At 73.7% G+C, this 57,671-nt stretch carries 45 protein-coding genes (1 of these 45 running past the window's edge); 24 read left to right on the top strand and 21 right to left on the bottom strand.

Annotation, left to right across the window (positions count from 1 at the left end):
- A protein-coding gene (locus NX794_RS25140; RefSeq protein WP_258781196.1) for an acyl-CoA dehydrogenase family protein crosses the window boundary here: on the top strand, positions 1-741 show its 3' portion. It extends 432 nt beyond the left edge of the window; 741 of the gene's 1,173 nt are visible here — the last part of the coding sequence; its start codon lies off the left edge, out of view; it ends in the stop codon at positions 739-741.
- Between the two features lie 419 nt (positions 742-1,160).
- Here NX794_RS25140 and NX794_RS25130 read toward each other — a convergent pair whose 3' ends face one another.
- Positions 1,161-1,592 carry a hypothetical protein gene (locus tag NX794_RS25130; RefSeq protein WP_258781193.1) on the bottom strand — a complete coding sequence of 144 codons (432 nt, stop codon included), beginning with the start codon at positions 1,590-1,592 and terminating at the stop codon, positions 1,161-1,163.
- 245 nt (positions 1,593-1,837) lie between these two features.
- On the opposite strand from NX794_RS25130, the gene NX794_RS25125 reads away from it, so the two are divergent.
- From NX794_RS25125 to fxsA, 4 genes are all read left to right on the top strand, one after another.
- Positions 1,838-2,278 carry an Lrp/AsnC family transcriptional regulator gene (locus tag NX794_RS25125; RefSeq protein WP_258781192.1) on the top strand — a complete coding sequence of 147 codons (441 nt, stop codon included), beginning with the start codon at positions 1,838-1,840 and terminating at the stop codon, positions 2,276-2,278.
- Between the two features lie 124 nt (positions 2,279-2,402).
- Positions 2,403-4,016, top strand: a complete 1,614-nt coding sequence (locus NX794_RS25120; protein WP_258781190.1) for an amidohydrolase — start codon at positions 2,403-2,405, stop codon at positions 4,014-4,016.
- 536 nt (positions 4,017-4,552) lie between these two features.
- On the top strand, positions 4,553-5,347 hold the full coding sequence (locus NX794_RS25115; RefSeq protein WP_258781189.1) for a polyprenol monophosphomannose synthase: 795 nt from the start codon (positions 4,553-4,555) through the stop codon (positions 5,345-5,347).
- A 62-nt stretch (positions 5,348-5,409) separates the two neighbouring features.
- Positions 5,410-5,964 carry an FxsA family membrane protein gene (gene fxsA / locus NX794_RS25110; protein WP_258781188.1) on the top strand — a complete coding sequence of 185 codons (555 nt, stop codon included), beginning with the start codon at positions 5,410-5,412 and terminating at the stop codon, positions 5,962-5,964.
- Between the two features lie 129 nt (positions 5,965-6,093).
- Here the strand turns inward: fxsA and NX794_RS25105 are convergent, their stop codons facing one another.
- The 4 genes from NX794_RS25105 to yczE form a co-directional block, all read right to left on the bottom strand.
- Positions 6,094-6,468, bottom strand: coding sequence for an RNA polymerase-binding protein RbpA (locus NX794_RS25105; protein ID WP_003977404.1), 375 nt, complete (start codon positions 6,466-6,468; stop codon positions 6,094-6,096).
- A gap of 278 nt (positions 6,469-6,746) precedes the next feature.
- Positions 6,747-8,093, bottom strand: a complete 1,347-nt coding sequence (locus NX794_RS25100; RefSeq protein WP_258781184.1) for an MFS transporter — start codon at positions 8,091-8,093, stop codon at positions 6,747-6,749.
- Between the two features lie 55 nt (positions 8,094-8,148).
- Entirely contained in the window at positions 8,149-8,925 is a 777-nt protein-coding gene (locus NX794_RS25095; RefSeq protein ID WP_258781183.1) for a glycerophosphodiester phosphodiesterase family protein, read from the bottom strand.
- Positions 8,922-9,575, bottom strand: a complete 654-nt coding sequence (gene yczE / locus NX794_RS25090; RefSeq protein WP_258781182.1) for a membrane protein YczE — start codon at positions 9,573-9,575, stop codon at positions 8,922-8,924. The genes NX794_RS25095 and yczE overlap by 4 nt, the downstream gene beginning before the upstream one ends.
- 102 nt (positions 9,576-9,677) lie before the next feature.
- Here yczE and NX794_RS25085 point away from each other — a divergent pair, with 102 nt between their 5' ends.
- Positions 9,678-11,186 carry an SCO1417 family PLP biosynthesis transcription factor gene (locus tag NX794_RS25085; protein WP_258781181.1) on the top strand — a complete coding sequence of 503 codons (1,509 nt, stop codon included), beginning with the start codon at positions 9,678-9,680 and terminating at the stop codon, positions 11,184-11,186.
- A gap of 93 nt (positions 11,187-11,279) precedes the next feature.
- On the opposite strand, the gene NX794_RS25080 is transcribed toward NX794_RS25085, so the two are convergent.
- Together NX794_RS25080 and NX794_RS25075 are read right to left on the bottom strand one after the other, a co-directional pair.
- Positions 11,280-12,911, bottom strand: coding sequence for a hypothetical protein (locus NX794_RS25080; protein ID WP_258781180.1), 1,632 nt, complete (start codon positions 12,909-12,911; stop codon positions 11,280-11,282).
- Between the two features lie 40 nt (positions 12,912-12,951).
- On the bottom strand, positions 12,952-13,146 hold the full coding sequence (locus NX794_RS25075) for a hypothetical protein (protein WP_258781179.1): 195 nt from the start codon (positions 13,144-13,146) through the stop codon (positions 12,952-12,954).
- 319 nt (positions 13,147-13,465) lie between these two features.
- Here NX794_RS25075 and NX794_RS25070 point away from each other — a divergent pair, with 319 nt between their 5' ends.
- The 5 genes from NX794_RS25070 (at position 13,466) to NX794_RS25050 (ending at position 19,045) form a co-directional block, all read left to right on the top strand.
- Positions 13,466-13,858, top strand: a complete 393-nt coding sequence (locus NX794_RS25070) for an ankyrin repeat domain-containing protein (RefSeq protein WP_258781177.1) — start codon at positions 13,466-13,468, stop codon at positions 13,856-13,858.
- Positions 13,859-14,159: 301 nt separating this feature from the next.
- Positions 14,160-15,578, top strand: a complete 1,419-nt coding sequence (locus NX794_RS25065) for a HEAT repeat domain-containing protein (protein WP_258781176.1) — start codon at positions 14,160-14,162, stop codon at positions 15,576-15,578.
- 226 nt (positions 15,579-15,804) lie between these two features.
- A complete protein-coding gene (locus tag NX794_RS25060; RefSeq protein ID WP_258781175.1) occupies positions 15,805-16,932 on the top strand; it encodes a glycosyltransferase family 4 protein in 1,128 nt (375 codons plus the stop codon).
- On the top strand, positions 16,929-18,104 hold the full coding sequence (locus NX794_RS25055; RefSeq protein ID WP_258781174.1) for a glycosyltransferase: 1,176 nt from the start codon (positions 16,929-16,931) through the stop codon (positions 18,102-18,104). Before NX794_RS25060 ends, NX794_RS25055 begins: the two co-directional genes overlap by 4 nt.
- Entirely contained in the window at positions 18,101-19,045 is a 945-nt protein-coding gene (locus NX794_RS25050) for an SGNH/GDSL hydrolase family protein (RefSeq protein WP_258781172.1), read from the top strand. Before NX794_RS25055 ends, NX794_RS25050 begins: the two co-directional genes overlap by 4 nt.
- On the opposite strand, the gene NX794_RS25045 is transcribed toward NX794_RS25050, so the two are convergent.
- From NX794_RS25045 to NX794_RS25025, 5 genes are all read right to left on the bottom strand, one after another.
- Positions 18,946-19,815 carry a 5-oxoprolinase subunit C family protein gene (locus NX794_RS25045; protein ID WP_258781170.1) on the bottom strand — a complete coding sequence of 290 codons (870 nt, stop codon included), beginning with the start codon at positions 19,813-19,815 and terminating at the stop codon, positions 18,946-18,948. The genes NX794_RS25050 and NX794_RS25045 overlap by 100 nt on opposite strands.
- A 76-nt stretch (positions 19,816-19,891) precedes the next feature.
- Positions 19,892-20,509, bottom strand: a complete 618-nt coding sequence (locus tag NX794_RS25040; protein ID WP_258781169.1) for a 5-oxoprolinase subunit B family protein — start codon at positions 20,507-20,509, stop codon at positions 19,892-19,894.
- On the bottom strand, positions 20,506-21,264 hold the full coding sequence (locus NX794_RS25035) for a LamB/YcsF family protein (protein WP_258781167.1): 759 nt from the start codon (positions 21,262-21,264) through the stop codon (positions 20,506-20,508). Before NX794_RS25035 ends, NX794_RS25040 begins: the two co-directional genes overlap by 4 nt.
- 59 nt (positions 21,265-21,323) lie before the next feature.
- Positions 21,324-22,154, bottom strand: coding sequence for a putative hydro-lyase (locus NX794_RS25030; RefSeq protein ID WP_258781291.1), 831 nt, complete (start codon positions 22,152-22,154; stop codon positions 21,324-21,326).
- 68 nt (positions 22,155-22,222) lie between these two features.
- Positions 22,223-23,542, bottom strand: coding sequence for an MFS transporter (locus NX794_RS25025; RefSeq protein ID WP_258781166.1), 1,320 nt, complete (start codon positions 23,540-23,542; stop codon positions 22,223-22,225).
- A 127-nt stretch (positions 23,543-23,669) separates the two neighbouring features.
- Between NX794_RS25025 and NX794_RS25020 the strand changes: the two genes are divergently transcribed.
- The 4 genes from NX794_RS25020 to NX794_RS25005 all read left to right on the top strand — a co-directional run bounded on the left by NX794_RS25020 (position 23,670) and on the right by NX794_RS25005 (position 31,729).
- Positions 23,670-24,398 (top strand): GntR family transcriptional regulator, encoded by a 729-nt coding sequence (locus NX794_RS25020; RefSeq protein WP_258781165.1) that lies wholly within the window; start codon positions 23,670-23,672, stop codon positions 24,396-24,398.
- Between the two features lie 59 nt (positions 24,399-24,457).
- Positions 24,458-25,984, top strand: a complete 1,527-nt coding sequence (locus tag NX794_RS25015; RefSeq protein ID WP_258781164.1) for a hypothetical protein — start codon at positions 24,458-24,460, stop codon at positions 25,982-25,984.
- Between the two features lie 160 nt (positions 25,985-26,144).
- Positions 26,145-27,023: a hypothetical protein gene (locus NX794_RS25010; protein ID WP_258781163.1), complete on the top strand. Its 879-nt coding sequence runs from the start codon at positions 26,145-26,147 to the stop codon at positions 27,021-27,023.
- Positions 27,024-27,070: 47 nt separating this feature from the next.
- Entirely contained in the window at positions 27,071-31,729 is a 4,659-nt protein-coding gene (locus NX794_RS25005) for a hypothetical protein (RefSeq protein ID WP_258781161.1), read from the top strand.
- Positions 31,730-31,830: 101 nt separating this feature from the next.
- On the opposite strand, the gene NX794_RS25000 is transcribed toward NX794_RS25005, so the two are convergent.
- The 5 genes from NX794_RS25000 to NX794_RS24980 all read right to left on the bottom strand — a co-directional run bounded on the left by NX794_RS25000 (position 31,831) and on the right by NX794_RS24980 (position 39,267).
- On the bottom strand, positions 31,831-33,399 hold the full coding sequence (locus NX794_RS25000) for an APC family permease (RefSeq protein ID WP_258781160.1): 1,569 nt from the start codon (positions 33,397-33,399) through the stop codon (positions 31,831-31,833).
- A gap of 64 nt (positions 33,400-33,463) precedes the next feature.
- Positions 33,464-34,594, bottom strand: coding sequence for an aromatic ring-hydroxylating oxygenase subunit alpha (locus NX794_RS24995; protein ID WP_258781159.1), 1,131 nt, complete (start codon positions 34,592-34,594; stop codon positions 33,464-33,466).
- Positions 34,591-35,760: an N-methyl-L-tryptophan oxidase gene (solA, locus tag NX794_RS24990; RefSeq protein WP_258781158.1), complete on the bottom strand. Its 1,170-nt coding sequence runs from the start codon at positions 35,758-35,760 to the stop codon at positions 34,591-34,593. Before solA ends, NX794_RS24995 begins: the two co-directional genes overlap by 4 nt.
- 9 nt (positions 35,761-35,769) lie before the next feature.
- Positions 35,770-38,253: a GcvT family protein gene (locus tag NX794_RS24985; protein ID WP_258781156.1), complete on the bottom strand. Its 2,484-nt coding sequence runs from the start codon at positions 38,251-38,253 to the stop codon at positions 35,770-35,772.
- A 270-nt stretch (positions 38,254-38,523) separates the two neighbouring features.
- Positions 38,524-39,267: an IclR family transcriptional regulator gene (locus tag NX794_RS24980; RefSeq protein ID WP_428985958.1), complete on the bottom strand. Its 744-nt coding sequence runs from the start codon at positions 39,265-39,267 to the stop codon at positions 38,524-38,526.
- Positions 39,268-39,665: 398 nt separating this feature from the next.
- On the opposite strand from NX794_RS24980, the gene NX794_RS24975 reads away from it, so the two are divergent.
- Entirely contained in the window at positions 39,666-39,989 is a 324-nt protein-coding gene (locus NX794_RS24975; RefSeq protein ID WP_258781154.1) for a bifunctional 3-phenylpropionate/cinnamic acid dioxygenase ferredoxin subunit, read from the top strand.
- A 58-nt stretch (positions 39,990-40,047) separates the two neighbouring features.
- On the opposite strand, the gene NX794_RS24970 is transcribed toward NX794_RS24975, so the two are convergent.
- The gene (locus NX794_RS24970) at positions 40,048-40,578 is read right to left on the bottom strand and encodes a hypothetical protein (protein WP_258781153.1); all 531 of its coding nucleotides are present in this window, start codon (positions 40,576-40,578) and stop codon (positions 40,048-40,050) included.
- A 419-nt stretch (positions 40,579-40,997) separates the two neighbouring features.
- On the opposite strand from NX794_RS24970, the gene NX794_RS24965 reads away from it, so the two are divergent.
- The 6 genes from NX794_RS24965 to NX794_RS24940 are packed head-to-tail and all read left to right on the top strand — an operon-like array spanning position 40,998 to position 49,489.
- The gene (locus NX794_RS24965) at positions 40,998-43,835 is read left to right on the top strand and encodes a sensor histidine kinase (protein ID WP_258781152.1); all 2,838 of its coding nucleotides are present in this window, start codon (positions 40,998-41,000) and stop codon (positions 43,833-43,835) included.
- Positions 43,832-44,266 (top strand): roadblock/LC7 domain-containing protein, encoded by a 435-nt coding sequence (locus NX794_RS24960; RefSeq protein WP_258781151.1) that lies wholly within the window; start codon positions 43,832-43,834, stop codon positions 44,264-44,266. The genes NX794_RS24965 and NX794_RS24960 overlap by 4 nt, the downstream gene beginning before the upstream one ends.
- 9 nt (positions 44,267-44,275) lie before the next feature.
- Positions 44,276-44,671 carry a DUF742 domain-containing protein gene (locus tag NX794_RS24955; RefSeq protein WP_258781150.1) on the top strand — a complete coding sequence of 132 codons (396 nt, stop codon included), beginning with the start codon at positions 44,276-44,278 and terminating at the stop codon, positions 44,669-44,671.
- Between the two features lie 24 nt (positions 44,672-44,695).
- Positions 44,696-48,337 carry a hydantoinase B/oxoprolinase family protein gene (locus tag NX794_RS24950; RefSeq protein ID WP_258781149.1) on the top strand — a complete coding sequence of 1,214 codons (3,642 nt, stop codon included), beginning with the start codon at positions 44,696-44,698 and terminating at the stop codon, positions 48,335-48,337.
- Complete coding sequence (locus NX794_RS24945; protein ID WP_258781147.1) at positions 48,318-48,923, top strand: GTP-binding protein; 606 nt, start codon at positions 48,318-48,320, stop codon at positions 48,921-48,923. Before NX794_RS24950 ends, NX794_RS24945 begins: the two co-directional genes overlap by 20 nt.
- 29 nt (positions 48,924-48,952) lie before the next feature.
- Entirely contained in the window at positions 48,953-49,489 is a 537-nt protein-coding gene (locus NX794_RS24940; protein ID WP_258781146.1) for an NUDIX domain-containing protein, read from the top strand.
- A 36-nt stretch (positions 49,490-49,525) separates the two neighbouring features.
- Here the strand turns inward: NX794_RS24940 and NX794_RS24935 are convergent, their stop codons facing one another.
- Complete coding sequence (locus NX794_RS24935; RefSeq protein ID WP_258781145.1) at positions 49,526-51,886, bottom strand: glycoside hydrolase family 31 protein; 2,361 nt, start codon at positions 51,884-51,886, stop codon at positions 49,526-49,528.
- Between the two features lie 210 nt (positions 51,887-52,096).
- Here NX794_RS24935 and NX794_RS24930 point away from each other — a divergent pair, with 210 nt between their 5' ends.
- Positions 52,097-54,064 carry an acetoacetate--CoA ligase gene (locus NX794_RS24930; RefSeq protein ID WP_258781143.1) on the top strand — a complete coding sequence of 656 codons (1,968 nt, stop codon included), beginning with the start codon at positions 52,097-52,099 and terminating at the stop codon, positions 54,062-54,064.
- A gap of 121 nt (positions 54,065-54,185) precedes the next feature.
- Positions 54,186-55,079 (top strand): hypothetical protein, encoded by an 894-nt coding sequence (locus NX794_RS24925; protein WP_258781142.1) that lies wholly within the window; start codon positions 54,186-54,188, stop codon positions 55,077-55,079.
- Positions 55,080-55,161: 82 nt separating this feature from the next.
- Here the strand turns inward: NX794_RS24925 and ptsP are convergent, their stop codons facing one another.
- Positions 55,162-56,832 carry a phosphoenolpyruvate--protein phosphotransferase gene (gene ptsP, locus NX794_RS24920; protein ID WP_258781141.1) on the bottom strand — a complete coding sequence of 557 codons (1,671 nt, stop codon included), beginning with the start codon at positions 56,830-56,832 and terminating at the stop codon, positions 55,162-55,164.
- Between the two features lie 78 nt (positions 56,833-56,910).
- Entirely contained in the window at positions 56,911-57,360 is a 450-nt protein-coding gene (locus NX794_RS24915) for a PTS sugar transporter subunit IIA (protein ID WP_258781140.1), read from the bottom strand.
- Positions 57,361-57,671 lie beyond the last annotated feature (311 nt).

Genomic DNA, 57,671 nt, shown 5'->3' with positions numbered 1-57,671 from the left:
CTGCGCACCAAGGCCGTCCGGGACGGCGACGGCTGGGTGATCGACGGCACCAAGGCATGGATCACGCACGGCGGCGTCGCCGACTTCTACACCGTGCTGGCCCGCACCGGCGAGGACGGCCCGCGCGGCATCACCGCCTTCCTCGTGCCCGGCGACACCCCCGGCCTGAGCGCCGCGCCGCCGGAGAAGAAGATGGGCATGAAGGGCTCACCCACCGCCCAGGTCCACCTCGACGGCGTCCGCGTGCCCGACGAGCGGCGCATCGGCGAGGAGGGGCAGGGCTTCACCATCGCCCTGGCCGCCCTGGACTCCGGCCGGCTCGGCATCGCCGCCTGCGCCGTCGGCGTCGCCCAGGCCGCGCTGGACGAGGCGGTCGGCTACGCCACCCAGCGCCGGCAGTTCGGCCGGCCCATCGCGGACTTCCAGGGCCTGCGCTTCATGATCGCCGACATGGCCACCCGGATCGAGGCCGGCCGCGCGCTCTACCTGGCCGCCGCCCGGCTGCGCGACGCGGGCCGGCCGTTCGCCAAGCAGGCCGCCATGGCCAAGCTGCACTGCACCGACACGGCCATGCAGGTCACGACGGACGCCGTGCAGATACTCGGCGGCTACGGCTACACCGCCGACTTCCCCGCCGAGCGCTACATGCGCGAGGCCAAGGTGCTCCAGATCGTCGAGGGCACCAACCAGATCCAGCGGATGGTCATCGCCCGTCACGTGGCGGGACCGGAGGGTCGCTGAACTGGCCCGAGCGGACCGTCGGGGCCGCCGCCCCGACCCACTCCGGGTCGTGGCGGCCCGGCAGGGCGCGGCCCCGGTCGGACCAGGTCCGCACGAGGTCCCGGTAGATGGGTGGGTCCTGCGGCGCGGGCGGCGGCGGAACCGATTCTGCGGGGCGCGGGACGAAGATGCGGCGCTGACGCCCGGTCGCCGGGTACGTGGGGGTCACGCCTGGTCAACGCGGGGACGGCCGGGCAGGTCACCGGCCACCGGAATCGGGCGTCAGTTCACGGTCGTACCCGTCGGCTGTCACGCACCCGACGGGGCGTCAACTCGCCTTCGTGGGACGGTCCTTGAGGTGGTCCGGACGCGCCGGTCCCGCGCCACGGCAGCCGTGGGCCAGGGCGCGGGGCGGAAGACGAGGGGTGTGCGAGGCGGGCTCAGGCGGCCCGGCGCATCTCCGGGACGCGCATCGGGCGCGAAGCCGGGCCACCGACGTGCGAGAAGGGCTGCGTCCGCCAGTCGAGACCCTGGGGGAGCGTCAGCAGCAGGGCGGTGTCCCGCTCCTGCGGTGCCATGGACGCGTCCGCGGGGCGGGCCTGGGCCGCCGGGCGCCCCGTGCCCGCACACACCGTGAGCCCGAACGGGTTCCACGGCGAGGCGCACAGCGCGTGCTCCGGCAGGATCTCCTCGTCCGCCAGCAGCGCGATCGGCTGGGCGCAGTCCGGGCAGATCACCCGGTACATCTCGAAGGTGTCGTAGGCGTCCGACTCGTCGTCGAGGGCGTCGGGTTCGACGCCCTCCGGTTCGGGCTCGACGACCGGCTGCTGCCTCTTGGACGCGGATCGACCAGGGCGCTTGACACTCTGCATGGGATTCTCCCCCTAAGGCTGGGCCGAGAAGGCACTGCGGCCTCGACCACAGCAAGCACTTCCCGCCGGGTCCGGGGGGTAATCCCGAGGACTTCACGCAGCGCGTCCGAATCGTGTGGCGTTCGTCACATGAGCCGCCCGGAGTGCCGGATCAGGGCCTGTCACGGGGCCGTTCCCGGCGAACCGGCCATGACCTGCGCTCTCGGCTATCCGCGGAGATCAACCGCACGGTAGGTTTTGGCGCCATGGAGGAGCTGGACCGTCAGATCGTGCAGCTGCTCGTCAAGGACGGGCGGATGAGCTACACAGACCTGGGCAAGGCCACGGGCCTGTCCACGTCGGCCGTGCACCAGCGGGTGCGCCGGCTCGAACAGCGTGGCGTCATCCGCGGGTACACCGCGGTGGTCGACCCGGAGGCCGTGGGGCTGCCGCTCACCGCGTTCATCTCGGTGAAACCCTTCGACCCCAGCGCCCCCGACGACATCGCGGACCGGCTCGCCGACGTCCCCGAGATCGAGGCCTGCCACAGCGTCGCCGGCGACGAGAACTACATCCTCAAGGTGCGCGTGGCCACCCCGCACGAACTGGAGGAACTGCTGGCCCGGGTGCGCTCCCTCGCCGGGGTCTCCACCCGCACCACGGTCGCCCTCTCGACGCCGTACGAGGCACGCCCGCCCCGGATCTGAACGCCGGGCGTGCTATCTGAACGCCGGGCGCGCTTCGGGCGGGCCCGGGTGCGACGCTGCGCCGGGGGCAGGGGGAGTGGGCCCGGGTGCGGCAGCGCGCCGGGCGCGAGGGAAACTGTCGCCTATGAGCGACCGCACCGCCGAGCCCGAGCCCCGCACGACCGTCCTGCTGCGCCGCGGTGAGGTGCACAGCCCCGCCGACCCCTTCGCCACCGCCATGGTGATCGAACGCGGCCAAGTCGCCTGGGTCGGCTCCGAGGGGGCGGCCGACGCCTTCGCCGACGGCGTGGACGAGGTGATCGACCTCGACGGCGCCCTGGTCACGCCGGCCTTCACCGACGCCCATGTGCACACCACCGCCACCGGTCTCGCGCTGACCGGCCTCGACCTGTCCGGCGCGCCCTCCCTGGAGGCGGCCCTCGCCCGGGTCCGCGCGTTCGCCGCCGCCCGCCCCGCCGACCGGGTCCTGCTCGGCCACGGCTGGGACGCCGCCCGCTGGCCCGGCGGCCGGCCGCCCACCCGCGCGGAGCTGGACGAGGCCACCGGCGGCCGGCCCCTGTACCTGTCCCGGATCGACGTGCACTCGGCGGTGGTCACCACCGCCCTGCTGGACCTGATCCCCGCCGACCTGCCGCGCGAGGACGCCCCGCTCACCGCGGACGCCCACCACACCGTGCGCGAGGCCGCGCTCGCCGCCATCACCCCCGCCCAGCGCGCCGAGGCCCAGCGCACCGCCCTCGTCCGGGCCGCCGCCCTCGGCATCGGCACGGTGCACGAGTGCGGCGGCCCGCGGATCTCCTCCGAGGACGACTTCACCGCCCTGCTGAAACTCGCCGGCACCCTCCGCGGCCCGCGGGTCGTCGGCTACTGGGCCGAACAGAACGTCGACAAGGCCCGCGAGCTGGGCGCGGCGGGCGCGGCGGGCGACCTGTTCGCGGACGGCGCCCTCGGCTCGCACACCGCCTGCCTGCACGAGCCGTACGCCGACGCCGGGCACACCGGAACCGCCTACCTCGACGCGGACGCCGTCGCCGCCCATGTCGTCGCCTGCACCGAGGCGGGCCTCCAGGCCGGCTTCCACGCCATCGGCGACGCCGCCGTGACCGCCGTGGTCGAGGGCGTGCGCGCCGCCGCCGACAAGCTGGGCCTGGCCCGGATCCGTGCCGCCCGGCACCGCGTCGAGCACGCCGAGATGCTCACCCCCGAGACCGTCGCCGCCTTCGCCGAGCTGGGCCTGATCGCGTCCGTGCAGCCCGCCTTCGACGCGCTGTGGGGCGGCGAGGACGGCATGTACGCGCGCCGGCTGGGCGCCGAGCGGGCCCGCGCCCTGAATCCCTACGCGGCCCTGCTGCGGGCCGGCGTGCCCCTCGCCTTCGGCTCCGACAGCCCCGTCACCCCGCTCGACCCCTGGGGCACGGTCCGCGCCGCCGCCTTCCACCACACGCCCGAGCACCGGATCTCCGTGCGCGCCGCCTTCACCGCCCACACCCGCGGCGGCTGGCGGGCCGTCGGCCGGGACGACGCGGGCGTCCTGGTCCCCGGCGCCCCCGCCGACTACGCCGTCTGGCGCACCGACGAGCTGGTCGTGCAGGCGCCCGACGACCGGGTGGCCCGCTGGTCGACCGACCCCCGCTCCGGCACCCCCGGCCTGCCCGATCTCAGCCCCGGCCGTGAGCTGCCGGTCTGCCTGCGCACCGTGGTCGGCGGACGGGCGGTGTTCGTACGGCCGGGCGAGTGATCTCCCGGGGTGGCGCGGCGGCCGTCCCTCCCGGCCGCCCCGTCGCCCGACCTGCGCATCCTTTGCGATCATCCCGCCCGACGCACTGTTCATACAGGTCAGGAGGCTGTTGACAGTCGGCGGCCGGGGGCCGGTAGGTTCGGCCGAGTCCACCACCGGGACGCCCGACCGGGGAGTGTTCGCGCAACTCGTCGCAGCGCCGCTGGGTCAGGGACGGTGTGCCGCACCGGGGCACCGTCACTGGGAGCCAGGCTCAGCGTCCGCGCCGACGGGGGAACGCTCCGGCCGGTCGGCAAGGTGTGACCCGGGTGGGGCCCGGACGCTCAGTAGACAACGGCTTTCGGTAGACCCGCAGCCAGCGGGTCCCAGGTCGGCCCGAAGGGCGCCGGGCCCCCATCCGCAGCGGCACACAGGTACCGAAACAGGTGTTCTTACCCCGCTCTTGCGGAATCGACACCACGACAAGGACGAGTCGGCACGTCGACGCAGGCCGCGGCCACTATGGTGGATCCTGCGTACGACACGAAGGGGCAGCAGTGAACGACGGCGACGGGACGCTCGCGGCGGAGGCCGGGGCAAGGCGGTTCGGTCCGCTCGGCACGGCCTTGGTGATCATCCCGACCTACAACGAGGCCGAGAACATCAAGACCATCGTGGGCCGGGTGCGCGAGGCCGTTCCCGAGGCGCACGTCCTCGTCGCGGACGACAACAGCCCCGACGGCACCGGCAAGCTCGCCGACGAACTGGCCGCCGCCGACGACCACGTCCAGGTGCTGCACCGCAAGGGCAAGGAGGGCCTCGGCGCCGCCTACCTCGCGGGCTTCCGCTGGGGCCTGGAGCACGGCTACGGCGTGCTGATCGAGATGGACGCCGACGGCTCCCACCAGCCCGAGGAACTGCCCCGGCTGCTCACCGCCCTCAAGGGCGCCGACCTGGTGCTCGGCTCCCGCTGGGTGCCCGGCGGCCGGGTGGTGAACTGGCCCAAGTCCCGCGAGTTCATCTCCCGCGGCGGCAGCCTCTACTCCCGCCTCGCCCTGGACCTGCCGCTGCGCGACATCACCGGCGGCTTCCGCGCCTTCCGCCGCGAGACCCTGGAGGGCCTGGGCCTGGAGGAGGTCTCCTCGCAGGGCTACTGCTTCCAGGTCGACCTGGCCCGCCGCGCGGTCAAGGCCGGCTATCACGTGGTCGAGGTGCCGATCACCTTCGTGGAGCGCGAACTCGGCGACTCGAAGATGAGCAAGGACATCCTCGTCGAGGCGCTGTGGCGGGTCACCGCCTGGGGCGTCGGCGAGCGCGTCGGCAAGATCACCGGAAAGGGTCAGCAGGCCTGACCGGCCGGCTGGTCCATACCTCCCTTATCCCGCGCTGAGCCGCGCCCAGGCACACTGAGAGTATGACGACTGGCGCTCCGACGACCTCTCCTTCCGCCGCCCGGCCCCGGCGCTCCCGGCTGCGCAGGTATCTGCCCCTGGGCGCCGCCCTGTGGCTGGTGCTGGAGATCTGGCTGCTGACGGTGGTCGCGGGCGCGGCGGGCGGCCTCACCGTGTTCCTGCTGATCGTGGCCGGGCTCGTGGCCGGCTCGGTGGTGATCAAGCGGGCGGGCCGGCGCGCCTTCCGGAACCTGAACGAGGCGTTGCAGCGCGGCGGGTCGCCCGAGCGCGGCGGTGGCAACGGCCTGATGATGCTCGGCGGCCTGCTGCTCATGATCCCCGGCCTGCTCTCCGACGCGGCCGGCCTGCTCCTGCTGCTCCCGCCGGTGCAGCGGGCCGTGAGCCGCTCCACCGAGAGCGCCCTGGAGAAGCGGCTGCGCAAGGCCGCCCCGGGCACCCTGGGCGACGCCTTCCAGCAGGCCCGCATGCACCGCCCCGACGGCAAGGTGGTGCGGGGCGAGGTCATCCGGGAGGAGCGCCCCGAGCCGGGGGAGCGACGGCCGCCGCTGACGCGCTGAGCGGACCGCGCGCGGGGGTGGACCTCCGCGCGTGAGCGGACACACGAGAAAGCGGGCGCCGTACGTGGGATCACGTACGGCGCCCGCTTCTGTCGCTTGTGCTGTTCTGCCGCCCAGCCCCTGCGGGGGCTAAGCGGACTTGCGGCTGTCGCGGGGGTGAACCGCGATGTTCATCGCCCCCGAGCGCAGAACCGCCAGGCGCTCCTCAAGGACCTCTTCGAGCTCCTCACGGGTGCGCCGCTCCATCAGCATGTCCCAATGGGTACGCGCGGGCTTGGCCTTCTTCTCCTCAGGGCCGTCGCCGTCGACGAGGAGTGCCTGGGCCCCGCAGACCTTGCACTCCCACTCCGGCGGAATCTCCGCCTCGACCGAGAAGGGCATCTCGAAACGATGGCCCTTCTCGCATGCGTACTCCACGGCCTGGCGCGGGGCCAGGTCGATACCGCGGTCCGTCTCGTAGCTGGTCACCACGAGGCGCGTACCGCGAAGAGCTCGCTCACTCATGAATCGTGCCTCCCGGGCTTGTCGCCCACAGGACAGGTGTCGCTGTCGTCGTCATCCGGTCAACGTCCGGTCGGCGGTAAAGATTCCCGTTCCGGGTCTCGTTCCGGGTCATGCGTCGCCGTCGTAGCCGCCCCTTGTTCTACCCACAGGCGCCCGGTTTGTCACATCTGCTAGCAGATGTCACCCAGCGTTTCGGCATCTTTGACGCGCAGTAACGGTACGCCTGACAGGCCAAACGCGTACACTACCGCCCTTTCTTGTGGAACGCTAAATCGGGTCTAGATCCTTTCGGGTACCGGGTTACCCGCCTGGCCGATCGCACGCCGTACCGGCACCCGCGCCAGCAGGACGAAACCGAGGACGAAGAAGGCCACCAGCGAGACGATCGCGGAGCGGTAGCTTCCGGTCAGCTGGTAGGTCACGCCGAACAGCAGCGGGCCGAGCCAGCTCATCCCGCGGTCGCTCAGCTCGTACGCCGAGAAGTACTCGGCCTCCTTGCCCGGCGGCACCAGATGGGAGAACAGCGACCGGGACAGCGCCTGGCTGCCGCCCAGCACCAGCCCGATCCCGGCGGCCAGCACGAAGAACCACACCGGCGCCCTCGCCGGCAGGAAGTAGCCCGCGGCCAGCGTGACCGTCCACGCCACCAGCGAGCCGAGAATCGTCCGCTTGGCCCCGTGGACGCGCGCCAGCCGCCCCATCGCCAGCGCCCCCGCCACCGCGAGCACCTGCACCAGCAGGACGGCACCGATCAGCGTGGACTGCCCCAGTCCGAGTTCCTCCGAGCCGTAGACCGAGGCCTGGGAGATCACCGTCTGGATGCCGTCGTTGTAGACCAGGTACGCCAGCAGGAAGGCGAGCGTCAGCGGATGCCGGCGCATGTCCCGCACGGTCGCCGCCAACTGCCGCAGCCCGGGCGCCGTAGCGTGCTCCCCGCGCGCGCGGCGGTCCCGCAGCCGGCGCAGCGGTACGAGCGTGAAGGCGCCCCACCACAGGCCCGCCGAGGCCAGGCAGATCCGCACGGCGGCCGTCTCGGACAGGCCGAAGGAGTCGTGCGCCGAGTACAGGACCAGGTCGGCCACCAGGACCAGGGAGCCCGCCGCGTAGCCGAAGGCCCAGCCCCGGGAGGAGACCGCGTCCCGCTGCTCGGGCGGGGCGATCTGCGGCAGGTAGGAGTTGTAGAGCATCATCGCGACGGACTGCGCCGCGTTCGCCACCAGCAGCAGCACCCCGCCGAGCAGGTACCGGTCGCCGTCCAGGAAGAACATCCCGGTCGTCGCGGCGGCCCCGGTGTACGCCGCCGCCGCGAGCAGCGGCTTCCTGCGGCCCGTACGGTCGGCCACGCCGCCCACCAGGGGCATCACGACGACCGCGAGGAGCACCGACAGGGACACCGAGTAGGCGAAGAAGGAGCCGGCCCGCACCGGGACGCCCAGCGGGTGGACGTAGCCGTCCGCGTCCGCGGCGCTCTCGGCGACCGAGGTCAGGTAGGGGCCGAGGAACACCGTCAGGACGCTCGTCGAGTAGACGGAGCACGCCCAGTCGTAGAAGTACCAGCCGCGCTGCTCGCGCCGCAGGTCCGCGGAGTCGTCCGCGGCCCGTGTCCGCACGGTGTCGGTCCCCACCCGTGCCCTCGCTTCCGTGCTGTCCCGCGAAGGCGCGGCCGGGGCGGCCGGGCGCTCAGACCCAGACGCCGCGGTCCTCCATGACCTCGCGCAACGTGTCGATGTGATCGGTCATGATGCCATCCACGCCCAGGTCCAGGAGCCGGTGCATCCGCTCCGCCTCGTTGACCGTCCACACGTGCACCTGGAGCCCGCGCGCGTGGGCGGCGCGGACGAAGCGGTGGTCGACCACCGGCACGCCCGACTGCGCCTCGGGCACCTGTGCCGCGACCGCGGAGCGGCGCACCGCGGCGGGCAGTCCCCAGGAGCGCAGCCGCAGGCCGAGCACCCCGCGCGTGCCGAAGGACGTGGCCAGCCGCGGCCCGGCCAGCCGCTGGGCGCGCAGCACCCGCGCCTCGGAGAAGGAGCCCACGCAGACCCGGTCCCACGCGTTCGTCCGCTCGACCAGACCGAGCAGCGGGCGCAGCGCGGGCTCCGCCTTGACGTCGATGTTCCAGCGGACCTCGGGGAAGGTCTCCAGCAACTCCTCGAACAGCGGCACCGGTTCCCGCCCGCCCACGCGCGCCTGCCGGACCTCCTCCCAGCGGAGGTCGGCTATCCGGCCGGCGCCGTCGGTGACCCGGTCCAGGGTCGCGTCGTGGAAGGCGACGAGCCGGCCGTCGGCCGTGGCGTGCACGTCGGTCTCGATGTACCGGTAGCCCAGCTCGACCGCGCGCCGGAACTGCGCCGCGGTGTTCTCCAGGCCGTCGGCGGCCCCGCCCCGGTGGGCGAAGGCGAGGGGGCCCGGATGGTCGAGGTACGGGTGGCGCTGGGACGGTGTCGTGAGGCTCACGGACGCAGTATCGCCCCTGCCGGTGTCGCCCCGGCAACGGCCGTGCTGCCCGCCGGTGCCGCCGGCACGGCGAACACCCGCAGGAAGCGCTGTGCCAGGGGTCCGATGGACACCGCGTACAGCACGGTGCCGATCCCCACCGTGCCGCCCAGCAGGAACCCGGTCACCACCACCGCCACCTCGACCACCGTGCGCGTCAGCCGGATCGAGCGGCCGGTGCGCCGGTGCAGGCCCGTCATCAGGCCGTCCCGCGGGCCCGGTCCGAAGCTCGCCGCGATGTACAGACCGGTCGCCGCGCCGTTCAGCACGATCCCGGCGGCCAGCAGCGGCACCCGTACGGCGAGGGAACGGACGTCCGGGACGAGCGCGAGGGTGCCGTCCATGGCCAGGCCGAGCACGAAGACGTTGGAGACCGTGCCGAGGCCGGGGCGCTGGCGCAGCGGGATCCACAGCAGCAGCACCGCCGCGCCCACGAGGATGGACACCGTGCCGATGGTCAGCCCGGTGCGCCGCGCCAGGCCCTGATGCAGCACGTTCCAGGGCTCCGTGCCCAGGCCCGCCCGCACGAGCAGCGCGGAACTGGCGCCGTACAGGACCAGCCCGGCGTAGAGCTGGATCAGACGTCGTCCTGGATGGCCCTGACTGGACACGAGATACCCCCCTGGGTGGTGGCGGTGGCCTGACACATGACACTCTGTGGCTCGGGACGACATGCCATCCATGGCCAATCCGGGGAAGGTGGACTGATCTTCATGGCGCAGTGGACCTCGGCGGTGGGTGCCGCTCAGCTCGCACGGCTGCTCACCTCCCAGCAGGACCGGCCCGCCGGCCCCGGCACCCGCCGCCCGCCCGCCTACCGCGCCCTCGCGGACGGCATCCGGCTGCTCGTGCTCGAAGGACGCGTCCCGGTGGCGGCCCGGCTCCCCGCCGAGCGCGAACTCGCCCTGGCCCTCACCGTGAGCCGCACCACCGTCGCGGCGGCCTACGAGGCGCTGCGTGCCGAGGGCTTCCTGGAGTCCCGGCGCGGCGCGGGCAGTTGGACGGCCGTACCGGCGGGCAACCCGCTGCCCGCGCGTGGCCTGGAACCGCTGCCCCCCGAGGCGCTGGGCTCGGTGATCGACCTGGGCTGCGCCTCGCTGCCGGCCCCCGAGCCGTGGCTCACCCGCGCCGTACAAGGCGCGCTGGAGGAACTGCCGCCGTACGCCCACACGCACGGCGACTATCCGGCGGGGCTGCCCGCGCTGCGCTCGATGATCGCCGAGCGCTACACCGCGCGCGGGATCCCCACGATGCCCGAGCAGATCATGGTGACCACCGGCGCGATGGGTGCCATCGACGCGATCTGCCACCTCTTCGCGGGCCGGGGCGAGCGGATCGCCGTGGAGTCGCCGTCCTACGCCAACATCCTCCAGCTCATGCGGGCGGCCGGCGCCCGGCTCGTCCCCGTCGCGATGGCCGAGGGCCTGGGCGGCTGGGATCTGGACCGGTGGCGCCAGGTGCTGCGCGAGGCCGCCCCCCGACTCGCCTACGTCGTCGCCGACTTCCACAATCCGACCGGCGCGCTCGCCGACGACGACCAGCGCCGCCGGCTGGTGGACGCGGCGCGCTCGGCCGGCACGGTGCTCGTCGCCGACGAGACGATGACCGAACTCTGGCTGGACGACGAGTTCGCGGCCGGCGGCATGCCCCGGCCGGTGTGCGGCTTCGACCCGGCGGGCTCCACGGTGATCACGGTCGGCTCGGCCAGCAAGGCGTTCTGGGCGGGGATGCGGATCGGCTGGGTACGGGCGGCGCCGGACGTCATCCGGAGCCTGGTCGCCGCGCGTGCCTACGCCGACCTGGGCACACCGGTGCTGGAACAGCTCGCCGTCAACTGGCTGTTCAGCACCGGGGGCTGGGCGCGGGCGGTGGAACTGCGCCGGGAGCAGGCCCGGGAGAACCGGGACGCCCTGGTGGCGGCCCTGCGCCGGGACCTGCCCGACTGGGAGTTCGAGGTGCCGCGCGGCGGTCTGACCCTGTGGGTCCGCGCCGGCGGCCTCTCCGGCTCTCGCCTCGCGGAGGCGGGGGAGCGGACCGGCGTCCGCGTCCCCTCCGGCCCCCGCTTCGGCGTCGACGGCGCCTTCGAGGGCTATGTACGGCTGCCCTTCACGGTCGGCGGAGCCGTCGCCGACGAGGCGGTCTCCCGTCTGGCGGCCGCGGCCCACCTGGTGACCACCGGCGCCACGAGCGCCACGGAGTCACCGCGCACGTTCGTGGCGTAGCCGCTGTTCCGCCGGGGCTCAGCCGAGTGCCGTCGGCGTTCGTCCACCGGGGCCCGGGGCGCGCACGTCGGTCGGCTCGATGCCCACGCCTTCTCAGCCCTCCGCCGCCACGGCCTCCGCCGGCAGCGGTGCCGTGTCGGCGGGCGGCTTCGTCAGGTCCGTCGGCAGAGCCTCCGTCGGTGCCGGCGCGGGCTCAAGTGCCGTGCCGCGTGGAGGCAGGAGGTCGAGTACCGCCTGGCGATCGGTGTCGCTCGTGGCGTCGTCGTAGGGGTCGGGTGTGCGGGGGACCTGGAGGCGGTGCACCGGGCCCGTGCCCAGGCGGGCGAAGCCGCGGCCCGGTGGCACGTGGGCCGGCTGGGTCGTGTGCGGCGGTACCCCGAGGACCGTCTCCACCTGCCGGGGCGCGGCGGTGCCGAGGACGACACGCGCGCGCGTGTGCTGCCGTACCGCGTCACCCAGCGCCTCCGCGCTGTCGAACTGCTCGGCGACGACGACCGTCACGTTCGCCGCGCGCCCGTGCCGCAGGGGCACCTGGAGCAGGGTCTGCGGGTCCCGGCGGCCGTCCGTCATCGCGAGGTGCGCGAACACGCTCGGCCGGTCCACCAGGATCCACAGCGGACGCCGGGTGTCCTCCGGTGGCGGATCGCCCGCCTGCCGCGCCAGGTTGATCGAGATGAGCCGCCGCTCGGTCTCCTGGGCGGCCCACTCCAGGCTGGCCAGCGCCCCGGGCAGGGCGCACTCCACGGCCAGGACGCCGTCCCGGCCGGTCAGGCAGGCGTACTCGCCGGTGCCGCCGCCGTCGACGATCAGGACGTCGCCGTGGCGCAGGGCCTGCAGGGCGATGGAGCGCAGCAGCGTGGAGATGCCGCTGCCGGGATGCCCCATGGCCAGCAGGTGCGGCTCGGTCGAGCGGATGCCGGTGCGCCAGACGACCGGCGGGATGTCGACCTGTTCTTCCCCGTAGGAGAGGGGGAGCGTGCGCTGCACCTCGCTGGGGTCGGTGAAGCCGAGGACGGTCTCGCCGGGCCCGGTGACGAAGGGCTGCGCGGCGAGGTCCGAGGGCAGCGGGGCGAGCACGGCGACGGTGAGCTGGTTGCCCTCCTCGTCCCACGCGAAGTGGTACTCCCGGCCGCGCCCGGCCTTGACGGTGAGCAGCTGCTCGACCCGCGCGCGGGCTTCCGGGTCGCCGTCCGGGAAGTAGGCGGGGTAGCGGATCACCAGGTGACCCACCCGGCCGCCGTCCTCGAACTCGTGGGCTGTGAAGGCCTTCTCCCACTCCCCGCCGTGCGCGTACAGCGGCGCCGGGTCGTCAGGGCCGGCGAAGTACGGCACCAGGGCCTCGTACAGCGCCTGGAGCCGCTCGGTCTGGGCCTCGTCGGGACCCTCGGGCGCCGGCGGGGTGCGGTCGCGGCCGTGCCAGGCCGCCGCCGCCATCACCGAGACGACGGCGAGCAGCGGCCCGTACGGCACCAGGGCCACGACCAAAAACAGGGAGGCCAGCAGGAACAGCAGCGGCCCCCGCTTGTCCTTGGGCGTGTCCGCCCATCTGCGCCGGCCGGCTGCGGCCAGCCGGCGCAGTCCGCGCGACACCGTGATCAGCGGGTGGAGGACGTCGGTGGCGCTGTCGGCCGCCGTCCGGGCCAGCTCCCGGCTCCGGGCGAGCTGCGTCCGGGCGATCTGCGCGCTGTCTTTGCTCAGAATGCGGGGGAGAGGGCGCCGGGCCACTGCTGTCTCCTGTGGGTGCGTGCGGGAATGTCGGGCCGGATCAGAACTTGATGCCGCCGAGCAGGCTCGCCAGGCTCTCCCCGCCGGCCTTGATGCTCGGCGCGATGCCCGTGCTGGCCAGGTAGAAGCCGAACAGCGCCGAGGTGCACGCGTGTGAGCCCTTGAGTCCGTCCTTGCGGAAGAAGAGGAAGACGATGATGCCGAGCAGCAGGACGCCGGACAGGGAGAGGATCATTTCGGGTCTCCTGGTGTCGAGAGGGGACAGTCACCGTGAGTTCTTCCAGGATCACAGGATGTATCCATACGATTAAAGGTGCAACCGGGTGAAATGCGGGACTTTTCCCCCACTCGGCGGAGCTTCGGTGGAGTCGTGGCGACCTGGTTGACCGGGTTCGTCGCCTCCGGCGCGGTCTGTCGCTGATCTTTACCTCGGGCACAACCGGTCATGTGCCGCGGAAGCCAGTACGCTGGCGATTCACCCGTACGGTCGCGTCGCACCGGCTGCCGTACGCTCCCACACGTCACCGAAGTCCCCAGGAGAGGCGGTCCGGCCGATGAGTGAAGCCCCCGACCCCGAGGTCGTGGAGCTGGCCACCAAGATCTTCGACCTGGCCCGCACGGGCCGGACCGAGGCGCTCGTGGCGTACGTGGACGCGGGTGTGCCGGCCAACCTCACCAACGACCGCGGCGACAGTCTGGTGATGCTCGCCGCCTACCACGGTCACGCCGACGCGGTGCGCGCGCTGCTCGCGCGCGGCGCCGAGGGCGACCGGATCAACGACCGGGGCCAGACCCCGCTCGCGGGAGCCGTCTTCAAGGGCGAGACGGACGTCATCAAGGCCCTCCTGGAGGGCGGAGCCGACCCTTCCGCGGGCACGCCGTCCGCGGTCGACACGGCCCGGATGTTCGGCAGGACGGAATTGCTGGAACTCTTCGGCGCCCACTGAGCCGGGCGCTCTGACCAGGCACTACACGGAAAACGGGGGAGGCGGTACAGGGCCGCCGGAAATACGGTCGCGGCAGGAGAAACCCGCGAGTCATCATGACGTCGTGATTCACGGACGCGATGGCTGGGCAGGTGTTGCCGCACCGCGCGGGCCGTGATGCGGTCCGCGAGGGCCACAGACGAGAGGCAGAGAGAAATGGTCTACAGCAAGCAAGAGACGGCGGGCGCTCCGACGTTGTGTCACGCGGCCAGGTAATGCGTGTTCCCCGGTTGCGTCGACGCTTGATGTGAGGCTGTTTCCCATGTTCGATCCGGTCATAGCGCCCAGCGGTACGCTGCTCGGGCTGCTCCAGCGCGGCCGTGGCGACGGCACGCTGCACGCGCTCACCGCCCCGCGCCCCGAAGCGCTCGCGGCCCTGAACCACTGTGTTCTGCGCGACCCCCGCCACGACTGGCAGCTGGAGAACCGCTCGCTCTACTACGCCCGGCTCTACCTCGACCTGAGCGGCGAGCTGGACGCCGTCGAGGCGCATCTGTTCGACTCCGAGGACGTCCTCGACACCGACGAGTCCCGTACCGGCCTCGCCCTCGCCGTCCTCGGCCACCTCGCCTCCTACGGCAGGCGGGACGCGCTGGACCTGCTGCGCCGGTACGCCGCCCAGGGCTCCAACTGGGCCTGGGCCCTGGACGAGCTGGCCCTGCGGGACGACGACGCGGGCCTGCGCGCCCTCGCCGCCCCCGTCCTGGCCCGTTTCTCCGCCGACCCCGAGGGCGAGGCGGAACTGGCCGTCGCCGTACGCGACGCCTTCGAGCCCCGGCCCTGGCGGCTGTGGGCCGAGGATTCCCGGGAATCGGTCGGCACACGCGTGCGTACCGCCCAGGAGGCCGGCTGTTTCGACCGCTGGCAGCGGCAACTGCGGCCCACCGGTCCGCGCCCCGGCTGGAGCGTGGCCGCCGTGTTCGAGTGGGCCCAGCAGGGCCTGGAGCGTGGCGCCGCGCTGCATGTGCCCGCCGCCCGCTGTCTGGTCGCCGTGGCCGGTCCCGAGGACCGCCCCGAGATCCTCGCGGCGGCCCGGGCGGGCACCGACGGCGCCCGCTGCACCGCCCTGCGCTATCTCGCCGACAGCGCCGACCCCGACACCCTCGACCTGATCGAGGCCGCCGTCGGTGACGGCACGGCACCCGTCGTGGAGGCCGCCGTGGACGCCTTCGAGCGGATGCGCAGCGTCGCCGCCATCGACCGCGCGCGCCGCTGGGCCCAGCGCCCCGACGCGCTCGGCGCCGCCGCCGGACGCATGCTCGCCTGCCGCGGCGGCACCCGGGACAGCGACCTCGTCCTCGGCGCCCTCCGCGAGGCCGTACGCGGTGAGGGCCCCGACGCGCCCACCCTGTGGACCCTCGTCGACGGCGCCGGACGCCTCGGCATCGTCTGCGCGGCCCCCGTGCTGCGCCACGTCTACCGCGAGACGGCCTCCTCCCATCTGCGGGGCCGCGCCGCCCGCGCGCTGGCCGCCACCGACCCCTCCTTCGCCACCGGGTTCGCCGTCGAATGCCTGTGGGACTGCGAGGAGAGCACCCGCGAACTCGCCGCCCGGCACGCCGAGACCGGTGACACCCGGGTCGTGGAGCGCCTGCGCCGCCTGGCCGCCGACCCGGCCGAGGAGGACGACGTGCAGACCGCCGTACGCAGCCGCTTCGGACCGGACCTCGCCGCCGGCTGACCCGCTCGCGTTCCCCGCACGGGCGGATCACCGCCGCCTGACCCCGCTCGCGTCCCCGGCACGGGCGGACCACCGCCCGCCGGATGAACGCCCGGTGACCCGCGGGTCAGGCGGCCATGACCGCCGTCTGGCCCGCTCGGGTGTGCGGGGCAACGCTCACGGGACGTTTCCCGCGCGGAAAGATCGAAGTTGACGCGGCCACGTCCAGCGCGGCGACAACACCCCTATGCGTGTCGTCATCGTGACCGAATCCTTTCCCCCCGATGTGAACGGCGTGGCCCACTGCGCGCTCCAGACCGCCCGGCACCTCGTAGATCGCGGTCACCGCCCGCTCGTCGTCTCGCCGGCCCCCGCGCCCGGCACCGCGCCGGACCCGGACGCCCCGTGCCCGGTCGTCCACGTCCCCTCCCTGCCCCTGCCCGGCTACCCCCAGGTGCGCGTCGCGCTGCCCAGCCGGCGCCTGGCCGCCGCGCTCACCGAGCACCGCGCCGACCTGGTCCACCTCGCCAGCCCCTTCGTCCTCGGCGTCCGCGGCATGGCCGCCGCCGCCCGCCTCGGCCTCCCCGCCGTCGCCGTCTACCAGACCGACCTGGCCGGCTACGCCCGCACCTACATGGGCGCCGGAGAGACGGCCGCCTGGCGGCGGATCCGCTCCGTGCACGCCACCGCCGACCGCACCCTGGCCCCCTCCAGCGCCGCGCTCCGGGACCTGGAGGCGCACGGGGTGCCCCGGGTACGGCTGTGGCCGCGCGGCGTGGACACCGTACGTTTCCGGCCAGGACACCGGGACGCGGCCCTGCGCCGCGAACTGGCCCCGGGCGGCGAGCTGATCGTCGGCTACGTCGGCCGGCTCGCCCCCGAGAAGCACGTCGAACTGCTCGCCGGCGCCTGCGGCCTGGCGGGCGTCAAGGTCGTGGTCGTCGGCGACGGACCCAGCCGCGCCCAGCTGACCGAGGCCCTGCCCGGCGCGGTCTTCCTCGGCCGCCGTACCGGGGACGAACTCGCCCGGATCTTCGCCTCGCTGGACGTGTTCGCGCACACCGGCCCCTTCGAGACGTTCTGCCAGACCGTCCAGGAGGCCATGGCCAGTGGCGTCCCGGTGGTGGCCCCGGCGGCCGGCGGACCGCTCGACCTGGTGGCGCACGGCCGCACCGGACTGCTCGTGCCCCCGCGCGACGCCACCGCCCTGCGGGACGCCGTCCGGACGCTCGCCGCCGACCCCGGACGCCGCGCCGCGTACGGCGGCGCCGCCCGCGCCATGGTCGAGGGCCGCACCTGGGCCGCCGTCGGGGACCAGCTCCTCGCCCACTACGACGACGTCCTCGCCGCCCGCAGGACGGCGGTGGCGGCATGACCGGCCGGCCCCTGCGCATCGTCCGCCTCGCCAACTTCGTCGCCCCGGCCTCCGGCGGCCTGCGCACCGCCCTGCGCGAACTCGGCCGGGGCTTCCGCGCGGCCGGCCACGAACCGGTGCTGATCGTGCCCGGCGACCGCCACACCGACCGCGAGACCGAACAGGGCCGGGTCGTCACCCTGCCGGGACCGCTGCTGCCCGGCACCGGCGGCTACCGCGTCCTCACCGACAAACGGCGGGTGGCCGCCCTCCTGGAGGACCTCGCCCCCGACCGTCTGGAGGTGTCCGACCGCACCACCCTGCGCTGGACCGGCCGCTGGGCCCGCCGGGCGCGGGTGCCCGCCGTGATGGTCTCCCACGAGACCGCCGACGGCGTGCTGCGCACCTGGGGGCTGCCGGAGCACCTGTCGCGGCGCGCCGCCGACGCCCTCAACACCCGTACCGCGCACGTCTACTCGCGGGTGGTGTGCACCACCGAGTACGCCGAGCGCGAGTTCGTGCGCATCGGCGCCCGCAACGTCGTACGCGCCCCCCTGGGGGTGGACCTGACGGAACGCCACCCCGCGCTGCGCGACCCGGGGCTGCGCGCCCGGCACGCGCGCGGGGACGAGGCGCTGCTCGTGCTGTGCTCCCGGCTGTCCGTGGAGAAGCGCCCCGGCACGGCCCTGGACGCCCTGGAGGCACTGCGGCGGCGCGGCCGGCGGGCGGTGCTCGTGGTCGCCGGGGACGGTCCGCTGCGGGCCCGGCTGGAGCAGCGGGCCCGCGACCGCGGACTGCCGGTGACCTTCCTCGGGCACGTCGCCGAGCGGGCCGTGCTCGGCGCGCTCCAGGCGTCTGCCGACGTCTGCCTCGCCCCCGGCCCCGCCGAGACCTTCGGGCTCGCCGCCCTGGAGGCCATGGCCTGCGGCACGCCCGTGGTGGCCAGCGCCGCCTCCGCGCTGCCCGAGGTGATCGGGTCCGCCGGGACGAGTGCCGCCGGTCACGGGGAGGCCTTCGCGGACGCCGTGGAAGCCCTCCTGGAACGCCGTGAGCCCGAACGGCGCGAGGCGGCACGCGCGCGTGCCGAGTGCTTCGGCTGGGGAACGGCCGTGGAGGCGTTCCTGGCCGCCCACGACGCCCCCGTACTGCGCCGTGCCGACGCCCGCCCCGGGATCGCGGAGGGAGTGGCATGAGACCCGTCCGCTTCGTCGCCCTCGGGGACTCGCTGACCGAGGGCGTGGGCGACGCCGCGGCGGGCGGCCGGCGCGGCTGGGCCGCCCTGCTCGCGCCCTGCCTCGGCGACGGCACCGAGTTCACCAACCTCGCGGTCAGCGGCGCCCAGACCCGTGACGTGCTCGAACGGCAGCTCCCGGCCGCCCTCGCGCGCGAACCCGACCTGGTCTCGGTGGTCGTCGGCGTCAACGACACCCTGCGCCACACCTTCGACATCCACGCCGTGGCCGCCGCCCTCGACCACGCCTACGCGGCCCTCACCGGCCGGGGCGCCGTCCTGCTCACCGCCTGCCTGCCCGACCCGGGCGCGATGCTGGGGCTGCCGGGGGCGCTGGCCCGCCCGCTGGCCCGCCGGCAACGGGCGGTCAACACCGTCGTCCACACGCTGTCCGACCGGTACGGCGCCCTCCATCTGCACGCCTCGGACGGCGAGTGGGTCGCCGACCGGGACCTGTGGAGCGCCGACCGGCTGCACCCCGGCGAGCGCGGCCACCGGCAGCTCGCCCTCCGCTTCCACGCCCTGCTCGCCGGGGCCGGACGCGCGGCCGGGCAACCGCCGTCGCCCGACGCGGAGTTCCCGGCGCCGACCCGGGCGGCGAACCTGTGGTGGCTCGCCACCGCGGGCACCGGCTGGGTGGCCCGGCGGTGCCGGGACCTGCTGCCGCAGCTGCTGGGCCTCGCCGCCGGCGAACTGCGCCACCACGCGCGGGGCACCACCGGACGTCTCGACCTCGCCGCGGCGGCGGCGGTCGCGGCGGCCCTCGCCGCCCTGCCGGCGGCCGGCCCGGACGGCCCCGGGGATCAGCGGCGCCCCACCGGGACGAAGCGGACCGGGGTGCCGGGGACCGCCTGCGCGGCGGCGGGGAGGTCGGCGGAGCGGACCACCGCGATCACCGGGTAGCCCCCGGTGGTCGGATGGTCCGCGAGGAACACCACCGGGCGCCCGTCCGGCGGAACCTGTACGGCGCCGAGGACCATGCCCTCGCTGGGCAGTTCGCCGTGCCGGGCCCGCTCCAGGGCGGGCCCCTCGGTGCGCAGCCCGATCCGGTTGCCCGCCGTCGACACCCGGTACGCGCGCGTGGCGAGGTCCCGTACCGCGCCGGGCGTGAACCAGTCGGCGCGCGGGCCGAGGGTCACCCGGAGCACCAGTTCGGCCGGGGGCATCGGCTGCGGTACGGCGTCCACGCGCTCGGGCGGCCCGGCGGGCGGCCCGAGCGGCAGCACCGTGCCGTCCGTGAGGGGGGCCGGGCCGAGTCCCGACAGCAGGTCGGTGGCACGGCTGCCGAGGACCGGCTCGACGGCGATGCCCCCGGAGACGGCCAGGTAGCCGCGCACGCCGGCGGTCGCCGCCCCCACCTCCAGCACCTCACCGGCCGGCACCGTCACCGGGGCGCCCCACGGGGCGGCCCGGCCGCCCACCGTGACCGGCCCCGGCGCCCCGCCGACCGCCACGGTCACCGTGCGACGCGGGCGCACCGCGCAGCCGTTGAGCGTGGTCTCCAGGACGGCGGCGCCCGGCGGATTGCCGACCAGCCGGTTCACGAGCGCCGCCGCCGGCGGATCGAGCGCCCCCGAGCGGGGCACTCCGAGATGCGCGTTGCCGGGCCGGCCGAGGTCCTGCACGGTCGTGAGCGCCCCGGAGCGCACGACGAGAAGCGCGCGGTCGCTCACGCGTCCTCCCTGGGAACGATGTGTACCGGCGCGTGCCCGGTCGTCCGGTCGCCGCGCGCACGCGCGCGGGGCCCGTTCACACGTCCTCCGCCGGGACGAACCGCACGCGGGTGCCGGGGGACAGCAGAGCGGCCGGGGTCCAGGTGTGGTCCCACAGCACGGCGTCGGTCGTGCCGATCAGTTGCCAGCCGCCCGGCGAGGATCGCGGATACACGCCGGTGTAGGGGCCCGCCAGGGCGACCGCGCCGGCCGGGACGGTGGTACGCGGAGTGGCCCGGCGCGGGACGTCGTAGCGGGCCGGGAGCCCGGTGAGGTAGCCGAAGCCGGGCGCGAACCCGCAGAAGGCCACGGTGAACTCGGTGCCCGCGTGGACCCGCGCCACCTCCCGCTCGGCCACCCCCCAGTGCGCCGCGACCGCAGCCAGGTCCGGACCGTCGTAGCGCACCGGCAGTTCGAGCAGGGCACGCGCGCGGGGCGGCGCCGGCGGGATCCGGGAGCCGGTCAGTTCGGCGGTCCAGCGGGCCGGGTCGGCCAGGCCGTCCAGCAGGACCGTACGGGCCGCCGGGACGATCTCGCGGACCACGAGCGAGCCCTCCGCCCGGCGCCGCGCCAACTCCGCGTGCAGGGCCCGCGCCTCCGTACCCGAGGACACCTCGACGAGCAGCGCGTCGTCGCCGACGGGGAGCGCCCTCACGCGAACGCCGCCACACGCACGCCCGCCGCGGCCAACCGCTCGCGCACCCGGCGCGCCAGCTCCACCGCGCCCGGCGTGTCACCGTGCAGGCACAGCGAACGGGCGCGCACCTGGATGCGCACGCCGGAGTGCGCGGTCACCGTGCCGGAGCGCGCGATGCTCACCGAACGCTCCACGACGGCCTCCGGGTCGGCCACCACCGCGCCGTCCCGGCCCCGGGGCACCAGTGTGCCCGCGTCGGTGTACGCGCGGTCCGCGAACGCCTCCGGGACCGCGGGCAGCCCCGCCTTCACCGCCAGCTCCAGCAGCCGCGAGCCGGGCAGGCCCAGCACCGGCAGCGAGGCGTCCGCGAGACGCACACCCTCGATCACCGCGCCCGCCTGCTCCTCGTCGCGCACCACCCGGTTGTAGAGCGCCCCGTGCGGCTTGACGTACGCCACCCGCGCCCCGGCGGCCCGCGCGAACACCTCCAACGCGCCGATCTGGTACGCCACTTCGGCGGCCAGCTCGCCGGGCGGCACGTCCATCGGGCGGCGCCCGAACCCGGCGAGGTCCCGGTAGGAGACCTGGGCGCCGACCGTCACCCCGCGCTCGGCGGCCAGGTCGCACACCCGGCGCATGGTGGCCGCGTCCCCGGCGTGGAACCCGCAGGCCACGTTGGCGCTGGTCACCACGGACAGCAGCTGTTCGTCGTCGGTCAGCCGCCAGCGGCCGAAGCCCTCGCCGAGGTCGGCGTTCAGATCGATCGCGGTCATGGCGCTCCCATGGATGCGGTTTTGGTGTGGTTCGTTCGTCGGGTCCGGCGATGCGGCGCTCAGTCGATGCCGACCAGCCGGTACTGCTCGTCACGGGCGTCGGTCAGGAACATCCGGCCCGGCGCGTGGGTGAGGGCGACCGGCGGCCTGGAGGCCATGACGGCCGCCTGCGGCGTCACCCCGCAGGCCCAGAACACCGGGATGTCCCCGTCTTCGAGGGCCACCGGATCGCCGAAGTCGGGCCGGTCCAGGTCCGCGATGCCGAGGGCCGCCGGATCGCCGCAGTGCACGGGGCCGCCGTGCACGGCCGGCAGCAGGCCGCTCTCCCGGATCGCGGCCCGCAGGTGCTCGGGCGGCACCGGGCGCATGGACACCACCATCGGACCGCGCAGCCGGCCCGCGGACCGGCACGCCCGGCCGGTCGCGTACATCGGCACGTTGCGGCCCTGCTCGACGTGCCGGATCGGCACACCCGCGCGGGCCGGCGCCCACTCGAAGGTGAAGCTGCACCCGAGCAGGAACGACACCAGGTCCGCGCGCCAGTACGCCCGCGCGTCCGCGGGCTCGTCGACCAGCTCGCCGTCCCGCCAGACCCGGTAGCGGGGCAGGTCGGTACGGAGGTCGGCGCCGTCGGCGAGCACGGTCGACGTGGCGCCGGCGTCGGTGACGTCCAGCACCGGGCACGGCTTCGGGTTGCGCTGGCAGAACAGCAGCATGTCGTAGGCCCAGTCGGCGGGGACCGCGACCAGGTTGGCCTGGGTGTGGCCCGCGGCCACACCGGCCGTGGGCCCGGCGAGACCGTCCCGGAAGCGGGCCCGCGCCGTTTTCGGGCTCCACGCGTGCGCGCGTGCGTCGATCGCGGTGACCGGCCGGTCCTCGGTACGGGGCATCAGGTCCGCGGTCCGGCGCGTCCGGTCCTCGGTACGGGGCGGCATGTCCTCGGTACGGGGCGTCCGCGTCACGTCAGCTCCTTCCCGCGGGTCTCCGGCAGCCCGAGCAGCGCGAGTGCCGCGAGGCCGTAGCCGATCGCCCCGAAGACCAGCGCGCCGCCCACGCCCCAGCTGTCCGCCAGGAAGCCCACCAGGGTCGGGAAGACGGCGCCGACCGCGCGGCCGGTGTTGTACGTGAAGCCCTGCCCGGTGCCGCGCACCGCCGTCGGGTACAGCTCGCTCAGATACGAGCCGAAGCCGCTGAAGATCGCCGACATGCAGAATCCGAGCGGGAAACCGAGCACCAGCAGCAGGGTGTCGGCGCCCTGCGGGATGTTCGCGTACGCCAGCACACAGACCGCCGACAGCAGCGCGAACAGCCAGATGTTGGCGCGCCGGCCGAGCCGGTCCGAGAGGTGGCCGCCGGTCAGATAGCCGAGGAACGCGCCGGAGATCAGGAACGTGAGGTAGCCGCCGGTGCCGACGACGGACAGGCCGCGCTCCGACTTCAGATAGGTCGGCACCCAGGTGGCCAGCGTGTAGTAGCCGCCCTGGACACCGGTGGAGAGCAGGCCCGCGAAGACCGTGGTGCGCAGCAGCCCCGGGGCACCGGCCCGGCCCGGCCGGAAGATCGCCGCGAACGAGCCGCGCGCCGGGTCCTGTTCCCGGGCCGCGACCGCGGCGGGGGCGTCGTGCACACGGCGGCGCAGCCACACCACCAGCAGCGCGGGCAGCGCGCCGGTCCAGAACATCACCCGCCAGGCCAGGTCGGCGCCGACGAAGGAGAAGACCAGCGTGTAGACGACCGCCGCCAGTGCCCAGCCCACCGCCCAGGAACTCTGGACCGCGCCGAGCGTGCGCCCCCGGTGCCGGGCGCTCGCGTACTCGGCGACCAGGATCGCGCCGACCGCCCACTCGCCGCCGAAGCCGAGCCCCTGGAGCGCGCGGAAGACCAGCAGCGTCTCGTAGTCGGGCGCGAAACCGCAGGCCACGGTGAACACCGCGTAGGTGATCACCGTGATCATCAGGGCCCGGACCCGGCCCACCCGGTCCGCGACCACGCCCGCCACGGCGCCGCCGATCGCGGAGACCACCAGCGTGACGGTGGTGAACAGACCGGTCTGGCCGCTGTCCAGCCCGAAGTACGCGGAGAGCGCCACCATGCTCAGCGGCAGCGTGAAGTAGTCGTAGGAATCCAGGGCATAGCCGCCGAAAGCACCGGCGAAGGCGTGCCGGCCGCGCGGGCCGAGGGCGCGCAGCCAGCCGAACGCGCCGTCGTGGGCCGGGAGTTCCCCGGGGGCCTGTCGTAGTCCGGTGGGAGCCGATTCGGATGGCGGGGTCGTGCTCATGGGCACCTCGCAGGAAGGGGGACGGAGGGTGCGGGAAGTGAGCCGTGCCGAGCACCGTAGGGGATCGTTCAACGATCCTTCAATACCCTTGTTGTTTCGTTCCGGTGTCTGCGATTGAATTCCGGGCATGGCAGATCAGCCGGCGGGACTGGCCGACGACCGCGCCCTCCTGGGCCGCACGAGCACGGCGGAACGCGTTTCGGACATCCTCCGCGGCCGCATCGCCGACGGCTTCTTCCCGCCCGGCACCCGGCTGTCGGAGGACAGCATCGGCGGCGCCCTCGGGGTCTCCCGCAACACCCTGCGCGAGGCGTTCCGGCTGCTCACCCACGAACGCCTGCTGGTCCACGAACTCAACCGGGGCGTGTTCGTCCGGATCCTGGCCGTGGAGGACGTCGAGGACATCTACCGCACCCGGGCCCTGGTCGAGTGCGCCGTCGTCCGCGGACTCGGCGCACCGCCGTACCGGCTCCAGGGCCTGGCCTCGGCGGTCGCCGAGGGCGACGAGGCGGCCGCCGGGAACGACTGGAAAGCGATGGGTACGGCCAACATCCACTTCCACCGGGAGCTGGTCGCCCTCGCCGGCAGCGAACGCACCGACGAACTGATGCGCGGCGTCTTCGCCGAGCTGCGCCTCGCCTTCCACGTCGTGGACGACCCGCGCCGGCTGCACGAGCCCTACCTCGCCCGCAACCACGAGATCCTCCAGGCCCTGAAGGCCGGGGAACGCGAGGCGGCCGAAAGCCTGTTGGAGACCTACCTCGCGGACTCGCGGCGGCGGATCGTGGAGGTGTACCGCCGCCGGGTCGGCGAGGACGGCACCGGTCCCTCCCGGCCGGCTCCCGAGCCGGTGTGACGCCCGTCGCTTCTGCGTCGTTTGGGTCGTTGTCAGACCGAGGACCTAGTCTGTGCACCGTGACTTCGCCTGCATCGACGGACCCCGCTCCGCCCCAGCTCAGCGCGGGGCCGCGCCCGGCGCCGGGCCCGGCCGCCGACGAGGGGCTGGCGCGTCGTCTGCGCGCGCTCGCCTGCACCGCGCCGCTGCACGACCTCGACGCGCGCAAGGCCAACCTGGCCGGCGAGTACTCGGTGTACGGCATGGCCGAGGTGGCACTCGCCGCCATCGACCTGGTCACGCTCAACATGGACTTCGACACCGGCGCCGACCACGAGCAGATCGTGGCCCGGCTGGTCCCGCGCATCGCCGCCCAGGCCCCGCACCGGCCCGGCGCGGAGCACGAGCGGGTGGCCCGCTGGGTCGTGGAGAACCTGATCAACGTCGGCAGCGTGGACCGCGGCTTCCGCGCGGTGTACGGCACCTTCGCGCCGGACGGCACCTATGTGCGGCGCGACTACGACTTCAAGCTGATCGAAGAGGTCCCCGGCCCCGGCGGCACCGTCTACCTGCGCACCACCGACGAAGCGGTCAACGTCCTGGTCGGCGCCCTCGACACCGACGTCACCAGCGCCCAGATCGCCGCCGAGGTCAAGCTGGAGGTGCTGATCAGCCGCGGCCGGCTCGCCGACGCCCAGCTCGCCGCCGAGCAGGCCCGCTACCGCACGGTGCAGTACTCCGAGACCCTGCGCCGCGCCCTCGACGCCACCCGGCGCAATGTCCGCGCGGTCGACTGGCTCGGCGCCGTACCGGACATGATCGCCGAGGCCCTGGACCACGTGGCCGAGCGGTACCGCCACGAGAACGCCATCCTCACCAACATCCGCAAGGCCCGCGACGAGACCGAGGACCCGGAGAACAAGCGCCGCGCCGCCGAACTGGTCGACATCGTCAAGGACTGCATCCGCCGCCACACCCTGCTCCAGTCCCGCCTGCTGGAGGCCGGCCCGCTGTTCCGCGCCGAGCAGGACCGGCAGGCCTTCGCCACCCCCGCGACCACCTCCGGGATAGACCTCTACGGCCATCTGGTCGCCCCCGTCCTGCCGCTGCCGCTGGAGCGGGCGAGCCGGGTCACCGACGCCTTCTTCGCGCGCGGCACCGGTCTGCGCACCCCGGTGTCGGTGCGGGTCGCCGACCTGGTCGACATACTGCTGACGCCCCCGGTGGAACGCGAGCACCTGGGCGCCGAGATGCCCGAGCCGGACCTGATCGCCACCCCGGACGACAGCAGGTTCAGCGAGGAGCAGCTCGCCGCGGCCATGGAGCTGCTCGACCTGCCCGCCGACGCGCCCCGCAGACTCTCCGGACTGCTCGCCGAGGCCCGCGGACAGGACCCCGACCTGCCCTACCTGGTCGCCCTGCTCGCCGTGCACGCGGCCAGCCCCCCGGTGGGCACCGCCTACCGGCAGGGCGAGGAGAAGCTGCTGTTCGCCGTGGACGACGGGACCGAGCTGGACGACCCCGAGTTCGGCGGGGCCGACCTGATCGTCGGTACCGCCCTGCTGGACGCGGCGGGCATGGCGGCCGACCGCACCGAGGCCGCATGAGCGAGCGCAGCCGTACGAGTAAGCGCAGCCGTGCGAGCGACCGCGGCCGTACGACCGACCGAAGCCGCGCGAACCAGCGCGGCCGTACGACCGACCGAAGCCATGCGAACCATTGCGGCCGTACGACCGACCGAGAAGAACGCGACAAGGAGTCAACGCCGTGAGCGAGCACGTCGAGTGGAGTGACACGGAGGCCCCGGCCCCGTCGGCATCCGCCGCCGTCACCCCCGCCGACGCCGCCGACGCGGCGCGGCTCGTCGCCTTCGGGCTGCAGCCGAAATTGCAGCCCGCGCGCGACCAGGAGTACGCGGAGCTGCTGCGCCGCTACCGCGAGGACCCGGCGTTCGCCCGGCTCGCCGACGCCGTCGCCGCCGGACTCGGCCTCGTCGTGCTGGAGGTCTCCGCGCGCGCGGGGATGGCCGTGACCGCCGCCGAGGACTCCGTCTTCGCCGTCCGCATGGGCGACTACGCGCGGCGCACCGCCGCCGACTCGGGCGACCGCTTCCTGCACGGCCTCGCCCATCTCGCCGTCGCCGCGCTCGCCTTCCCGCGCCCCGAGGACCTGGCCGACGACACCTACATCGGCCGCGTCACGGTCAACGGCGTCGACGCCTTCGTCCGGCAGGCCTGCCGCCGCCTGGAGGAGCGCGCCGAGGAACAGGGCGAGAACACCGACCCGGCCACCGACGCGCCCGGCCTGGAGGCCGCCTGGCGGATCTGGGCCAGACGCAGCGCCACCGGCGCCACCAAGGACGCCCGCCGCCCGGCCGCCTCCACCACCGGCATCGTCGCCAAGGCCGTGGGCTTCCTCACCGACTCCGGCTTCCTCCAGCGCACCGGCGACGACGGCGGCGGCACCTACCGCACCACGGCCCGCTACCAGCTCCAGGTCCGCGACCTGGCCGGCAGCGCCGCCCTCGCCGAACTCGTGGAGCTGGGCGTCGTCCCGGTCACCGACGGCACGGCCAGCCTGCTGCCCGCCGAGGACAGCGACGACCTCGACCTGGTGGCCGACGCCGGACTGCCCTTCCATTCCTGAACCACCGCACCCTTCACCAGACTGACGAAGACTGACGAGAGTCCGCCATGTACGAGCTGTCCCGGGTCCGCCTCTACTCCATCGGGCCCGCCGGTGCGCGCTACGCCGACACCGTGCTTGACCTGCGGGGCGTGGGCGCGACCGTGCCCGACCCGGCGCCCACCCAGGCGGAGTTCTTCGCGGCGGAGCCTTCGGGGCCGCCGCGCCGGCCCGCGCCCGCCGGCGTGCTGTTCCTGGAGAACGGCGGCGGCAAGTCCGTCCTGCTCAAACTGATCTTCTCGGTGATGCTGCCGGGCCACCGCAACACCCTCGGCGGCGCCAGCTCCGGCGTCCTGCGCAAGTTCCTGCTCGCCGACGACTGCGGGCACGTGGCCCTGGAGTGGCAGCACGTGCTGACCGGCGAGTGCGTCGTCGTCGGCAAGGTCAGCGAGTGGCGCGGTCGGCAGGTCTCCAACGACCCCCGCAAGTTCGCCGAGGCCTGGTACTCCTTCCGGCCCGGTCCCGGCCTGAGCCTGGACAACCTGCCGGTCGCCGAGGCCACCGCCGTACGGCCGTCCGCCGAGGGCGTCTCCGGAGCGCAGGGCCGGCGCCGCACCATGAAGGGCTTCCGCGACGCCCTCACCGAGGCGGGCCGCACCTACCCGCACCTGGAGGTGCACTGGGAGGAGACCCACGAGCGCTGGACCGAGCACCTCGGCGACCTCGGGCTCGACCCCGAACTCTTCCGCTACCAGCGGGAGATGAACGCCGACGAGGGCGAGGCGGCCGGACTCTTCGCGGTCAAGAAGGACTCCGACTTCACCGACCTGCTGCTGCGCGCGGTCACCGACACCCGCGACACCGACGGCCTCGCCGACCTGGTCAGCGGCTTCGGCAACAAGCTCGGCCGACGCGCCGAACTCATCGCCGAACGCGACTTCACCGCTGGCTCCGTCGACCTCCTCGGACGCATCGTGGAGGCGGCCGACGCCCGGGCACGCGCGCGGGACGTCCACACCGGCGCCGAGCGCCGCACCCGCGCCCTGGCCCGGCGGCTGTCCGCACGGGCGGTGCGGGAGCGGGTCCGGGCCGCCGACCTCACCCAGCGGGTCACGGCCGCCGCCTACGCCGTCACCCACTCCGAGGGCGCCCGCGAGCGCAGCTCCCTGATCGCCGCCCAACTCGCCTACCGGCACGCCTCCCTGGCGCTGGCCGCCGCCGAGAAGGCCGCCGCAGCGCAGAAGCGCGAACTGGCCGACGCCCGCACCCTGCACTCCGCCTGGCAGGCCGCCGAGGCCGCGCTGCGGCACCGCGCCGCCGCCGACCGGGTCACCCGCGTGTCCGCCGCCATCCAGGAGGCCGAGCGGGACGCGGCACCCGCGCTCGCCGCCCGCGCCAAGGCCGCCGTCGACCTCGTACGGGCCCTGCACACCGCCGCCGAGAGCGCCGAGCACCTCGCCAACGAGGAGGAAGAACGCTCGGGAGCCCTCCAGGAGGCCGGCGACTCGGCGCACCGGGACGCCACCGCCGCCGCCACCGAGGCGCAACGCGCCCGCAGCGAGATCGGGCACCTGCGCCAGCGCCTCGGCGAGGTCGAGGCGGAGACCGCCGAGGCCGTCCGCGCCGGCTGGCTCGACGACAGCTCCCCGGACGCCGACCCGGCACGCGCCGCCCTCGCCGCCAGCGACGCCGAGAAGACCGCCGTGGCCGCCTGGGACGCGGCCCGGGAAGCCGCCCGCAAGGCCACCGAGCACGCGCGCGAGGCCGCCTCCGCCGAGTCCCGCGCCGAACTGACGGCCGCCCGCGCCGCCGACGCGGCGACCGCGGCCGAACGCTCCCACGAGGCCGAACTCCGCCTCGCCGAGGCCCTCGCCACCGAGGAACGGCTCGCCGAACTCCTCGGCCTGCCGGCCGCCCCGGGGGCGGTCCGGGCCGGTGTGCCCGGACCGCGCAGCGGCGCCGACGACACGGACGGCACGTCGGGGGTGCGCGTCGAGAAGGCGGTCCGCACCTCGGCCGACGGCGCGCTCAGCGCCGAGGAACTCGACCGGTTCGCCGACGAGTTGCGGGCCCTGCTGGACGACGCCGTGACCGGTGCCGAACGCCACCTGTTCGAGTTGCGCACGGCCGCCGCCGACGACTCCCGGATCCTCGGCGCCCTCGGTGACGGCGGTCTCCTGCCGCCCGGACCCGACGTACTGGCCACCGTCGAATACCTCGGTGAGCACGGCATCCCGGCGCTGCCCGGCTGGCGTTATCTCGCGCAGGCCGTCGACCCGGTCGACCACGCGCGGGTGCTCGCCGCCCGCCCCGAGCTGGTCGACGGCGTGATCATCACCGATCCGGCCACCCACGCGCGGGCCCGCGAGGCCCTCGGGGACGCCGCGCTGCTGCCCCGCTCCGCCGTCGCCGTCGGCACCGCCGCCGCCCTGCTCGCCCCGGCCCCCGCCGCCGACGACGCCCCCGGGGACGTCTTCCTGGTGCCGCCGAACCCGGCCATGCACGACGAGCACGCCGCGGACGAGGAACGCCAGGCCCTGCGCGCGCGGGCCACCGAACGGGACGAGGAGATCCGCGCCCTCGCCGCCCGGCTCGGCAAGGACCGCGAACTGGCCGCCCGGCTGGCCTCCTGGCGCACCGGCTGCCCCGCCGGCCGCCTCGCCGAACTCGCCCGGACCGCCCAGGAGGCCCGCGCCTTCGCGGAGGAGGCCGAGGCCGAACTCGCCGAGGCCCGTATCGCCCGCGCCGAGGCCGACGAGTCCGCGGCCGAGGCCGCCCACCTGCGCGACGAACGGCAGGAGGCCGCGCAGAAGGCCCGCCGCGCCGCCGACGCCCTGGCCGGTCTCGCCTTCCGGCTCCGCGAACGCGCCGGCTGGCAGGCGCGCCTGCGCGAACTGGCCGACGAGGCCGCCGAGTCCGAGGCCCGCGCTCAGACCTGCCTGGAGCGCGCCCGCGCCGCCGACGAGGACCGCCGCGCCGCCCAGCGCGCCGCGGACGACGCCCGCCGTACCGCGCGCGCCCTGCGCGCCGAGCGCGCCGAGATCGCCGGCGCCCCCGACGACGTGCCCGCCGCGGAAGCGGACGCCCCCAAGGCGTCCCTGCCCGCCCTGCGCGAGGCCTACCGCGCCGCGTCCCAGGTCTACGAGAAGGTCGGCGTCGGCGCCGACCTGCGCGCCGAGCAGGCCCGCGCGGAGAGCGACGAGAGCGCCGCCCGCGCCGAACTGGACCGGCTCAGCAACAAGGTCCGCACCCGCGCCGAGCAGTTGCTGGAGTCCCCCGACGGCTCCGACGGGCCCTCCCGGCAGGCGGCCGCCGCGCGCGCGGAGGAGTTGGTGCAGCTCCTGGAGACCCGGATGTCGACCGCGAGCGAACAACTCGGCCGGCTGCGCGGCGAGGCCGAGCGCCTCGCCCCCGAAGACGGCGAGGCGCACACCGAGCTGCCCGGGGAACTGGTCCCGCGCGACGCCGAACACGCCCAGGCCCTGCTGCGCACCGCGACCGCCGAGCTCGCCACCCGTACCGGGACCCTGGCCGAGGCCCGTGAGACGCACGCGGAACTGCTGGCGGCCCAGCGCGCCGCCGAGGACGGCGCCGGCGGCTTCGAGGAGACCGCGGCGCTCCTCCGCGACCTGCTGCGCGAGCACCCGCCCGAGGAGGAGCAGGAGGAACCGGAGCCGTACCCCGGCAGCCTGGAGGAGGCCCGGCACTCCGCCGCCGAGGCCCGCCGCTCGCTGCGCGGCTGCGCCGCCGACCTGTCCGCCGCCGAGTCCGCCGTGCGCGAAGCCAGCGACGTCCTGGTCCGGCACGCCAACTCCACCCGCTACGAGCAGGTCCGCACCCCCGCCCGGCAGCAGATCCGGGAACTGCCCGCCGCCGCGCTGCCCGAGCACGCTCAGAAGTGGGCGGACGCCTTCGCCCCCCGGCTGCGTGTGCTGACCGACGAACTGGCCCAGCTGGAACGCAACCGCGACTCGATCGTGGACCGGCTGCGCGGACTCGTGGAGTCGGCCCTCGCCACCCTGCGCTCCGCCCAGCGGCTCTCCCGGCTCCCGGAGGGACTGGGGGAGTGGTCCGGGCAGGAGTTCCTGCGCATCCGCTTCGAGGAACCCGACCAGGCCACGCTCACCGAACGCCTCGGCGAGGTCGTCGACGAGGCCACGCGCGCGGCGGTGAAGAAGAACTCCGACCTGCGCCGCGACGGCGTGTCCCTGCTGCTGCGCGGCGTCGGGGCGGCCCTCCAGCCCAAGGGCGTGGCCGTGGAGATCCTCAAGCCCGACGCCGTGCTGCGCGCCGAGCGCGTCCCCGTCGGCCAGATGGGCGACGTGTTCTCCGGCGGCCAGCTCCTCACCGCGGCCATCGCCCTGTACTGCACGATGGCCGCCCTGCGCTCGAACGACCGGGGCCGCGACAGGCACCGGCACGCGGGCACGCTGTTCCTGGACAACCCCATCGGCCGGGCCAACGCCACCTACCTGCTGGAACTCCAGCGAGCCGTGTCCGACGCGCTGGGCGTCCAGCTGCTTTACACCACAGGCCTGTTCGACACCACCGCCCTGGCCGAGTTCCCGCTGGTCATCCGGCTGCGCAACGACGCCGACCTGAGGGCGGGCCTGAAGTACATCAGCGTGGAGGAGCACCTCAGGCCGGGACTGCCCGCCCAGCCCCGGGCGGACGAGGCGGCGCACAGCGAGATCACGGCGACGAGGATGTTCAGAAAGCCGGCCTGAGCCTCGGGCGTCCCCGATCAGGAGGTCAGCGCCCTTCTCACCGGTCACCCCCGCCGTGACGCCAGGGGCCCTGACCTCCCCGCCGGCCGGTGTCGGACGGATCAGTCGGCCGCCGGGGCGGCGAGGGGGGCGCCCGGCCCCGGCTGCTCCAGCCGGTGTTCGGCGCGGACACCGGTGCGGTGGCGCTGGACGAACCAGTAGTAGGCGAAGCCGCCGCCCGCGATCACCGCGACGAACAGCACGGCGCCCCAGCGCAGATACCAGTGGTGGGGAGGGGTGGCGTTGTAGACGGCGGCCCTGGGCCAGATCAGGTTGACCGTCATGGCGGCGCCCCACACCACGGCGACGAGGTTGACGGGCAGTCCCCAGCGGCCGAGCGAGAACTTGCCCTCGCCGGCGGGCTGCCACCTGCCGCGCAGCCGCGCCACCAGCATCGGCGCGGTCACACCGAGGTAGGCCAGGTAGATCATGACGATGCCGATGCTGGTGACGACCGTGAAGATCTGCGGCTGGCGGATGTTGACCACCAGGATGGCCAGCGCGAGCACGCCGATGAGCACGGCGGGCAGTACCGGAGTGCGAAAGCGGGGGCTGACCCTGGCCAGCAGGGCGGACGCGGGCAGATTGGTGTCCCGGGCCATCGCGAACGCCAGCCGGATCGCCGCCGTGTGCACGGCCAGCGCGCACACCGTCACCGCGATCAGCACGCACCACAGCATCGCCTTGCCGGCCGTCGGTCCGAGCACGTCGAGGACGACGTACTGCAGGCCGTCCGTGGACAGTTTCTCGCCCTTCAGGCTGGACACGCTCATCAGCGCGAGCAGCAGGACCAGTCCGCCCAGCACGAACGAGGCGACGATCGCACGGACGATGGCGCGCGGCGCGTTCCGGGAGGGGTCGAGGGACTCCTCGCCGAGGGAGGCGGCGGTGTCGAAGCCGTACATCACGTACGCCGAGGCCAGCGAGGCCACCAGGAAGGCGCCGAGGTAACCCGTGGAATGGGTTGATCCCGTGTGGTTCGTCTGCATGACCACGTGAGGTCCACGGGTGATGTGGACGGCGAACAGGATGATCAATACGACGGTCGCGATCAACTCGATGAACACGCCCGCCGTGTTGATCGTCGCCATCAGCTTGACGCCGAAGGCATTGACGAGCGTGGTGAACACGATCAGCACGGCGGCGAGGATCACCGCGTTGGTCGCCACGTCGTACGTGCCCGTGCCGTCCCCGACGATCTGGAAGACCGAGGAGATCTGCGGCAGCGTCAGCTGGTAGGCCAGGGCCACCGCCGAGATGGACACGATGGACGCGATCAACATCATCCATCCGGCGAGCCAGCCCAGATGCGGATTGCCGATCCGCTTCGACCAGTTGTACACCGAGCCGGCCACCGGATAGCGGGCGGCCAGTTCGGCGAAGCACAGGGCCACCGCGAACTGCCCGGCGAACACCATCGGCCACGACCACCAGTACGCGGGCCCGCCGCTGCCGTAGCCGAAGTAGAACAGCTGAAAGGTGCCGGTCAGGATGGAGATGTAGCTGATGCCGGCGGCGAAGGTGTGGAAGTGGCCGAGGGTGCGCTTGAGTTCGGGCCGGTAGCCGAACTCGGCGAGTGCGGCGTCGTCATGGGTGTGGTGCGGGATGGGCGGTTGCTCGGGTCTCGTCATCGGCGGGCTCCTCGGCACTGGGGGAGACGGGCGGCGTAGGGGGTGCGGCTGCCGGGCCCGGGGGTCAGGCGCGGTCGTCGCCCAGCCGGTGCAGCAGCCACTCGTGGAAGAGGCCGATGTGGTGCTCGTTGGGCACCAGCACCCCGCCCCCGCGGTAGGCCCGCGAGGACATACCCGGCTGGGTCCGCTCGCACGCCTCGAAGTCCTGGACGTTGACGCGGTGGAACAGCTCCACGGACTTCGACACGTCCGCGCCGGACGCCACCACGTCGGGCGCGTACAGCCAGTCGCACTCCACGACGGTGCGGTCCGCGGCCAGCGGGAACATGCGGTGCAGGATCACGTGGTCGGGGACCAGGTTGACGAACACCGTCGGCTTGACCGTGATGGCGTAGTAACGGCGGTCCTGTTCGGCGCTCACCTCGGGCAGCGTGGCGAAGCCCGGGCTGCCGTCCACCGTGAACCCCGCGATGCGCTCGCCGAACTCCGCGCCGTGGCCCACGTAGTACTGGGCGGCAAAGCCCTCGGCGAACTCCGGCAAAATCTCGGTGAGTTCGGGGTGGATCGTGGCGCAGTGGTAGCACTCCATGAAGTTCTCGACGATGAGCTTCCAGTTGGCCCGCACGTCGTAGCTGACGCGCCGGCCGAGCGCCAGCCTCTCGGTGCCGTAGTGCTCGATCGCCGCCGCGTCCCCGAGCCGCTCCACGGCCGCGTGCGTCACCGTCTCCTCGAAGGAGGGCGGTTCGTCGGCGAGGCACACCCAGGCGTAGCCGAGCCACTCGCGCAGGGCCACCTTGATCAACCCGTACGCGACCCGGTCGACGTCCGGCATCTTGATCAAGTTGGGCGCGGCGATCAACCTGCCGTCAAGGTCGTACGTCCACGCGTGATACGGGCATTGAAGGGAGCGCCGTACCGCGCCTGACTCCTCCGTGCACAGGCGGGCTCCACGGTGCCGGCACACGTTGAGGAACGCGCGCAGCTCCCCGGTGCGGGCGCGGGTGACGAGGACGCTCTCCCGGCCCACCTGCACGGTACGGAAGGCGCCGGGCCGGTCCAGGTCGGCGACGCGGACCGCGCAGAACCACAGGGACTCGAACAGCAGCTCCTGCTCGCGCCGGAAGACCTCGGGGTCCGTGTAGTAGTGACCCGGAAGGGTCGCGACGAGGCTCGGGGAGGTCGGGGTCGTCGTCACGGGCGGGCTCCTCCGGCGGGCGCGGCGGCGAGGCGGGCGGGGTCGAACAGGCCGATCGGATGCGCGGTGGAGCCGGTCAGGGCCAGGTCGGCCAGGATCTCGCCGACCACGGGCACGAACTTGAAGCCGTGCCCGGAGAACCCGCAGGCCACGGTCACCGACTCGGGGTGGTCCGGATGCCGGGCGATCACGAAGTGCTCGTCGGGGGTGGTGGTGTACATGCAGGTGGCGGCCTTCAGGAAGGTGCCGGGCAGGTCCGGGATGTGCCGGGACACGTGGCCGGCCATGTCCCGGACCTCGTCCTCGCGCACGGTCCGGTCGATGGTCTCCGGGGTGGTCGCCCGCCCCTTGCGGAAGAAGGCGACCTTGGCGCCCAGCCCGGGCCCGTCGATGGCCGGGAAGCCGTACACCTGGACGCCTGCCGCGTCCTCCCAGACGTAGATCGGATGGCGCTCCGGCACGAACGGCCCGGTGCCGCCCCGGGGCTGGAACCAGTACATGACCTGCCGCTCGACCGTGAACGGCACCCCGAGGTCCGCGAGCAGCCCGGGCGCCCAGGCGCCGGGGCAGATCACCAGCCGGGCGGCCGTACAGGTGTTCTCGGCGGTGTGCACCCGCACGCCGTCCCGGTACGGCTCCCAGCGCAGTACCGGTTCCTCGAAGCGCAGCTCGGCGCCCTGCCGGGTGGCCAGCTGGAGGTGCGCGGCGACGGTGTTCTCGGGCCGCAGCAGGCCGGCCTTGCGCTCGTACAGCGCCACCTCGTCGTCGTCCGGGGTGAGGGTCGGGAAGCGGCGCCGGATCTCCTTGGCGTCGAGCATCTCGTGCGGCAGGTCCCACTGCCGGGCCGAGCGCAGCGAGCCGGCGACGGTACGGGAGTCGGGCCGGCCGACCATCACCCCGCCGCCGAGGATCGCGATCTCCCGGCCGGTGGCCCGCGCCAGGTCCTCGTACAGCTCGTAGGCGCGCAGCAGCAGCGGCACGTAGGCGGGGTCCTCGAAGTACGACTGCCGGGTGATCCGCGAACCGCCGTGCGAGGAGCCCCGGTCGTGCACGGGACCGAACTTCTCCAGACCGAGCACCCGGGCGCCGCGCGCGGACAGGTGGTGGGCGGCGGCGCTGCCCATGCCGCCGAGGCCGATGACGATGACGTCGTAGGACGGTGACACGGACGCCTCCTAGCGGCGGATTCGGGTCATCTTCGGGTCGAACAGCGGCTCGTCGGCGACCGTGGCCGCGGTCCTCTCGCCGAAGTACCCGACATGGACGGCCGTACCGGCGCCGAGCCCGGCCGGCAGCCACGCGTAGGCGACGCACCGGCCGAGCGTGTAGCCGTACGACGCGCTGGTCACGTAGCCGGACGGGACGCCGCCGACGTACACCGGCTCCTTGCCGAGGACCACGGCGGCGGGGTCGTCCAGCAGGAGCGGGGTGAGCCGGCGGGCCGGTCCGGGCAGGTTCCGCAGGGCCTCCTGGCCGGTGAAGCCGTCCTTGTCCATGCGGACCGCGAAGCCGACGCCCGCCTCGAAGGGCGTGTGCTCGTCGGTCATGTCGGTGCCCCAGGCGCGGTAGCCCTTCTCCAGGCGCAGCGAGTTGAACGCCGACCGGCCGGCCGCGACGACCCCGAGCGCCTGCCCGGCCTCCCACAGCGTGTCCCACAGCCGCAGTCCCAGATCGGCGGTGGTGTACAGCTCCCAGCCCAGTTCGCCGACGTAGCTCAGCCGCAGCGCCGTCACCGGCACCTGGCCGATGTGCGCCCGCTTCGCCCGGAAGTAGCCGAAGCCCTCGTGCGAGAAGTCGTCCGGAGTGAGCGGCTGGACCAGGTCCCTGGCGAGCGGACCCCAGACGCCGACGCAGCAGGTGCCCGAGGTGATGTCCCGGATCAGCACGTCGTCGGGCGCGTGCCGCAGCAGCCAGTCCAGGTCGGCGGGGGAGTTGGCGCCGACCTGGAAGCGGTCGGGGGCGAGCCGGGCCACGGTGAGGTCGGAGCGGATGCCCCCGGTCTCGTCCAGGAGCAGGGTGTAGGTGACCGCGCCGGGTCTTCTGCGCAGGTTGTTGCTGGTCATCCGGTCGAGGAAGGCGAGGGCGCCGGGGCCGGTGACCTCCAGGCGGCGCAGCGGCGTCATGTCGTACAGCGCCACCCGCTCCCGGGTCGCCCGGGCCTCGGCGGCGGCGATCGGGGACCAGTAGCGCGCGGACCAGGCATCGCGCTCCGGCAGGTCGCCGAGGGCGGCCACCAGCGGGGCGTTGGCCTCGTGCCAGTGCGGCCGCTCCCAGCCGCCGCCCTCAAGGAAGAACGCGCCGAGCCCCTGCTGACGGGCGTAGAAGGGGCTGACCCGCAGCGGCCGGGGCCGCTCCAGCGGCTGGAGCGGGTGCAGCACGTCGTACACCTCGACGAACTGCTGTGAACCGCGCTCCCGGACGTACGACGGTGAACGCTGCGCCTCCTCGAACCGCGTGAGGTCGCACTCGTGCACGTCGACGGACGGCCGCCCGTCGATCATCCACTGGGCGACCGCCCTGGCCGCACCCGCGCTGTGCGTCACCCACACCGCCTCGGCCAGCCAGAACCCCCGGACCTCCCGGGCCTCGCCGAGGAGCGGCATGCCGTCCGGGGTGAAGGAGAAGACCCCGTTGAACCCGGTCTCGATCTCCACCCCGCGCAGGGCCGGCAGCAGCCACCGGCAGTCCTCCCAGCTCGGCGCCCAGTCCTCGGTGGTGAACGGCTGTGAGGACGGCATCTCCAGATCCCGCGCGCGCGCCTCGTCGTACGCCGGTACGGCGAACGGGTCGACCGGCAGCGGCCGGTGCGCGTACGAGCCGATGCCGACGCGGTCGGCGTGCTCCCGGAAGTACAGGTCCCGGTCCTGGAAGCGCAGGATCGGCCGGGACGCCTCCGCCGTGGCCCCGCGCAGCTCGGGCAGCGGCGCCGTCCTGGCGTACTGGTGCGCCAGCGGTTGCAGCGGTACGTCGACTCCGGCCATGCGTCCGACGACCGGGCCCCAGAAGCCGGCCGCCGAGACGACGTGGTCGGCGGGGAAGGCGCCCCGGTCGGTGACCACGGCGGTCACCCGGCGGTCCGCCCGCTCGATCCCGGTGACCGTGTGCCGCTCCAGGAAGCGGGCGCCGCGCGCGGTGGCGCGGTCCCGCTGGGCGCGGGCCGCCGGCAGGGCCCGGGCCAGGCCGTCGTCGGGGGTGTGGAAGCCGCCGAGCACGACCGACTCGTCCAGCAGGGGCCACAGTTCCTTGCAGCGCGCGGCGCTCACGACCTCGCCGCGGATGCCCCAGGCGGCGGCGTGTCCGGCCCTGCGGTGCAGGTCGGCGAGGCGCTCGGGAGTGGTGGCCAGCTCCAGGCCGCCGACCCGCTCGAAGCACGGCACGCCGTCCACTTCCAGGCCGCCGAACTTCTCGACCGTGTACCGGGCGAACCGGGCGAGGGTCTGGGACGGGTTGGTCTGGAAGACGAGGCCGGGCGCGTGCGAGGTGGAGCCGCCGGGGGCGGGCAGGGGGCCCTGCTCCAGGACGGTGACGTCGGTCCAGCCGCGGGCGGTCAGCTCGTCGGCGAGGGAGCAGCCGACGATGCCGGCGCCGATGACGACGACACGGGGGACCGGGGGCCGGGTCTCGGGAGTGCGGCGGGATGCTTCCGGTGTGCTGGACATGCCCCTCCTCGTGGTGGCGGGGATGGCAGGTGCGGGGGAGCCGCTCAACTGTTGCGCACTGCACGATGGGTTGCGTGGTGGGGAACATAGTGAGAACGGCGTCACGAGGCCGTCAAGGGGCGGGCGTTAACCCTTGGCAAAAGACGCCCGGCGGACGAAACAAGTCGGACACGCGGCGGTGCGGGGCCGCCAAGTCACCGGTTTCGCGCCGTGGTTCGCGCCCTCTGGAGTACCGCGATCAGATGACTGGAGCAGCCGTCCTGTTCCGCGTCAGAAGCCGTATCCCATACGGCGCGACAGCTCGGCGCCCGCCGCCACCGTCCGCTTCGCCACCTCCGGCAGCCGGTCCGCGTTCAGCCGGTACACCGGGCCCGACACGCTGATCGCCGCGATCACCTTCCCGTCGTGCGCGTGCACCGGTGCCGCGACCGCCGCGAGTCCCAGCTCCAGTTCCTCGACCGTGACGCCGTACCCCTGCTCGACCACGGCCTCCAGTTCGGCCCGGAGCATGGACGCGCCGGTGACCGTGCGCTCCGTGAACCGGGGCAGCGACCGCGCCAGCAGGCCCTCGCGCAGGGTGGGTGACAGGTGCGCGAGCAGCACCTTGCCGCTCGATGTCGCGTGCAGCGGGGTGCGCCGGCCCAGCCAGTTCTGCGCGGTGACCGACGCCGTGCCGCGGGCCTGCATGATGTTGACCGCCGCGTCCTCGTCGAGCACGGCGATGTTGACCGTCTCGCCCAGCTCGTCGGCGACCTCACGGCAGACCGGGACGCCCTCCTGGGAGATGTCCAGCCGCACTGCCGCCGCCCCCGCCAGACGCAGTACACCGGCCCCCAGGTAGTACTTGCCGCGGTCCTTGGCCTGGGCCACCAGGCCGCGGCTCTCCAGAACGCCGAGCAGCCGGAACGCCGTGGACTTGTGCACGTCCAGCTCCTCGGCGATCTCGGTGACACCCGCCTCGCCGTGCCGGGCGAGGATCTCCAGCACGCTCACGGCACGGTCCACCGACTGCACCGCGCTGGCCGCCCCGCGACCGCTCTGCCGCTCACCGCTGTCGGACTGCTTCGCGCGGGCCATGGCTCAACTCCCACCACCTGTGGACCCGGTTCGGGCCGCATCTACGGGAAGCCCTTGACGCGACGGTCGTCCCGACCGGATTCTGTTGCGCACAGCGCTCTCTCATGCGCCATGCGAAACATCATGCTACCGAAGCGTCCGTATCCCGGAAGGGCGCGGACCTCTCGGCCCCGCGCGGCCCGTCCCGCATCATCCGGACCGAGGGCGGTCCGCCTGATCCGTGAGAGCGCCGCGGGCCGGGCCGGGCCGTCCGAAGCCGGTCGGCCACCACCCGCATCCCTGAAGCCTGCACCGAGCAGGTCCCGGACCCCGTGTCCCGGACCGAGAGGGGTCCCGTGATACCCGTCTGCCGTCTCGAAGACCTTCCCGAGGGTGAGTCCGTCCGCGTCGAGACCACACCGCCGATCGCCGTCTTCCGCACCGAGCAGGGCGAGTTGTACGCCATCGACGACACCTGCACCCACCAGGACGCCTCCCTCTTCGAGGGCTGGCTGGAGGGCTGCCTGATCGAATGCCCGCTGCACGCGGCCGCCTTCGACCTGCGCACCGGCGAACCGGCCTGTCTCCCGGCCCGCCGCCCCGTGCGTACCCACCGCGTCACGGTCGAGGACGGCATCATCCACGTCCACCTCACGGCGGAGGAGGGCACGGCCGCATGAACACACAGCGGGAGAGCGGGTCTCCTCGGACACCCTGAGGAGACGTGCCCGGCGGTCGTCAGGAATGCGACAACTGGCCGGTGCCGCCCCGCCTGCGTATCCGCTCCTGCTCTCGCAGGGCCCGCCGCTCCAGGCGCCGGCGGGCGCGCCGTTCCCGGCGCAGCGCCCGGGCCGTGCTGCTCGGCTCGGAGACCACGCCGTACCGCTGGTTCCAGACCTGGCGGGTCACCCAGACGTCGACCACGGCCCAGGTGGCCACCACCGTGCTCGCGACGCTGCTGATCACCATGGGGAAGGCCAGCCAGGTCCCGGCCATCGTGCACAGGAACGCCACCATCGCCTGGATCAGCGTCACCGCGATGACGAGGACCGCCCGCACCGCCGCCGTCCGCACCGGGTCCGGTAGCGGGTGCCGGCGGGCGGGCTGCTCGACCCACAACGTCCGCGACATGCGCGGTTCCCCACCGTCGTGCTCATCGCCGCGCCGGGCCGCCGGAATGTCACGATCCAGCGTCTTCGTGCCCCACGGCTTTGCCGGCCGCCCGGTCACGCTCTCCTCGGGCGCCTCGCGCCGCTCCGCCGTCCCCATCACCGTGTCACTCCCCACCGCCGGCAGCCCCCTCGCCCCGGCGTCCGAAGACTCCGACTCCCCAGTGGCTGCCCGGCTTGCGCTCTTCTACGCCGCCAAGATGCGGGATACGGCACCTGAGTCCCATTCCGCCCCCATCTCCCATAGACAAGGACGAACGAGATCACGCGAAGATTCCCCATCCGGCGAAAGAATCCGGCCAACCGCTCACGCATCCCGACGAGGTGCCCCCGACGCGGCCCGCGTAATCGCGGTGGCAATCTCCCGCAATGCCCGGACAACTCGCCATGTCTCGCCGCCGCAACGGAGTTTCACCCTCCGGACACGTCTTCGAGTTAGCGGTGCGGCGGTAGTAGGCTCGCGCCGTTTGTTGACGACATGTACACCCCCGACCGGCGGGGGTCGAGCTGGGGGAGGCCATGCGCTTTCGCGGAAAGGCGATCCGCCGGAAGATCGTGGCGCTGCTTCTCGTGCCGCTGGTGTCCCTGACCGCCATCTGGGGTTTCGCCACGGCACTCACCGGCCGTGAGGCCGGGCGGCTCTTCCGGGTCTCCGACGTCGTGCGGCACATCGGCGACCCCACCGAGGACACCGTCCGCGTCCTCCAGCAGGAGCGCCGCCAGAGCCTCGTCTACCTCGCCGACCCGCGCGCCGCCGACGCCCTGTTCGCGCTGCACCGCACCCGCGGCGCCACCGACCGGGCCATCGCGGAGGTCCGCCGGAACGCCAAGCACCACGCCGTCCGGGACGGCATGGGACCGGGCGACACCGAACACCTGACCGCCGTCCTCGACGCCTTCGACGGCCTTGACTCCCTACGACACAGCGTCGAGGACGGCACGGTCACCCGCGCCCAGGCCCTCGACCTCTACAACCGCCTGGTCGACCCCTGCTACACACTCCTCGCCGCCCTCGACGGCATCGACGACGTCGACATGGACCAGCAGTCCCGCGCCCTGGTGAACATCGCCCGCGCCCGGGAACTGCTCTCCCGCGAGGACGCCCTCCTCGGCTCCTCCCTCGTCGTCGGCCGGCTCACCCGCGACGAGACCCGCGACATCTCCGACCTGGCAGCCCAGCGCACCGTCCTCTACGACATCAACCTGCCGCTGCTGCCCACCGGCGAACGCGAACGCTACGAACGCTTCTGGAAGAACGCCACCACCGCCCCCCTGCGCGTGGCCGAACGGGCCGTCATCGCCACGGACTCCGGCACGCCCCACGGCGTCACCGCCAAGAACTGGGACACGGCCGCGGCCGGTGTCCTCGACGACCTCGGCACCCTGGACGACCAGGCCGGAGACCGCTTCCACGACCGTATGCGCCCGGTCGCCTTCCGCGTCATCACCCAGGCCGCCGTGGCCGGCCTGCTCGGTCTGATCGCCGTCCTCGTCTCCCTCGTCCTCTCCGTCCGGGTGGGCCGCGGCCTCATCCGCGACCTGCGGCAGCTGCGCCTGGAGGCGCACGAGGCCTCCGGCGTCCGGCTGCCCGGTCTGATGCGCCGGCTGTCCGCGGGCGAACAGGTCGACGTCGAGACGGAAGTGCCACGCCTGGAGTACGACAAGAACGAGATCGGCGAGGTGGGCCAGGCGCTCAACACCCTCCAGCGCGCCGCCGTCGAAGCCGCCGTCAAACAGGCCGAACTGCGGGCCGGTGTCGCCGAGGTCTTCGTCAACCTCGCCCGCCGCAGCCAGGTACTGCTGCACAAGCAGCTCACCCTGCTCGACACCATGGAACGCCGCACCGAGGACACCGACGAACTCGCCGACCTGTTCCGCCTGGACCACCTCACCACCCGCATGCGCCGCCACGCCGAGGGCTTGGTGATCCTCTCCGGTGCCGCGCCCTCCCGGCAGTGGCGCCGGCCCGTGCAGCTGATGGACGTCGTCCGCGCCGCCGTCGCCGAGGTCGAGGACTACGAGCGCATCGAGGTACGCCGGCTGCCGCGCACCGCCGTCACCGGGTCCGCCGTCGCCGACCTCACCCACCTCGTGGCCGAACTCCTGGAGAACGCCACGGTCTTCTCGCCCCCGCACACCGCCGTCCAGGTCCTCGGCGAACGGGTCGCCAACGGCTTCACCCTGGAGATCCACGACCGCGGGCTCGGCATGACGGCCGAGGCACTTCTGGACGCCAACCTGCGGCTGGCCGAGACCCCCGAGTTCGAACTCTCCGACACCGACCGGCTCGGCCTGTTCGTGGTCAGCCGCCTGGCCCAGCGCCAGAACGTCCGCGTCTCCCTCCAGCCCTCGCCCTACGGCGGCACCACCGCCGTCGTCTTCGTCCCCGACGCCCTGTTGACCGAAGACGTCCCCGACACCAACGGCATCGGCTTCCGCCTCGACCGGGACCGCCCGGGCAGGGAAACCGGACAGCTCGCGGGCCGTGCCGGCGGACTGCCCACGACGCCGGCACAGCTCCCGGCCCTGCCGACCTCCCTACTGGACGGCCCGGTCGAGCTGGACGCTCCCGTCGACCTGGACGCCCTCGACGGCTTCCCCGGTGTCCTCGCCGACGAGGACAGCGAGCGCGGGGGGCTCTTCCGCCACCGCCGCTCGCTCGGCGGCGGGGACCGCACCACCGGCCTGCCCGGCGAGGGCCCGCGCGACCAGCCCGCGGCCGACCGGGGCCCGGTGCCGCTGCCCAGGCGGCAGACGCCCAAGCTGGTCAGCTCGCACGGCAAGCCCGTCACCGACCAGCGCCCCCGGCGCCCGGACCCCGACCCGGGGGCTCCCACCGGCCCGCGTCGCGCCGACACCGACGGGCTCGCCCCGCTGCCCTCCCGCCGCCGAGGCACGGCCTCCCGGCGCCCCGCCGAGATCACCGACCCGGCGACCGAGCCCGGGAGCCTCCCGGCGGGCGAGCGCGGCGAGCCGGCCGGGCCCCCGGCACTGCCCCGGCGCAACCGGCCCGAGGCACCGGCCGCCGGTGGCCCGGGCGACCGGCGGAAGCAGACCGGCGACCCGTCCCAGGCCGGGCCGGGGACCACCCCGCCCGCCGAGGAGAGCGCCCCGGAACCCGGCGGGGCGGCACTGCCCCGGCGGGTCCGCCAGGCCAGCCTGGCACCCCAGCTCAAGAAGGACACCGCCCGGCGTGCCGAGCGCGCGGCCCAGCCCGCCGACCGCGACGCCGACGAGGTCCGCAACCGCATGGCCTCGCTCCAGCGCGGCTGGCAGCGTGGCCGCGAGGAGAACACCGCGGGCGACCAGGCCCGTGACGGCACAGCACCAGGAACGAACAAGGGGGACGGTCGATGACCGCACCGAAGACGACCGACCACGCGACGACCGACAAGAGGGAGCTGAACTGGCTGCTGGACGAACTCGTGGACCGGGTCGCCAGCATCCGCAAGGCCGTCGTCCTGTCCGGCGACGGCCTGCCCACCGGCGTGTCCAAGGACCTGACCAGGGAGGACGGCGAGCACCTCGCCGCCGTCGCCTCCGGCTTCCACAGCCTCGCCAAGGGCGTGGGCCGCCACTTCGAGGCGGGCAGCGTCCGGCAGACGGTGGTCGAGCTGGACGACGCCTTCCTGTTCGTCACCGCCGCCGGCGACGGCAGCTGCCTCGCCGTCCTGTCCGACGCCGACTCCGACGTCGGTCAGGTCGCCTACGAGATGACGCTCCTCGTCAAGCGGGTCGGTGTGCATCTGGGTGCCGCCCCGCGCACCGATGTGCCCGCGGGCGGGTAGTGGGATGACATGAGCGGAGACGGTCAGGGAAGACACCACTGGTTCGACGACGAGGCCGGACCGGTCGTCCGCCCGTACGCCATGACGCGTGGCCGCACCACCAGCGCGGCCCAGCACCGCCTCGACCTCATCGCGGTGGTCACCACGGAGCCCGGCGCCGGCGACCCCGAGAAGGACCCCACGCTCTCGCCGGAGCACGTGGAGATCGTCGGCCTGTGCCGGGACACGCCGCAGTCGCTCGCCGAGCTCGCGGCGGAACTCGACCTGCCCATCGGCGTGGTCCGCGTCCTCATCGGCGATCTCGTGCACGCGGAACTCGTCCACGTCACGCGTCCGGTGCCCCCGGCGGAACTGCCGGACGAGAGTATTCTGCGCGACGTGATCAACGGCCTCCGGGCGCTGTGACCCGCGCGGAAGCGGAGTACTGACATGACAGGCTGGCAGTTCTGGGTCGACCGGGGCGGCACCTTCACCGACATCGTCGCGCGTCGCCCGGACGGCCGGCTGCTCACGCACAAGGTGCTGTCCGACAACCCGGCCCGCTCCGGCGCCGACGCGGCCGTCACCGGCGTACGCGAACTCCTCGGCGACTCCCGGGAGACCGTGGAAGCCGTCCGGATGGGCACCACCGTCGCCACCAACGCCCTGCTCGAACGCACGGGCGAACGCACCCTCCTCGTCACCACCCGCGGCTTCCGCGACGCCCTGCGCATCGCCTACCAGAACCGCCCCCGCATCTTCGCCCGCCGGATCGAGCTGCCCGAGCCGCTCCACGAACGGGTCGTCGAAGTGGACGAACGCGTCGCCGCCGACGGCACCGTGCTCCGCGCGCCGGACCTCGACGCTCTGGCCGGGCCGCTGCGCCAGGCGTACGACGACGGCATCCGCGCGGTCGCCGTCGTCTGCCTGCACAGCCACCTGTACCCGGACCACGAACAGGCGGTCGGCCGGCTCGCCGCCCGCATCGGCTTCCCGCAGATCTCGCTGTCCAGCGAGGTCAGCCCGCTGATGAAACTCGTCCCGCGCGGGGACACCGCCGTCGTCGACGCCTACCTCTCGCCCGTGCTGCGCCGCTACGTGCGGCGTGTCGCCGACGAGCTGCACGATGTCCGCCTGCTGTTCATGCAGTCCAACGGCGGACTGACGGAAGCCGGCCAGTTCCGCGGCAAGGACGCCATCCTGTCCGGGCCGGCCGGCGGCATCGTCGGCATGGCGCGCATGTCGCAGCGCGCCGGCTTCGACCGTGTCATCGGCTTCGACATGGGCGGCACCTCCACCGACGTGTCGCACTTCGCCGGCGCGTACGAGCGGGTCTTCACCACACAGATCGCGGGCGTGCGGCTGCGCGCCCCCATGCTGGACATCCACACCGTCGCCGCCGGCGGCGGATCCGTCCTGCACTTCGACGGCTCCCGCTACCGGGTCGGGCCCGACTCCGCCGGCGCGGACCCGGGCCCCGCCTGCTACGGGGCCGGCGGCCCGCTCACCGTCACCGACGCCAACGTGATGCTCGGCCGCATCCAGCCGGACCACTTCCCGGCCGTGTTCGGGCCCGGCGGTGACCAGCCTCTGGACCCGGCACCGGCCCGCGACCGGTTCACCGCCCTCGCGCGCGAGATCCACGACCGCACCGGCGACGACCGCACCCCGGAGCAGGTCGCCGAGGGCTTCCTGCGGATCGCGGTCGCCAACATCGCCAACGCGGTGAAGCGGATCTCCGTCCAGAAGGGCCACGACGTCACCCGGTACGCCCTGACCACCTTCGGCGGAGCGGGCGGCCAGCACGCGTGCGGAGTCGCCGACTCGCTCGGCATCCGCACCGTGCTCGTACCGCCCATGGCCGGGGTGCTGTCCGCGCTCGGCATCGGCCTCGCCGACACCACGGCCATGCGCGAACAGTCCGTCGAGGCACCCTTGGAAGCTGCCTCCATGCCCGGCGTCCGCGAGACCGCCGACGACCTGGAGGCCGCCGCCCGCGCCGAACTCCTCGCCGAGGACGTCCCGGAGGACAGCATCCGGATCAGCCGCCGCGCCCAGCTGCGCTACGACGGCACCGACACCACCCTCACCGTCGACCTGGGTGAGCCCGAGGCCATGCGGCGGGCCTTCGAAGAACGTCATCGCGCCACGTACTCCTTCGCGCTCGACCGCCCGGTCGTCGTCGAAGCCCTCTCGGTCGAAGCCACCGGCATCACCGCACCCCCCGATCTGTCCGCCCTCGCTCCCTACGAGGGCCGGCCCGCCACGCCCGAGACCGTCCGCCTCCACACCGGCGGCGCCTGGCGCGACGTACCCCTCCACCGCCGCGAGGCCCTTCCTCCCGGCGAGACCGTCACCGGCCCCGCGATCATCACGGAGGTCGGCGCGACGACCGTCGTGGACGACGGCTGGCGCGCCGCGCCCACCGACGACGGGCATCTGGTCATGGAACGCGCCGCGGTCACGCAGAGTTCCCGCCCGAGCACGGAAGCCGACCCGGTTCTGCTTGAGGTCTTCAATAACCTCTTCATGTCGATCGCCGAACAGATGGGCGCCCGGCTGGAGTCCACGGCGCAGTCCGTCAACATCAAGGAACGCCTGGACTTCTCCTGCGCCCTGTTCGACCCCGACGGGAACCTGGTCGCCAACGCGCCCCACATCCCCGTCCACCTGGGCTCGATGGGCACCAGCGTCAAAGAGGTGATCCGCCGCCGCGGCACCGCGATGCGGCCCGGCGACACCTACGCCGTCAACGACCCGTACCACGGCGGCACCCACCTGCCCGACGTCACCGTGATCACCCCCGTCTTCGACACCGGGCGGGCGTCGGACACGCGGAGTGACCCGGAGATCCTCTTCTACGTCGCCTCCCGCGGTCACCACGCCGAGATCGGCGGCATCGCGCCGGGCTCCATGCCGGCCCACAGCCGCACCATCGACGAGGAGGGCGTCCTCTTCGACAACTGGCTCCTCGCCGAGAACGGCCGCTTCCGCGACGACGAGACCCGCCGCCTGCTCACCGAGGTGCCCCACCCCTCCCGCAACCCCCGCACCAACCTGGCCGACCTGCGCGCGCAGATCGCCGCCAACCAGAAGGGCGTGGACGAGGTCCGGCGGATGATCGGCGAGTTCGGCCTCGACGCCGTCCAGGCATACATGCGCCACGTCCAGGACAACGCCGAGGAATCCGTGCGCCGCGTCATCGACGCCCTGGACGACGGCGCGTACGCCTACGAGACCGACTCCGGTGCCGTCATCCGCGTACGCGTGCGCGTGCACCGCGCCGAACGCCGGGCCACCATCGACTTCACCGGCACCGACGCTCAACTGGACAGCAACTTCAACGCCCCCCGCGCGGTCGTCAACGCCGCCGTGCTGTACGTCTTCCGCACCCTGGTCGCCGACGACATCCCGCTCAACGACGGCTGCCTGCGCCCCCTGGACATCGTCGTGCCGCCCGGCTCGATGCTCGCCCCCGAGCCGCCCGCCGCCGTCGTCGCGGGCAACGTCGAGACCTCCCAGGCCATCACCGGCGCGCTGTACGCCGCGCTCGGGGTGCAGGCCGAGGGCTCCGGCACCATGAACAACGTGACCTTCGGCAACGAACGCCACCAGTACTACGAGACCGTCGCCTCCGGCTCCGGAGCGGGCGACGGCTTCCCCGGCGCTGCCGTCGTGCAGACCCACATGACGAACTCCCGGCTCACCGATCCCGAGATCCTGGAGTGGCGGCTGCCCGTCAGACTGGAGGAGTTCACCGTGCGGCGGGACAGCGGCGGCGCGGGACGGTGGCGCGGCGGCGACGGTGCCGTACGCCGTATCCGGTTCCTCGAACCCATGACCGTCTCCACGCTCTCCCAGCACCGCAGGATGCCCCCCTACGGCATGGCGGGCGGCGCGCCCGGAGCGCTCGGCGCCAACCGCGTGGAGCGGGCCGACGGCACCGTCAGCGACCTCGGCGGCAGCGGCACGGCGAACGTCGGCCCCGGCGATGTACTCGCCATCGAGACCCCTGGTGGCGGCGGCTACGGCCAGCCGTCCCCCGACCATCACCAAGCAGGAGAAGAGAGCGATGATCTTCGGGCGTTCTGAGCGCGGCAAGCCCCCGGTCGAGCCCGTCACGCTCAAGATGCTGGTGGCGGGCGGCTTCGGCGTGGGCAAGACGACCCTCGTCGCCGCGGTCAGCGAGATCCGGCCGCTGCGCACCGAGGAACTGCTCACCGAGGCCGGCCGCCCGGTCGACGACACCAGCGGCGTCGAGGGCAAGCACACCACCACCGTGGCCATGGACTTCGGGCGCATCACCCTGCGCGAGGACCTGGTGCTGTACCTGTTCGGCACACCCGGACAGGAACGGTTCTGGTTCATGTGGGACGAGCTGTCCGAGGGCGCGCTCGGCGCCGTCGTCCTCGCCGACACCCGCCGTCTGGAGGACTGCTTCGCCGCCGTCGACTACTTCGAACGGCGCGCCATCCCCTTCGTCATCGGCGTCAACTGCTTCGAGGGCGCCGCGCGCTACCCGGCCGAGACCGTCCGCAGGGCCCTCGACCTCGATGACGACGTGCCCCTGCTGCTGTGCGACGCGCGCGACCGCGAGTCGGCCAAGGAGGTCCTCATCGGCGTCGTCCAGCACGCCATGGACCACGCGGCCGAAAGCCGCCAGGCCATCGGCACCTGAACGAACGCGTGATCGGATACAGTCCGCGCGTGTCCGAAACTCAGCACCCGCCCGCCAACTCCGCGCCGGGCTCCCACTGTTCGAGCTGCGGAGCGCCCTACGGAGAGGGCGTCGCCGGCTGGCCGCGCACCTGCCCCGTCTGCGCGGCGGTCGCCTACCGCAACCCGCTCCCGGTCGCGGTCGCGCTCCAGCCCGTGTACGACACCCGGGGCACGGCCCTGGTCGTCATCACCCGCACCATCGCCCCCGCGCGTGGCGGCACGGCCCTGCCCGGCGGCTACATCGACGACCGGGAGGACTGGAAGCAGGCCGTCGTCCGCGAACTCCACGAGGAGACGGGCCTCGACGCCGCCGTACGCGACGTGCGGCTCGCGGACGCCATCAGCGCGCCCGACGGGCACCTGCTGCTCTTCGGACTCCTCCCGGAACGCCCCGCCGACGGTCTCCCGCCGTCCGGCCCCACGGACGAGACCGAGGGCTGGCACCTGCTACGCGGGCCCGAGGAACTCGCCTTCCCGCTGCACACCGTGGCCGCACGAGCCTGGTTCGAGGGCCGCTACGTGTGAGCCGTGCCGACCAGCGGGACGGTCGCGTGCGGTGGCTCAGCCGAGCCCCCGCAGCCGCACCGGGTAGGGCGGCTCACCCGAGCCGTCCTCCCGCTCGCGGGTGACCACCACGCTCGAACCCTGCGAGCGGGCGACGTAACGCTCGATCTCCGGGTCGTCCCAGCCGTCGCCCGCGTCCGGTACCACGAGCCCGCCTCCCGTCCGCCCGCGCGCGGGAGCCCACACCTCCAGTTCGACGCCGCCGCCCGGACCCCGCACCGGCAGGACGGCCCCCGCGCGGGCGAACACCGGTATCCGGGACAGCGGCGCGTCCACGAAGACCTGCCCCGGCCCCTCGTACGCCTCCTCGGTCGCCGTGTCGTACCAACGGCCCCCCGGCAGCCGCACCGCCCGCCGGCCGGCACCCGGATCGAGCACAGGGGCCACCAGCAGACCGTCCCCGAGCAGGAACGCGTCCTCGCAGGCGCGCAGCGCCCGGTCCTCCGGCGCCCCCCACCACAGCGGCCGCACATAGGGCGCACCGGTACGCCGGGCCAGCTGGGCCAGCGTCACGAAGTACGGCCGCAGCCGCCGGCGCTCCAGCAGCGCCACGCGCGCGTGCTCCAGCACCTCCGCCCCGAACTCCCACGGCTCCCCGCACCCCGCCCCGGGACCCGCCTGCGTGCGGAACAGCGGCAGATACGCGCCCAGCTGAAGCGATCTCAGGTACAGCTCCGGGGACGGACTGCCGCCGGAACCGCCGACGTCGGATCCCGAGTACGGCACCCCGCACAGCCCAAGCCCCAGCACCAGCGACAGCGACGCCCGCAGCCCCGGCCAGCCCGTCGCGACGTCCCCGGACCAGACGCCGCCGTACCGCTGTATCCCCGCCCAGCCGGAGCGCGAGAACACGAAGGGCCGGTCCTGCGGAGCCAGCTCGCGCAGACCCTCGTACGCCGCTCGGGCCATGCACAGCGCGTACACGTTGTGCGCCTCGCGGTGATCACCCCCGCGCCCCTCCAGGTCGTGCCGGGCGGAGCGCGGCAAGGTCCGCTCACCGAAGGCGTGGTACGACGTCGGCTCGTTCCCGTCGTGCCAGAACCCGGCGAAGCCCTGGCTCAGCCGCTCGGCGTACAGGCCGCCCCACCACGCGCGCACGCGCGGGTGCGTGAAGTCCGGGAAGACCGACTCGCCGGCTCGCACCTCCCCGCGCACCGTGCGCCCCGAACCGTCCCGGACGAACGCGTCCAGGGCCGCACCGCCGTCGTAGACGGCGTCGCCCGGCACGGCCCGCACCGCCGGCTCGACTGCCGACACCAGCCGGACACCATCCCGGCGCAGTTCCTCGGCGAGCACCGGCAGCTTCGGGAAGCGCTCCTGGTCGACCGTGAACAGCCGGTGGTCGTCGTGGTGGCCGACGTCCAGGTGGACCGCGTCCAGCGGCAGACCGAGCTCCTGATGCCCCGCGACGATCTGGCGCACCTCCTGCTCACCGCCGAGGCCCCACCGCGCGTGCTGATGACCGAGCGCCCACGCGGGCGGCAGCGCGGCCGGTCCCGTCAGCGCGGCCCAGGTGTGCAGCACGCGCGCGGGAGTGCCCACCACCACCCAGCAGCGCAGCGGACCACCGTCGATCCGCACCTCGCAGCACCCCTCCCGGTCGTGACCGGAACCGGCCCCTTCCGTACCCTCCCGGAGCAACACCGTGCCGTCCCACGTGGTGTCGTGGCACACCAGATGTGTGCCGGCGTCGGCCACCACGAGCTGCACCGGCATGGTCAGATACAGCGGGTCGTCACCGGGGCCGAACGCCCGGCCCGGATCGGTGTTCCACAACCGGTACGAGCCGTCCCGAAGCCGGGGGCCGCCCGCTCGCCCGCCCAGACCGAAGAACCGGGCGTCCGCCGGCACCTCGGACCGCTGCATCCAGCGCCCCGCGCCCCCACCGACCGGCTCCCACCAGCGCGGCGGCAGATCCCGCCGCAGCATCACCCCGCCGGGTGTGCGTATGTGCACCGCCCCGTGCCGGGACACGACGACCGTCACCCGCTCGGCGACCACCCGCCAGCCGCCGTCCTTGTCCGGTTCCAGGACCACCCGCGGATCCGGTTCCGGTTCACTTCCCGCCAGTGCGTACGACGGCTGCGGGCCGGCCCCGTCCCAGCCCCAGAAGACCGCCCCGTTCACGGTGACGATGATCCGCAGCTCGGAGCGGCTGAAACGGATCAGCCCGCCACCCGGCCCCGGCTCGACACCCTCCAGCCGTCCCGGCACCCGCGCCCGCTCCGCGCCCCGGCGCGGCAGCCCGGCGGCGTCGATCCGACGCCTGCGCCACGCGGCCCGGACGGTACGCAGCCCCCGAGCCGCCCGCTCCGCACCGCCCACATTCACCGAACGCACCAGGTCACGACCGTCCATGCTGCTCACCCTGCCACCGAGCGCCCCACGCGCGGGTGTCGTTCAACTGCCGTTCACCCGCGCTCGGGCCACATCCTCACGAGACGGACCATGTGGGGCGCGCCCTGGTGCCAAAGTCGATCACATGGCATCGTCCCTGTCAGCCGCGTCACGCGCACACCCCAGCCGTGCGCGCACCGACGCACACGACGCGCACCCGGGAGCCGCCCCATGTCGACCGCGAACCCCCAGCCGCTCTGGCAGCCCGATCCCGAGCGGATCGCCCAGGCACGCATCACCCGGTTCCAGGCCTGGGCCGCCGAGCGCCACGGCGCACCGGCCGAGGGCGGCTACCCGGCCCTGCACCGCTGGTCCGTGGACCGACTGGACACCTTCTGGGAAGCCGTCACGCAGTGGTTCGACGTCCGGTTCTCGGCCCCCTACGCGCGCGTGCTGGGCGACCGCTCCATGCCAGGCGCCCAGTGGTTTCCCGGCGCCACCCTGAACTACGCCGAGCACGCCCTGCGCGCCGCCGCCGACCGCCCGGACGCAGCCGCGCTCCTGCACGTGGACGAGACCCGCGAGCCCCGTCCGGTCACCTGGGCCGAACTGCGCCGCCAGGTCGGCTCCCTGGCCGCCGAACTCCGCGCCCTCGGCGTACGCCCCGGCGACCGCGTCAGCGGCTACCTTCCCAACATCCCGCAGGCCGTCGTCGCGCTGCTCGCCAGCGTCGCCGTCGGGGCCGTCTGGACCTCCTGTGCCCCCGACTTCGGCGCCCGCAGCGTCCTCGACCGCTTCCAGCAGGTGGAGCCGGTCGTGCTGTTCACGGTCGACGGCTACCGCTACGGCGGCAAGGAGCACGACCGCCGGGAGACCGTCGCCGAGCTGCGCCGAGAACTGCCCACCCTGCGCGCCGTCGTCCACATCCCACTCCTGGGCACCGAGGCGCCCGAAGGCGCCCTGGAGTGGTCGGCCCTGACGGCGGGGGACACCGAACCCGTCTTCGAACAGGTCCCCTTCGACCACCCGCTGTGGGTCCTGTACTCCTCCGGCACCACCGGCCTGCCCAAGGCCATCGTGCAGTCCCAGGGCGGCATCCTGGTCGAACACCTCAAGCAGCTCGGACTGCACTGCGACCTCGGACCGGAGGACCGTTTCTTCTGGTACACCTCGACCGGCTGGATGATGTGGAACTTCCTCGTCTCCGGCCTGCTCACGGGTACGACGATCGTCCTGTACGACGGCAGCCCCGGCTACCCCGACACCGGCGCCCAGTGGCGCATCGCCGAACGCACCGGCGCCACGCTCTACGGCACCTCCGCCGCGTACGTCATGGCCTGCCGCAAAGCCGGCGTCCACCCCTCCCGCGACTTCGACCTCTCCACGATCGAGTGCGTCGCCACCACTGGCTCACCGCTCCCGCCCGACGGCTTCCGCTGGCTCCACGACGAGGTCCGCGACGACCTCTGGATCGCCTCGGTCAGCGGCGGCACGGACGTCTGCTCCTGCTTCGCCGGAGCCGTACCCACCCTCCCCGTGCACATCGGCGAACTCCAGGCCCCCGGACTCGGCACCGACCTGCAGGCCTGGGACCCGAACGGCGAACCGGTCATCGACGAGGTCGGCGAACTGGTCGTCACCACCCCCATGCCCTCCATGCCGATCCGCTTCTGGAACGACCCCGACGGCAGCCGCTACCACGACAGCTACTTCGACACCTACCCCGGCGTCTGGCGGCACGGCGACTGGATCACCCTCACCTCACGCGGCTCCGTGATCATCCACGGCCGCTCCGACTCCACCCTCAACCGGCAGGGCGTGCGCATGGGCTCGGCCGACATCTACGAGGTCGTGGAACGCCTCCCCGAGATCAGGGAATCCCTCGTCATCGGCATCGAACAGCCCGACGGCGGCTACTGGATGCCCCTGTTCGTCCACCTCGCGCCCGGCGCCACCCTCGACGAAGGACTCCTGACCCGGATCAAGCAGGCCATCCGCGAACAGCTCTCACCCCGGCACGTCCCCGACGAGGTGATCGAGGTGCCCGGCGTCCCGCACACCCTCACCGGCAAGCGCATCGAAGTCCCGATCAAGCGACTCCTGCAGGGCACACCCCTGGAGAAGGCCGTCAACCCCGGCTCCATCGACAACCTCCCCCTGATCGCCTTCTACGAGGAGCTGGCCCGCAAACGCGCCTGACCACCCTCCGACCTGCGCGAAAGCCCCCGCGACCATGCCCCGGCCCGCCCGCGCCCCACCCATTGTCAGTGGGGCCGGTTACGGTGAGTGAGCATTGATCGACCGCGCAACAGGGGGAAACATGGCGCACACCGAGCACCAGACCATGCGACGCGTTCTGCGCCGCGAGATCGCCGGCACCATCGGCCTGCTCACCGACGAACACGACTTCCGCGCCATGCGGCGCTACCGCAGCTTCACCTTCGACGACCACGCCGCCTACCTGCGCCAGGTCGAGGCCATCCTGCGCACCCGCGCCGCCCAGGGCACCCACACCACACTCGCCCTGTTCGACCCGGAGGACTACGCCGCCTACTGCGCGGAGACCGGCCTCGACCCGGACGCCCCGGCAAGCCGCTCCCGCTTCACCGCAGAACTGGCGGCCACCGGCCCCACCATCCCGTACGACGGCCAACCGATCGCCACCCTCGTACCCGCCCTCGTGGACGAAGCCGTACGCCAGGCCACCTGGGAATACGCCACCACCCTGCTGACCCGCCTCGGCCCCTGCCCCACCTGCGGCGAGGACATCGGCAGGGCAGCCTTCACCCGCGCCTCCGACCTCGTCGTCCGCATCCTCGACACCGCACCGCCGGGCGAACGCCACCTCGTGTGCAGCGTCTCCGGGCCGCCGGACACCCTCGTCTCCGTCCTCCACGGTGACCAGGACCCCGGCGGCGACACCCGGCTCGACGAGGCCGAGGCCCTCGAATTCACCAGCGTCCTCGCCCTCGGCCTCGCCACCCGCAGCCCCGGCGGACTCGTCATGCGCACCACCACACCCGGCACGCCCGACCGCGTCTACGGCTGGCGGCTGCGCGCCGGCGGACTCGAAGCCCTCACCGCTTCCGAAGTCTTCGACGCCTACTGCACCGACGTCGAATCCGGTGACCTCATCGCCCCGGAATCCGGCGTCGACTACTGCGAACCCCCCGGCCTCGGAGAGGAGGACCAGCCACAGGGACACCGCCACTGAGCACCCGAGCGGACACGGCAAGGGGCGCCCCACCCGAAGGCGGGACGCCCCGAACCAGCCGGCACCACAGGCACCGGGACGGCTACTCGCCGGACAGCACCGCCTGAGCCGCCGCCCGCGCCTCCTCGGCGCTGTCCGCCGCACGCGCGGCCGCCGCGGCCCGCTCGCACTGCGCCAACGTGTACTTCGCCAGCGTCGCCCGGACATAGGGAAGCGACGCCGCACCCATGGAGAGGGAGGTGACACCCAGACCCGTCAGCACACATGCCAGCAGCGGATCGGACGCCGCCTCCCCGCACACACCACAGCTCTTCCCCTCGGCCCGGGCCGACTCGGCCGACAGCGCGACGAGGTCGAGCAACGCGGGCTGCCACGGGTCCTGCAACCGCGAGACGGCACCGACCTGCCGGTCGGCCGCGAAGGTGTACTGCGCGAGGTCGTTCGTGCCCAGAGACAGGAACTCGACCTCCTGAAGGATCGAACGCGCCCGCAGAGCGGCGGACGGGATCTCCACCATGGCACCGAACTTGGCGCGCAGGCCGGCCGCACGACAGGCGTCCGCGAACGCCTTCGCGTCCCTACGGTCGGCCACCATCGGCGCCATGACCTCAAGGTGGACGGGCAGTCCCTCGGCGGCCCGCGCCAGCGCGGTCAGCTGGGTACGCAGGATCTCCGGGTGGTCCAGCAGCGTACGCAGCCCCCGCACACCCAGCGCGGGGTTCGGCTCGTCCGCCGGCGTCAGGAAGTCCAGCGGTTTGTCCGCACCCGCGTCCAGCACCCGCACGACCACACGGCCCTCGGGGAACGCCTCCAGCACCTGCCGATAGGCCTCCACCTGCTTGTCCTCGGAAGGAGCGTTCTCGCTGTCGTCCAGGAACAGGAACTCGGTACGGAACAGGCCGACGCCCTCGGCGCCCGCCTCCAGCGCCGCCGGCACGTCCGCCGGACCGCCGACGTTGGCCAGCAGCGGTACCTGGTGGCCGTCCGCCGTCGCACCGGGCCCGGACGAGGCGGCGAGCGCCGCCTTGCGCTCGGCGGCCGCGGCCTCCAGCCGCGCCTTCCGCTCCTCGCTCGGATTCACGAACACGTCACCGCTGCTGCCGTCCACGGCGACGACCGTGCCCTCGGCCAGCTCACCGGCGCCCGGCAGCGCCACGACGGCCGGCACCCCCAGGGCACGCGCGAGGATCGCGCTGTGACTGGTGGGGCCGCCCTCCTCGGTCACGAAACCGAGCACGAGGGACGGATCGAGCAGCGCCGTGTCGGCAGGAGCCAGATCCCGCGCCACCAGTACGTACGGCTGGTCGCTGTCCGGAACACCCGGCATCGGGACGCCCAGCAGCCGGGCGACGATACGGTTGCGCACGTCATCGAGGTCGGCCACCCGCCCGGCGAGGTACTCACCGGCGCCCGCCAGCAGCTCCCGGTACGCGGCGAACGCGTCGTACACCGCGCGCTCGGCCGTGCTGCCGACGGCGATCCGCCGGTCCACGTCCGCCATCAGCTCGGGGTCTTGGGCCATCATGGCCTGCGCCTCAAGGACCGCCTGGGCCTCACCGCCCGCCAGGTTGCCGCGCGCCATCAGGTCGGCGGCCACCGCGTCCACGGCCTGCCGAGCCCGGCCCTGCTCGCGCTCCGCGTCCTCGGCGGCGATCTGCTTGGCCGGCGGTTCCAGCACCGCCGTGCCCATGTGCCGAACCTCGCCGATCGCCACGCCATGGCTCACGCCGACGCCTCGCAGCGTTGTCTCCATCTCACCCGTCTCCGTTAGTGCGGCGGGTCCCGCCGCCGCGGTGGTCGTACTGTCCGCCGTTCTGCGACGGCACTGTCCTCAGGCCCAGGAGAAGAGGCTGTCGCCGGACTTGACGGCGCCGTCGTCAACGAGGTCGGAGAGGGACTCGGCCGTGGCTTCGAGCGCGACGACGGGGCACACCGGGGACTTACCGGCGGCCTCCACGGCGGCGGGGTCCCAGCGCACGATGCTCTGGCCGCGCGTCACGGTGTCGCCCTTGTTGACGAGCAGCTCGAAGCCCTCGCCGTTCAGCTGCACCGTGTCGATGCCGAGATGGGTGAGGACACCGTGTCCGCTCTCGTCCACCACGACGAAGGCGTGCGGGTGCAGGGAAACGATGACGCCGTCGACGGGAGCGACGGCCTCGGAGGGCTCACGCACCGGATCGATGGCGGTACCCGGGCCGACCATGGCCCCGGAGAAGACCGGATCCGGCACGGCGGCCAGTCCGATGGCGCGTCCGGCAAGCGGGGACGTCACGGTGGTCATGGGAAGCCTCCCAAGGAGTGGAGCTGCTTACGGGCCGTCACCGGCTGTCCCGAACGGCCGCTGAGCAGCAGGGTATGTCAGATGAAGTGGCGGTTCCGTATAGAAGCTACCAGTAAGTGGTCTAGACCACCAACCCTGCGGATTTGCCCCGCGTTCGAGGCTCCGTGTACTGTCGTACTCCTGCCGGGACGGAGCGGTGCGCCAGCATCCTCACCCTGCAGAACCCAAACTCGTCAGATCCTATCTCTGGATCTCCTTCTGCATGCCTGCAGGGGAGTGGTCAGAGGGCCGGAAAAACCCTGATAGAGTTT

This window comes from Streptomyces pyxinicus, assembly GCF_024753135.1.
Taxonomy (GTDB): domain Bacteria; phylum Actinomycetota; class Actinomycetes; order Streptomycetales; family Streptomycetaceae; genus Streptomyces; species Streptomyces pyxinicus.
The sequence above is the reverse complement of the archived record's forward strand: the minus strand, read 5'-3'. Positions and strand labels throughout refer to the sequence as shown.

Coding starts and splice junctions, on each gene's coding strand:
- fxsA (WP_258781188.1), top strand. CDS start 5,410: ATGACGACTGGCGCTCCGACGACCTCTCCTTCCGCCGCCCGGCCCCGG.
- NX794_RS25075 (WP_258781179.1), bottom strand. CDS start 13,146: ATGATCCTCTCCCTGTCCGGCGTCCTGCTGCTCGGCATCATCGTCTTC.
- ptsP (WP_258781141.1), bottom strand. CDS start 56,832: ATGGAGACAACGCTGCGAGGCGTCGGCGTGAGCCATGGCGTGGCGATC.
- NX794_RS25065 (WP_258781176.1), top strand. CDS start 14,160: ATGTTCGATCCGGTCATAGCGCCCAGCGGTACGCTGCTCGGGCTGCTC.
- NX794_RS25085 (WP_258781181.1), top strand. CDS start 9,678: ATGGCGCAGTGGACCTCGGCGGTGGGTGCCGCTCAGCTCGCACGGCTG.
- NX794_RS25035 (WP_258781167.1), bottom strand. CDS start 21,264: ATGACCGCGATCGATCTGAACGCCGACCTCGGCGAGGGCTTCGGCCGC.
- NX794_RS25000 (WP_258781160.1), bottom strand. CDS start 33,399: ATGACGAGACCCGAGCAACCGCCCATCCCGCACCACACCCATGACGAC.
- NX794_RS24945 (WP_258781147.1), top strand. CDS start 48,318: ATGATCTTCGGGCGTTCTGAGCGCGGCAAGCCCCCGGTCGAGCCCGTC.
- NX794_RS25060 (WP_258781175.1), top strand. CDS start 15,805: ATGCGTGTCGTCATCGTGACCGAATCCTTTCCCCCCGATGTGAACGGC.
- NX794_RS25125 (WP_258781192.1), top strand. CDS start 1,838: ATGGAGGAGCTGGACCGTCAGATCGTGCAGCTGCTCGTCAAGGACGGG.
- NX794_RS24955 (WP_258781150.1), top strand. CDS start 44,276: ATGAGCGGAGACGGTCAGGGAAGACACCACTGGTTCGACGACGAGGCC.
- NX794_RS24950 (WP_258781149.1), top strand. CDS start 44,696: ATGACAGGCTGGCAGTTCTGGGTCGACCGGGGCGGCACCTTCACCGAC.
- NX794_RS24915 (WP_258781140.1), bottom strand. CDS start 57,360: ATGACCACCGTGACGTCCCCGCTTGCCGGACGCGCCATCGGACTGGCC.
- NX794_RS25005 (WP_258781161.1), top strand. CDS start 27,071: ATGTACGAGCTGTCCCGGGTCCGCCTCTACTCCATCGGGCCCGCCGGT.
- NX794_RS25050 (WP_258781172.1), top strand. CDS start 18,101: ATGAGACCCGTCCGCTTCGTCGCCCTCGGGGACTCGCTGACCGAGGGC.
- NX794_RS25070 (WP_258781177.1), top strand. CDS start 13,466: ATGAGTGAAGCCCCCGACCCCGAGGTCGTGGAGCTGGCCACCAAGATC.
- NX794_RS24925 (WP_258781142.1), top strand. CDS start 54,186: ATGGCGCACACCGAGCACCAGACCATGCGACGCGTTCTGCGCCGCGAG.
- NX794_RS24935 (WP_258781145.1), bottom strand. CDS start 51,886: ATGGACGGTCGTGACCTGGTGCGTTCGGTGAATGTGGGCGGTGCGGAG.
- NX794_RS25020 (WP_258781165.1), top strand. CDS start 23,670: ATGGCAGATCAGCCGGCGGGACTGGCCGACGACCGCGCCCTCCTGGGC.
- NX794_RS25055 (WP_258781174.1), top strand. CDS start 16,929: ATGACCGGCCGGCCCCTGCGCATCGTCCGCCTCGCCAACTTCGTCGCC.
- NX794_RS25105 (WP_003977404.1), bottom strand. CDS start 6,468: ATGAGTGAGCGAGCTCTTCGCGGTACGCGCCTCGTGGTGACCAGCTAC.
- NX794_RS25030 (WP_258781291.1), bottom strand. CDS start 22,154: ATGCCCCGTACCGAGGACCGGCCGGTCACCGCGATCGACGCACGCGCG.
- NX794_RS25025 (WP_258781166.1), bottom strand. CDS start 23,542: ATGAGCACGACCCCGCCATCCGAATCGGCTCCCACCGGACTACGACAG.
- NX794_RS24970 (WP_258781153.1), bottom strand. CDS start 40,578: ATGGGGACGGCGGAGCGGCGCGAGGCGCCCGAGGAGAGCGTGACCGGG.
- NX794_RS25120 (WP_258781190.1), top strand. CDS start 2,403: ATGAGCGACCGCACCGCCGAGCCCGAGCCCCGCACGACCGTCCTGCTG.
- NX794_RS24930 (WP_258781143.1), top strand. CDS start 52,097: ATGTCGACCGCGAACCCCCAGCCGCTCTGGCAGCCCGATCCCGAGCGG.
- NX794_RS25130 (WP_258781193.1), bottom strand. CDS start 1,592: ATGCAGAGTGTCAAGCGCCCTGGTCGATCCGCGTCCAAGAGGCAGCAG.
- NX794_RS24985 (WP_258781156.1), bottom strand. CDS start 38,253: ATGTCCAGCACACCGGAAGCATCCCGCCGCACTCCCGAGACCCGGCCC.
- NX794_RS24965 (WP_258781152.1), top strand. CDS start 40,998: ATGCGCTTTCGCGGAAAGGCGATCCGCCGGAAGATCGTGGCGCTGCTT.
- NX794_RS24960 (WP_258781151.1), top strand. CDS start 43,832: ATGACCGCACCGAAGACGACCGACCACGCGACGACCGACAAGAGGGAG.